Origin of the sequence: Halorubrum ezzemoulense, from assembly GCF_004126515.1 — an archaeon.
GTDB lineage: Archaea > Halobacteriota > Halobacteria > Halobacteriales > Haloferacaceae > Halorubrum > Halorubrum ezzemoulense.
Genome location: NZ_CP034940.1, coordinates 2,229,242 through 2,282,989, shown reverse-complemented (window position 1 = coordinate 2,282,989; position 53,748 = coordinate 2,229,242). Strand labels below are relative to the sequence as shown.

The following is a 53,748-nucleotide window of genomic DNA, read 5'->3' as shown; positions in this document are numbered from 1 at the left end:
GGTCCGAGACCTGGAGGTTAACGTTCGACGACGCCGGGCCCACGACGGCGCCGTAGCCCGCGTTGACGATGGCGTTCGCGCCCGAGATACCGGCCTGCGGGTCCGTCTGCGTGTCCTCAACTCGGGTCTCGACGTCGACGTTGATCCCCGCGTCGTTGACCTGCGTCGCCGCGAGCAGGGCGCCGTCGCGGATCGGGACGCCGAGCGGACCAAGGTCACCCGTCTCCGGCATCAACACGCCGATTCGCGCGGTGAACGAGTCGACGCCGACCGGGTCCGCGGCGGTCGCGTTCCGGTCCTCCTCGGAGAGTTCGTTGCCGAACTCGACGGTGTCGAGGGTGACGAGTTCGCCGTCTTGGAAGTCGACGATGTCGTACGCGGCGGTGGCGATGTCGCCGTTGACGTCGAAGTTGACGCCCGAGGACGCGCCCACGTAGTGGACCGGATCGCCGGCGGCGACCGTCTCGACGGCCTCGGGGAGGTCCGCGGGGCCGAACTCGTCGCCGCCGGGATTAGCGACGGTCCGGACGCGGTCGCGGATCGCCTCGCCGCTGTTCTCGCCCGCGGCGGTCGCCGCGAGGATCTCGACCGCCATCGCGTCGTACGCCTGCGCCGTGAACACGCCCGGCTCCTCGCCGTACTCCTCCTGATACGACTCGGTGAAGAACTCCGCGCCGGGACCGCCGGCCGAGGGCGCGGTGCCGATGACGTTGTTCATGTCGTTGTCGACCTCGCCGGGCAGGTCGCTGTCGATCAGCCCGTCGGGGACGATGATGTCGAGGTCGGGCGCGCTGTCGGCGAAGTCCGAGTAGAAGTCGCGGAACAGCTGGATACCGGACTGCGGGAACCCGACGACCATCACGGCGTCCGGGACGTTGCTCTGGTCGCCGTCGGACCCGTCGGAGCCGTCGTCCCCGTCCATCCCGTCGCTGCCGTCGTCTCCGTCGGACCCGTCGCCGCCGTCGGACCCGTCGCCGCTCTCCGTCGAGCAGCCGGCGAGCCCCGCGATGCCGACCGCGCCGGCGCCCTTGAGTACGTCGCGTCGCTGGATTCTTCGCTTCATCCTGTGAGCGAATACCATGCGAGCCATTATAAGTGTATCCACGACCACAAATACCACACCCGCGAACTCCCCGGATTCAGACGGCTCCTCTCGCGGTCTGGGAGGCTTACGGTGCGTCTCGGGCCGGACCGGCGGCGACCGGAAACGCGGGTCGTTCCCGCTCGCTGATAGGTGGTCGGGGGCGCCTGACGGAACGCGAACGGGACGCCCCGTCGACCCGGGATCGGCCGCCGTGGCGACGGGGACTCGACCGCACCTCGCCGCCACCCGTCGGCTCAGTACCCCTGCGCGTTCCCGTCCTTCCGGGGTTCGGTGGCGGCCGAGAGGACCCCGTCGCGGTTGCGAGCGATCTGCGCGCCGCCGAACATGACCGGCGAGAGCGTCCGCACGTCGTGATCCTTCCGGACCAGTTTGGCTGCGGCGTCGTCGTCGAAGTGAGGTTCGAGCGCGAGTTCGCCGCCCTCGCGGTAGCGCCACCGCGGCTCGTCGAGCGCGCGCTGGAGGGGCATATCGTAGTCGACCAGATTCGAGATCACCTGGACGTGGCCCTGCGGCTGCATGTACCCGCCCATCACGCCGAACGCCGCCCAGTCGTCCTCGTCGAACCGGACCACGCCAGGGATGAGGGTGTGGAAGGGGCGCTTGCCTGGTTCGAGGCTGTTCGGGTGGTCCGGGTCGAGCGAGAACGAGGCCCCGCGGTTCTGGAGGGCGATGCCGGTGTCGCCCGCGACGAGCCCGGAGCCGAAGCCGGCGAACCGCGAGTTGATGTAGGAGACGACGTTCCCGGCGTCGTCGGCGACCGTGAGCAGCACGGTGTCGGCGTCCTCCGCGTTCGCGTTCGGCACCCCGAAGGAGACGTCGTGCGAGGCGGTCTCGCCGACGCGGGCGGCGCGCTCGGCGGCCCAGTCGGCCGACGCGAGCGGGGGGATCTCCTCGTACTCCGGGTCGGTGATGTAGCGGTGGCCGTCGTGGAAGGCTCGCTTCAATGCCTCGGCGAAGTAGTGGATGCGCTCGGGAGAGTCGTAGTCGTGCTCGCCCGCGCCCAGTTCGGCGGCGACGTTGAGCGCCTCCAGCGCGATGAGCCCCTGATTGTTCGGCGGTAGCTCGTACACCTCGGCGCCGTTGTACGTCGTCGACATCGGCTCCGGCCACTCGACCTCGAACTCGGCGAGGTCGTCGACGGTCATGAACCCGCCCTGCGACTGGACCTCGTCGGCGATCGCCTCGGCGATCTCGCCCTCGTAGACGGCGTCCGCGCCCTCCTCTGCGATCGTCTCCATCGACTCGCCGAGCCGCGGGAGCGTCACCGTCTGGCCGACGGCCGGCGGCTCGCCGTCGAACAGGAACGCCTCGCGGGCATGGTCGTCGGTGAACAGCGCGTCGGCGCTCGCCCAGTAGGAGGCGATCACCTCGGACACCGGGTACCCCTCGGTCGCGTACCGGATCGCCGGTGCGAGCGCGTCGGCGAGCGTGAGCCGACCCAGCTTCTCAACGGTCGCCTCCCAGCCGCGGGCCGTCCCCGGGACGGTGACCGCGTGCGGCCCGTAGAACGGCATCTCGGCCTCGCCGGCGTCGTCGACCGCGTAGCCGCCGTCGTCCGGGTAGTAGGAGTCGGCGTCGTCGTCCTCGGCGAGCGCCGCCCGCACACTTTCGATCGTCGCGTCGGCGGGCGCGCCGCCGCAGGAGCGCATCGCGCCGACCTCGCCGTCGGCGGTCCGGTACAGCGCGAACACGTCGCCGCCGAGCCCGGTTGAGGTCGGCTCGACGACGTTGAGCGCGGCGGCGGTCGCGACCGCCGCGTCGAACGCGTTGCCCCCCTCGCGTAACACCTCGATCCCCGCCTGGCTCGCGAGCGGCTGGCTTGTCGCCACCACGCCGCGCTCGCCGTACACGGTCGACCGCCGCGAGGTGAATCGGTCTAAGTCCGGATCCATACTCTCGATCCGGTCGCCCGGCACATAAACATCGATCCGGATCTATCCGGTCTGTTCGCTCCCGACCGAACGATCTGCCACCGGAAGGCGGGGCTCGGTCGCGCTTCGCCAGACAATAGTGAACGATCATGTTAATACGTCCAATTGTCACCGAATCGGTCAATTACTGTACGGATGACGACCTGATGTACTGAATAGAATAGTTTTTAACGACCGACGTGTACGTGTTGGTATGTCTCACTCTGACAACGGACAGACAAAATCGGCAGCGACTCGCCGACGGGTTCTCGCCGCAATGGGCGGTGCGAGCGTCGTCGGCCTCGCAGGTTGTGTCGGCGGCGACGGCGGCGACGGGTCCGACGGCGGCGACGGCACGAACGAGTTCGTCGCGTCGGCGGCTGCGAACCCGGGCACGTTCGACCCGACGATCATCACGGACGCGACCTCCAACTCCGTCGTCGGCACCATGGCCTACGAGCGGTTGGTCGCGCTGACGTTCGACTACTCCGAGTTCCGGGGCGAACTCGCCTCCAGCTACGAGCAGGTCGACGACACCACGTTCCGGTTCCAGCTCCGCGAGGGGGTCACGTTCCATAACGGCGACGAGTTCACCGCCGAGGACGTTCAGTTCTCCATCAACCGGACGAGCGGCACGACGAACGACGCCGATGTCTCCTTCATCGAGAACGTCGAGATACTCGGCGACTACGAGGTCGAAATCACCTCGACCGACCCGCACGCGCCGTTCTTGAACGACCTCGCCGCGGTCCCGATCCTCACGAGCAAGACCGACGCGATCAGCGAAAGCCCGGAACAGGACGACCACTCGTTCACCGAGCAGACCCTCGGTACCGGACCGTGGGAGCTGGAGGAGTTCTCGGCCGAGGACCGAGCCGTCCTCGTCCCCTACGACGACTACTGGTACGACGGCGACGACTACCCCGGCACGGCGCCGTGGGACCGGGTCACGATCCGGGTCATCCCAGAGCAGGTCTCGCAGGAGGAGGCGATGGCCGCCGGCGAGCTCGACATGATCGACAACGCGGCGCCCTTCGAGCTCGACCAGTGGGAGAACCAGACCGGCGAGGTCGTCACCGGCAGCGCCGTCGGGTTCGACTTCATCACCTATCCGGTCAACCAGAGCCCGTTCACCAACGAGAAGCTCCGCCGCGGGATGACCCGGTTACTCCCGAAGTCCGACGTCATCGAGGCCGTCTTCGGCGGCTATGCGACGGAGCTCGCCGGCCCGATCAGCCCCGGTCTCGGAGCGTTCTGGGACCCCGAGCACGAGCAGAACCTCCTCGACGAGTACGTCGGCCAGGACGAGGAGGAGGGCCTCCGGCTCATCGGCGAGGCGTTCGAGGAGGAGGGCATCGAGGCGCCGTTCGACGTCTCCTTCATCACCAACGTCAACCGGACCCGCGAGCGGTGGATGGAGATCATCCAGCAGACGATGGACGAGACCGAGTACTTCAACGCGGAGCTCGACGTCCGCGCCTTCGACGACCTCGTCCCGTTCCTGCTCGACCCCGAGGGCGCCGCGGCCAGCACCGACGTCGTCGGCATCGGCTGGACGGGCGGCTCCGACCCGGACGGCCACATCAACCAGCTGCTCCACTCCAGCCAGCACGTCCCCGACGGATTCAACTGGAACCTCTACGAGAACGAGGAGATGGACTCGCTGATCACCGAGGGGCAGACGACCCTCGGCGCCGAGGAGCGACTCCCGATCTACCAGGACATCCAAGAGCTCGTCGCGCAGGAGGTCCCGATGGCGAACATGTGGACCGGCGACGTGATCGACGTGCTCAACCCGGCCAACGTCGAGTCTGTCGACCAGTGGAGCCCGCACCCGAACGCGAGCAACCGGTACAACACGCTGTACAAGCCGCACCTCGACGAGATCGTGTACCCGGCGGAGTAACGGTCTCAAACATCCGATAGCGCCCTCAATTCACCCCGATGAGTCTCCAACGATTTGTCATTAAACGCAGCCTGATAACCATCCCGCTGCTGCTCGGGATATCCCTGCTCACCTTCGGGATGGTCCACGCCATTCCCGGCGACCCGATCGACTTCATCACGCTGTTCACGGAGCTCGATCCGCAGACGGAGATGGAGATCCGGGCCGAGTACGGCCTCGACCAGCCGGTGTACATCCAGTACATCGACTGGGTCACCAGCGCGGCGACCGGCGACTTCGGCCGGTCGATCATCACCCGCGACCCGGTGATAAACGAGATCATGGAGCGGCTCCCGTACACGCTCGTGATGGGGATCATGGCGTTCGGCGTCACGCTCGCCACGGCGATCCCGACCGGCGTGATCGCGGCGTACTACCGCAACACCAAGATCGATCAGGCCAGCCGCGTGTTCGCGCTGCTCGGGATCGCGATCCCGAACTTCCTGCTCGGCCTGCTGCTGCTCTTGATCTTCGCGAGCTGGCTCGACCTGTTCCCCATCCTGCCGCCCACCAGTAAGGGGATCCTCAGCTACGACATGCTGGTGTACACCCTGTTGCCGGCGATCACCATCGGGACCGGTTCCACGGCTCTGCTGATGCGACTGATGCGGTCCTCGATGGTGGAGGAACTCGACAAAGACTACGTCCGGACGGCGCGCGCGAAGGGGCTCCCGGAGCGGACGGTCGTCCGGAAACACGTCCTGCGGAACTCGCTGATCTCCGTCGTCACCGTGGCGGCGATCCAGGTCGCGTTCATCATCAGCGGCTCCGTCGTCGTCGAGATCGTCTTCTCGTATCCGGGTATCGGACGGCTGCTCGTCGATCGGGTGGGTAACCGCGACTTCCCGGTCATCCAGGCGATCGTCCTCCTGATCGGCGTCGCCGTGATACTCGCGAACTTCGTCGCCGACGTGCTCTACGCGTACCTCGATCCCAGAATCCGATACTAGATAATGTCAAGCGAAACCTCACAGCGGACGACGGAACGCGGACGAATACGGGTCTCCGGCTTCGACGTCGAGCGCGTCGACTCCCGGGACCCGCTCTCCTCGTGGCAGCCCGACCTCCAGTCGGAGGAGGGGCGCGGTCGCCTCGAGTACGCGTGGATGCGGTTCAAACGGAACCGCCTCGCGCTGTTCGGTGCGGCCACAATCGTCTTCATGGTGCTGCTCGCGGTGTTCTCCCGTCCGATCCAGCTCCCGACTAGCTTCCCGGTGCTGGCCGGAGAGACGGTCCAGCCGTTCTCGCTCGCGCCGGCCGACCCCGCGAACCAAGACGTGATCACCGGGTACCGGGAGCCCACCCTGGAGAACCTCCTCACTTGGCCGCCCACCGGACTCTACCTGTTCGGCGCCGACTGGGCCGGCCGCGACATCCTCTCGCGGGTGATGTACGGCGGGCGCTGGAGCCTCTCGATCGGCTTCATCGCCGTCGCCATGGCCCTCCTCGTCGGGATCCCGCTCGGCTCGATCGCGGGGTACTACGGCGGCAAGATCGACGAGATCATCATGCGCCTCGTCGACCTGCTGTACGCGTTCCCGTTCATCGTGCTCGCGATCGCGGTCATCGCCGTCCTCGGTCGCGGCTACTGGGAGATGATCCTCGCCCTGGTCGTCGTCGGGTGGCTCCCGTACGCCCGCATCATCCGCGGCGAGATCCTGAGCGTGAAGGAGAACGAGTACGTCACCGCGGCGAAGGCGCTCGGCTCCCGCGACCGCTCGATCATCGCGCGGCACATCCTCCCGAACGCCATGGCGCCGGTGATCGTTCAGGCGACGCTCAGCATCGGCACCACGGTGCTCGTCGCCGCGGCGCTCGGGTTCATCGGGCTCGGCCTGTCCCCGGCGAGCGCGGAGTGGGGCGTCATGCTCAACGTCGAGCAGGACGCGATCGCCCGCGGCCGCTGGTGGGCCGGGCTGTTCCCGGGCCTCGCCATCTTCGTCTTCGTGATGGCGATCAACCTCGTCGGCGACGGCGTCCGCGACGCGTTCGACCCGCAGGGCGACCAGACCGACACCGACACCGGGGGGCTCCGCTGATGGCGATGCTCGAAGTCGAGGACCTCAACGTGCGGTTCTACACCGACGACGGGGTCGTCAAGGCGACGAACGACCTCTCGTACCGGATCGAGGCCGGCGAGCGGTTCGGCGTCGTCGGCGAGAGCGGGGCCGGGAAGAGCGTCACGAGCCTCGCGCTGATGCGCCTCATCGACGAGCCGGGCGTCATCGAGAGCGGCGAGATCCGGTTCAAGGGCCAGAACATCTTGGAGATGGATGAAGAGGAGATGCGCGAACTCCGCGGCAACGAGATCGCGATGATCTTCCAGGACGCCGGGACCGCGCTGAACCCGTCGTACACGGTGGGCGAGCAGATCTCGGAGGCGATCCGGTACCACATCGGGCTCGACGAGGAAGCGGCGCGCGAGCGCGCCATCGAGACGCTGGAGTCGGTCGGGATCCCCTCGGCCGCCGAGCGGTACAGCGACTACCCGCACGAGTTCTCCGGCGGGATGCAACAGCGCGTCGTGATCGCGATCGCGCTGTCGTGCGACCCCGACCTGATCATCGCCGACGAGCCGACCACCGCGCTCGACGTCACCATCGAGGCGCAGATCCTCGAACTGCTGGAGGAGGTCGCGACCGAGTTCGACACCGCCATCCAGCTCATCACCCACGACCTCGGCGTCGTCGCCGAGTTCTGTGACCGGGTCATGGTGATGTACGCCGGCCACCCGGTGGAGATGGCGCCGGTCGAGGACGTGTACTACGACCCGCAACACCCGTACACCGTCGGGCTGATGAGCTCCATCCCGCGTATCGGCGACGAGCGCGACCGGCTCCAGACGATCCCGGGCCGGATGCCGGACCTGATCGAGATGCCGCCGGGCTGTAACTTCCACCCCCGGTGTCCGTACGCCGAGGAGTCGTGTACCCGCATGGAGCCCCAGCTCGTCGACGTCGAGACGGGAGAGCCCGCGGACCCGATCAACAGCGACGCGCAGAGCGCCGCGTGTCTCGCACACACCGGCGAACTCACCGGCGAACTCGACTACGAGGTGACCGTCCGCGGCGAGGACGACCCGGTCGGGTCGGGCGACGCGGCGAGCTCAGCGGGGGTGAGCGACCGATGAGCGGCTCCGAGCCGCTCCTCCGCGTCGAGGGGCTCGAGAAGTACTACGAGTCCGAGAGCGACTTCATCGACCGGCTCCTCGGCCGACAAAAGAAGGTGAAGGCGGTCGACGGGGTCTCCTTCGAGATCGAAGCGGGAGAGACGCTGGGGCTGGTCGGCGAGAGCGGCTGCGGGAAGAGCAGCATCGGCCGGTCGATCCTCCAGCTCCGCGAGCCGACCGCCGGCTCCGTGTACTTCAAGGGCGAGGACATCACGACGTTCTCCGACAGGGAGCTCCGGGATCTGCGAAAAGAGATGCAGATAATCTTCCAGAACCCGCAGTCGAGCCTCAACCCGCGGCTGACGGTGAACGACATCATCGGAGAGGCGCTCGACATCCACGGGATCGAGGGGGGTGTCTCCCGCGACGCCCGGATCAAGGAACTGCTCGACCGCGTCGGGCTCAACGCGAGCCACGCCAACCGGTACCCGCACGAGTTCTCCGGCGGACAGCTCCAGCGGATCGGGATCGCCCGCGCGCTCGCCGTGGACCCCGACTTCATCGTCTGCGACGAGCCCGTCTCGGCGCTCGACGTGTCGGTTCAGGCCCAGATCCTCAACCTGTTGGAGGACCTCCAAGACGAGCTTGGGATCGCGTACCTGTTCATCGCGCACGACCTCTCCGTCGTCGAGCACATCGCCGACGAGATCGCCGTCATGTACCTCGGCAAGATGGCTGAGATCGGCACGCCAGAGGAGCTGTTCGCGCCGCCGCAACACCCGTACACCGAGGCGCTGCTGTCGGCGATCCCGGAGCCGGACCCGCTGTGGGAGGGCGACCGGATCCTGCTGGAGGGGTCGGTTCCCTCCCCGATCGATCCCCCGTCCGGCTGTAAGTTCCACACGCGGTGTCCCCGCGTCATCCCGCCCTCGGACTACGAGTTCGAGCAGGCGGAGTGGCGCGCGGTCATGTCGCTCCGCCACCGCGCCCGCGAGGAGGACATCGCCGTCGAGACGTTCGACGCCGGCGAGAGCGCGCTGATGGAGGCGCTCCGCGAGGAGCTCGACCTCCCATCGACGCTGTCGGACCCGGAGGCAGAGGAAGTGGTCCAAGAGGCGCTCCGGCTAGTCGCCGACGAGGAGTTCGAGCACGCCGAGCGGGTGCTCGACGAGACGTTCGACACGCCCTGCTCGACGGACGAACCGGTGCTCCGCCAGACCGACGCGGGGCGCGTCGCGTGTCACCTCTTCGACCCGGCTTACGAAGCCGGGCCGACCGAGGGGGCGGCGCCCGACGACGGTACCGCCCCCGGCTCGGCCGCGAGCGGCGACGACTGACCCCGGTCCGTCGTCCCTCCCGCCCGGGAGCGGCCCCGACGACACGCTTATTCCTCCCGGCGGGAACCTCCACGCATGCCTCGCTCACGTCGGCGGGACGGCGTCGACCGCTCCGACGACGACCCGTTCCGGCCGAATGAGTCCGTCGAACGCCACCGCCCTCGGGCCGCCAAGACGCTCCCGGCGGCGACGCTCGCACGGTGGCTGCTCCCGGCGCGGCTTCACCGCTGGGCCGTCTCCGTCAGCGTCGACACGCCGGCGACCGTGTACGAAGCGGGCGAGCCGATCCCGGTGGCGATCGAGCTCCGGAACCCGCTTCCGGTCCCGGTAACCGTTCGGACGCGGTCCCCGGTCCCGTGGACGTGGCACGTCGACGGGCACCGCGACGCGTCACAGGTGTCCGAACCGCTCCCGGAGTCGGAAGCGCGGTTCACGCTCGACCGCGGGGAGCGGCGACGGTTCACCCGGCGGTGGCAGCAGAGCTTCCAGGTCTCGGAGACGGAGTGGCGGCCCGCCGACCGCGGGGAACACACGATCGGCGCCGGGCTCGCCGTGGACGACCCCGCCGGAAAAGGCGTCTACGACGAGACGACCGTCCGGATCGAGTGACCCGCGTCCGGGGCGCCGCAGGGCCTCACTCGTCGTCGCTCGGGATGTCGATCTCTTCCTGATGGTAACGCTCGGTCGCGAGCTCCGCGACCGCCCGGAGCGCCTCGGTGAGATCGTCCGATTCGTCGAGCGCGTATCGGTCGGGGTCGCGCCCCTCGGTCCGATCGATCTCCAGGATTCCGAACCGTTCGAGTCCGTCGAGCGCCTCGTGGACGACAGTCCGGTCGACGCCCGCGCCCTCGGCGATCCGATCGACCGGCAGCGGCTCGGACGCGTAAAATAGCGCCGCGACGACCCGCGCCCGCACTCGGTTCGTGAACAGGAGCGCGAGCCCGTTCTCCGCCACGAGCCGCGTGTACTCGTCGGTCGATTGCTCGTCCATACCCGCCGTTCACGAGCGAGCGGCATGACGGCTTCGGAACGGGCGAGTCCGCGGCGGCGCCCGCCGACCCCGCGTCACTCCTCGAACTCGGCGTAGTGACGCACAAGCCCGCACTCCGGACACATCACGGTCGTCAGCTCCTTGCGCTCGTTCATGCCGAGCTTCCCGAGGAGCCCTGACCGCTTCTCGCCGGTCCTGACGTGCGCGTTCCACGCGTCGCCCATGCTGAACTCGACCTCCTCCATCGTGACGCCACAGTCCGGACAGCGGTGGTCCATGGGGGTCGACTCGTGCGGCGACCTGAAAACGGTTCGTCCGCTCGGCGGCCGAGCGACGCTGTTCCCCGGGCGCCGAGCCACCCGGGTCGAGTGATCAGACTCTTTCGACGCCGGGGCGATCGGGCCGTAGGGATGACTCGCCGGGCCGACCTCGATCGCTTCTACGACCTGCTCGACGACCTCGCGCGCCGGGTCGGCGGACCGCGGAAGCTCAAGGAGTGTACCGGGTACATGGACTGGCCCGACCGGGGCGTCTACTTCTTCCTCGCCCCGGGCGAAACGCGCGCTTCGACCGACCAGTCACGCGTCACCCGCGTGGGGACGCACGCGGTGTCCGCGGGGAGCAGCACGACCCTCTGGGACAGAGTAAACTACCCTACCCTACTCCCTCGGCGCTCCGCGCCTCGGTCCTTGAGGGTAGGGCTTTGATGTGGACTCCCGGCAATCAGTCGCCAGCAATAGGCTGGTGACTCTCACCGTTCAACGTCCCACCAGTCACACGCACGTCTACTGGTGCGTCTCCGCTCCCCGACTTGGGCGAGGAACGGAGTTTGTGTTGTCGCTTCCGAGCGTACCGCACGCCAATATTCTTTGCAGCGTTATAATCCGCGTTCAGTTCATACCCACACTTCTGGCACTCGAAGTGTTCGCCCTGGCGGTTGCCGTCGTGCGTGAACCCACAGTCCGTCCGAGAACAGCGTTGGGATGTATGGGTCGGCTCGACCTGCTCTACGGAGACGCCCTGTTCAGGGGCTTTGTAGGAGACGTATTCAAACAGGCGTCGGAACGCCCAGACGTGGTGCCACTTCGCGTGTGGAAGCCGCTCTCGAATGTCACTCAAGTCCTCGAATGCGATCACGTCGCAGTCGTGTTCGACGGCTTCCGAGACGAGTTCGTTGGCGATCGTGTGGATGTACTGTTTGCGCCAGGCTTCCTCTCGCTTCCCGAGGCGAAGCAGGGCCTTGTGTGCGGCCTGCGTGCCGCGTTGTTGCATCTCGCCACGTCGCTTCTCGAACTCACGACACCAGTGGTCGTAGTCGTCCCCCTGCCAAAACGTGCCGGTTGAGGACACAGCGAGGCTGTTGACGCCGAGGTCGATACCGAGGACCGTTTGGTCGGAGTGCCCGGTATCTTCCGAAACCTCATCGTCACCGTCTGTCCGCCGCGTCGAAATGTTGAGGTAGAACTCGTCAGTGGCCGCGTCGTACCGAAGCGTACTCTCACGGAACTCGTAGCTCTCGGAGAGTACGTACCGCTCGTAGGGCGTCGGACTGTCTGCCGGGAGAACGAACGACGGTTCGACTCGGCCCTCAACAGTTGCCAGCGACACCTTGTTCCGGTAGAAGGTCGCGCTCCGCGTGTCGTAGTCCATCGTTTCGGCGGTAAACGTCGGTTGAGAGACGCGCTGTCCCTTTTTCCACCGTTCGACACACGCTTTGACAGCTTCGACAGCGTGTTTGATAGCGGCTTGAACAAGTTGGGCCTGTAGGTCTGTCTCCTCTCGAAGTTCGGCGTAGAGCGCGTCACGAACCTCTCGCTTGTTGGTCTTACACTCGGCGTAGGAGGTGTCGGACCAACAGTAGTCGGCGGTTCGGTTCGCGCAGTACAGGTATTGCTCGGCGGTTCGATGGAGTGCGTCGCGTTGCTCGTCGGAAACGGCGAGTTTCACGACGGCGGTTCGACGCACGCCCATAGTTTCAGGGAGTACCCGATGGTACTTATATGGTCGGGAGTCAGTCGGTCGAGGTGTGGTGGTTGTGTCGTCCCATGTCGGTTTCCTCCCCGACCTACTCGCTCACTCCGTTCGCTCCTTGAGGTCGGGGGCTCCACCTCGAAAATGCTGAAACAGCACTACGGCACGGGCAGCGGAAGCTCAAACCATCCTCACGGCGGCGCTCACCGCGCGTCCGTATATCGCAAGCGCGTCGGTGAAGCGATCATCGAGAAGTACGGCCTCCGCGAGGACTACCCCGACTGGGACGAGCGGTGGTCGGGCGTCGACCGCGAGCGAGCAGCGGTCCGCGACGAGGAGTACGCCCTCGAACGGCGCGTGAGCGCGTTCGTCCGCGAACAGCCGTTCCTCTGGGTGCCCCTCGACGACGAACCCGGCGCGGATAGCGACCGGCGCGTTCTCGAACGGAACTCTATCGCCCTCCTGAGCAACTTCGATCGGGAGCCGGTCGATCCCCGGCGGACCGACTGGATCGGGCGACACAGCCGGAGCCGTGCGATCCGCGAGTCGGGACTCTGGAACGTGGATCACGCCGACGAACAGTACGACGGCGGCTTCCTCGGACTATTCGCGGACGCCGTCGACGACGCGACGCCGCCGTAGTCGGTCGTCAGGCTACTCCCGTCGTCATCGCGGCGCCGCACTCTCGGCGGCTGTGAGCGTGGTTCACTCGCGGTCGTCTCCAGTCGAACTGTACGGATGGAAAGGCTGGCCTCGGCACTCATAGGGCTCGTCGTCGCCGGGTGCCGAGTCCGGCTCGGAGCGGTGATTCGTCATCGGCCGCTCGTCGGTAGTCGCGCCGTTGAATAAAAGGATCCGGCCGCGCCGTCAGTGCGACGACCCGGCGTACTCGTTCCAGCGGTCGGTCCCGTTCGCGATCCGCCGGGTGTCCGACGGGTCGAACGTCCCCGCCGCCTGCGCGACAGCCTCCGCGGCGGTCGGAAGGTCGTCCGGAACGTCGGTTGCGGCCGAGTCAGCGGATGGACCCGATCGGTCGGTGGGCTGTTCGGTCGGCGTCGCCTCGCGCGTGCTCGGACCGCCGGGACCGGTCGTCGTCCCCGCCGTCGAGCGTGCGTCAGTCGTGTACTACGGGTGGCACGTCACAGGCAACGTGCGTATCCTTCATAATTGTTTATGTTAGTATGAGGATCGCCGCGGGGAGTAGTCGCGGCCGTCGGCGACTCAGCGATCGGCGATCAGTCTCGTCGAGCCAACGGTACGGTGATCGTCTCCTACCGGGCCGACGGTACGGTGATCGTCTCCTACCAGGCCGACCACGCGGCGAGCGTCTCGTCGCGGGCGTAGATCCGCTTGAGGTCCTTCGCGTAGGCGAGGTCGCCGGGGTGGTCGAGTTTCTCGTGGCGGTACTCGGGCGCGTCCTCACGGATGTGGAGCCCCTCGACGGTGAACTCCTCCTCGCCGAACTCCACCGTCTCGTCGACGGTGAACTCGTAGTCGCCGGGGACGTTCACGCGCAGCGACCGGGTCTGGTCCGCGTCCCCGTCCTTCGGGTGGAGCGTGACCGGGACCGCGACGTTGTCGACCGCGCGGGTCCACAGCGTCTCCACGTCCGTGATGTCCGCTTCCTCGACGCGGTTCTCGGGGCCGAGTTCGATCCCCGTGATCCGCACCTGCATCAGCGCCTCGTCGGTGTCGACGACGAACTCCTCGCCGGTGCCCACGTCGCCTTCGGCGGGCACGTCCATCGTCGTGGTGAACGAGTCGCCGTCCTGCGAGACGACGACCGTCACGGCGACGGTCTCGTCCTCGGGGATCTCGGTCTTGTGGGTGTGGTCGCACTCGGTACAGCGCACGGTGGCCTGCCCGCCCGGGCTGAGGACCTCGTGGACGGTCGGCTCGGCGGGCGAACACGACGGGCAGGGGAGCCCGACGCGCGCGCCGGCTTCGGTGTCAGTCATTGGGCGCTCGTACCCGCCGCGCCCGTAAATATCCGCCCCTGTGGGGGCGGTGTGGGTCGCGCTCGCGTGGCGCGCGGCGTCGCGCGGTAAGGAAACTGGTTTACCGGAGTCCGCGGAACGGTCGCCCATGATCGTACCCGGGTCCAGCTCGCAGCAGCTCGCGGCGGCGCTCGCCGCGGAGACGGGCCGGGCGCTCGCGACCCCGACCTACGACCGGTTCCCGGATGGGGAGGGGCTCGCCGCGGTGCCCGACTTCGACGCCGACGAGGCCGTGATCGTCGCCGCGACCGACTCCGACGAGGCGTGGGTCGAACTGCTCCAGCTCCAGGACGCCGTCCGCGAGGCCGGCGCGACGGACGTGACCACCGTTGTCCCCTATATGGGGTACGCCCGCCAGGACGACTCCTTCGGCGACGGAGAACCCGTCTCCGCCCGCGCGATGGCGAAGGCGATCTCGACCGGGACCGACCGCGTCCGCCTCGTCAACCCCCACGAGTCGACCGTCGCCGACTTCTTCGACGTCCCTGTCGAGGCGGTCGACGCGGCCGGCGTCCTCGCCGACCCGCTCCCCGCCGACCTCGACGACCCGCTCTTCCTCGCGCCCGACGAGGGCGCCACCGACGTGGCCGCGGCCGTCCGCGACGCGTACGGTGCCGGCGAGACGGACTACTTCGAGAAGCACCGCGACCGCGAGACCGGTGCCGTCGCGGTGTCGCCCTCCGACGCGAGCGTCGCCGACCGCGACGTGGTCGTCGTCGACGACATCATCGCGACCGGGTCGACGATGAGCGAGTCGGTCGCCGTCCTCACCGACCGCGGTGCGGCGCGGGTGCTGACCGCCTGCGTCCACCCGGTGCTCGCCGCCAACGCGGTGACGAAGCTCCGCGCCGCCGGCGTCGACCGGATCCTCGGCAGCGACACCGTCGAGCGCGGCTGTAGCGTCGTCAGCGTCGCGCCGGCGCTGGCCGACGCGCTGGACTGACGCCGCGTAACGGTCACTCGTCGTCGATTTCTCGGATCTCCTCGGCCGGGTTGCCGCCGACCACCGTCCGCGCCGGCACGTCGTCGACGACGACGGCTCCCGCGGCGACGACCGCGCCGTCCCCGATCTCGACCCCGGGCGTGATCACCGCCCGTCCCCCGATCCAGGCGTCGTCGCCGACGGTCACGGGGTCGCCGAACTCGCGGCCCACGGCGCGCTCCGCGGGGTCGATCGGGTGCGTCGCGGTGTACACGTGGACCCCCGGCCCGAGCAGGCAGTTCTCGCCGAACGCGACCGGCGCGACGTCTAGGACGACGCAGCCGTAGTTCGCGAAGAAGCCGTCGCCGACCCCGACGTTGTAGCCGTAGTCGCAGCGGAACGGCGGCACGACGGTCGCGTCGCCCTCGACGGCTCCGAACAGCTCGGAGAGCAGGCGGTCGCGGCGGTCGGCCTCCGTCGGCGCGGTGGCGTTGTACCGGCGGCAGCGGTCCCGCGCGCGCTTACGATCGGCGACCAGCTCGGGAGCCGAGGGGTCGTACGCCTCGCCGGCCAACATCCGTTCCTTCTCGCGTCCCATACGGCCTCCGGCGCAGCCACCGACAAAGGGCTGTCCGTCTCCGCGGAGTCGAGCGCGGCCGGCGTTCGGCGACCCTCCGGGTGGAGTTCAGACGATCTTCATCATCCGCGTCTCGAACTTCCCGACGCGGACGCGAACCCACCCCGCCAGTTCCTCGTCGAGGGCGGGATCGTCGGTGTCGACGCGGAGCGCGCGCACGTCGTCGAGCTTCGCGCGCGAGGCGACGATCCGGAGGTCGCAGCGCCGGATCACGGCCGGCGATACCTGCGGGTTGCCGCGGCCGAAGACGAACCCCTGCCCGCCGATCGGCGAGACGACGATCACGTTCTCCTCGCCGAGCGCGCCGAGGATCTCCGCCTCCGTGGCGTCCCGCACCACCACCTCGCCGTCGCGCCAGACGTCGACGCCGATCGGGGAGGGCTCGAAGCCGAGCTCGTCCTTGATCGCGCCGACGGTCGACCCCGGGCCGAGGACGAACGCGACGCCCTCGCCGTCGCGCTCGCGGATGTCGGCCGCGACCCCCTCCGCCAGCGACTCGACGGTCCCGCTCGCCGTCTGCTTGGAGGACTGGAGGTCGTCGGCGACCGGCACGTGCGCGACACCCCGCAGCTCCGGGTGGACCTCGCCCTCGCGGTAGGCGTCTTCGTCGATGTCCATCACCTCGCGGCGCTCGGTCCGCGAGAACGAGGCGGCGACCTCGGCGGCGTCCTCCGGCGACACCGCGAACACCGACGAGTACACCTTCACGCCGGCGGGGACGCCGAGCATCGGCACGTCGGTCCCCTCCAGCGCCGCCGCGACGTCTGCCGCGGTGCCGTCGCCGCCGACGAACAGGACGAGGTCGACGGGGTCGGCGGGGGCGGTCGCGTCGCCCCGAGCCCCGGTCCCTCCGCCTCCGTCGATCCCCGCGAACGCCCGGACGACCGCCGCGGTGTGCGCCGCGGTCGTCGCCGTCGACGCCGGCGGCTCGCCGTCGAACGGGTCGACGACGCGGGCCGGGTCGAAGCCCGCCCCGCGGACGACCGACTCGCCCATTGGGTCCGCGGCTACGGAGACGGCGGCGTCGGGTTCCACCGCGGCCAGTCGCTCCAGCATCCGCCGCGCCCGGTCCGGCGCCCGCGGCTCCGCGCCGCGCTCGACCGCCTCGGTCACCTTCCCGTCGGTCCCCTTCAGTCCGACGCGGCCGCCCATCCCGGCGACCGGGTTCACCGCGATCCCCACGTACATGACAAATAGTTCGCCGCGCCGGCCCCTTAAGCGAGACGCGTCCGGGTCGGAGCGCGCGGGCGCCCGGAACCGTCGGTCGGACCGGCACATAAAGGCCCTCAACACCGGGACACGGCACTCAACACGTGTCCGCTCGTAGTTGTCACCGCCGGTGGAACGAGCCCGCCATCGGTAACCTGCTCGTCTCATCGGGACTGGATCCCTCCCGCGGTAGCTGCCACACGCCCACGTCTCCCGGTCCCGTTTTCGTACCCCTGCTGCGGTGCTCGTCCGTCGGTCTGCCCCCTCTCGTCCGAGAATCAATACTTAAGACGCCCCCAGAACAACGCCGAGATATGATCCTCGAAGCCGCCGTGACGGAGCCGCTGCCGATCAGCGCGACCGCGGGCGCGATCCTGCTCGCGAGCCTCGCCCTCGTCGTCGTGTGGATCGCGTACCTCTACCGGTAGCCCCGCCTCGGCCGCCGACCGTCTGCCCTCCCTACACGCTCAGGCGGACCGCTCCTCGACCGCGTCGGTCCGCTCGCGGATCCACGCCGCCGCGCGCTCGGCCTCCGCCTCGCTTTCGGCCGTGATCTTCACGGTCACGACCTCGCCCGGATACGAGCCGACCCGCACGTCGAACCGCTCGCGCAGCGACGCGAACCGGTCGAGCAGCTCGCTCTCCGGCTCGTCGACGTCGACCGTGAGCACGTGGGTCGGCGTCCCCGCGAACTCGTCTTCGACCAGATCGAACATCGCTTTCATCTCGTCCGGGACTCCCGGAAGGACGTAGACGGACTCGACGACGGCGCCCGGCGCCACCCCGGCCTCGTTCGGCAGCGGTCGGCAGTCGGCCGGGAGGTGCGTCGTCTCGGCGGCGAGGTCGTCGCCGCTGTACCCGCGGTCGGCGAGCCACGCGGTCGCCTCCGCGTTCGCTTCGAGGCCGCGCCCGAACGCGGCCGCGACCGCCTCCATCGTCACGTCGTCGTGCGTCGGCCCGAGCCCGCCGGTGACAATCACCGCGTCGTACTCGGCGTGGTACTCGTTGACGACGCGCGCGATCTCGGCGACCTCGTCCGGGACGACGGTCACCCGCCGGACCGCGACGCCCCGGGCGTCGAGGCGGTCGCAGAGCCAGGTGGCGTTCGTGTTCTCGGTGTCGCCGACGAGGAGCTCGTCCCCGACGGTGACGACGGCGGCGTTCATACCAGTCTCAAGCGGCGCGTGGTAGAAAAGGACCGCGGCGCGGGCTGACGCCCCGACGACGGCGACCGGTCGCGCCCGTTAGAGCAGGCCGTCATCGTCGTCGTCGTCCTCGTAGACGCCCAGTCCGAGGTCGCGGCGGCGCTGGCGGAGCGCCTCCAGCTGTCGCCGGAAGTAGAGCGTCCCGGCGACCGCGGCGACCGCGCCGATGACGAGGATGACGCCGAACACCACGAGGTCGCCCTCGCGGTACGACTGGACGACGATCGAGCCGCTCGTCACCTCCTCCCAGACGATCCGGTCGCGGTCGCCGACCGTCTCGACCGCGTGATCGCGCGGCGACACGTGGCCGACGATCGGCACCTCCGTGCTGAACTGCGGCGGCAGCGTCACCGCGTACGACCCCTCGACGTACGCGCGCATGCTGAACCGTCGCGGGGACCCGGCACCGGCGAAGGCCGCCTTCCCGCCGCTCATGTCGTCGGCGAAGCGGATCCAGGTCTCGTCGGTCGTGCGCTCGATCTCGCCGCCGCGGGCGCGGAACTCGCTGCCCGTGATCACTTCCCCGTCGGGGTACTGGTAGCGGAACGCCTCGAACTCCAGCGGCTGGTCGCCGGCGTACGGCGTCTGCCGGTACAGCCGGATCTCCTCCCGGTCGTCGACCGCGTACACGACGGTGTACCTGGCGTCCGTGGTGAGGTTGAACGCGGCGTCGCGGTCCGTGTCGAAGTCGTACCCGTGCGGCGGCTCGGCGTCGAGCGTCTCGTTCGTCACCTCGCCGCCGCCGGTCGCGTAGCCGAGACAGCCGGCGCTGACCGCGAGGAGAGCGATCGCCGCCACCGCGAGCGCGAAGCGTCTGTTCACGTGTGATCAGGTTAGACGACGCAGCGCATCTCGGCCGGGAGGTACGAGCCGATGGCGGCGAGCAGTCCCGGCGGGTCGGTCCCTTCCGCGCAGACGATGCTCTGTTCGAGGAGTCCCAACCGCTCGACGGTGACGATGTCCTGCGCGTGGCCCGCTCGGTTCACCGTCGCCCGCGTCTCGCCGCGGGTCGCCGAGTTGACGTTCACCCGGCCGTCGCCGCGCTGCCAGTCGTACAGCCGGTCGCGCTCGCCGTCGGCGAGCCGGCTCTGGTCCGCGTCCGGGTCGCCCGGATCGCCGCCGTAGACGAACCGCACCGGGAGGTGCTGGACGAGCCCGAACCGCTCGACGACCTGCTCCGGCGAGCCGACGCCGAGCCCCAGCTCGTCGGCGGGGACGAACACGTCGACGCCGGCGTCGAGGGTGATACCCACGTCGTCCCACGATTCGAGGGTTCCGACGTACGTCTCGCCCGCTTCGAGGCCGCCGTCGTGGGCGACGACCTCGCCCCACGTCTCCCCGAGGACGTTGCGCGCGACCGGGGCGTCCTCCCCGGTCACGTCCACTTGGACGAACTCGTCGTCCCGAACGCCCACCTGCCAGTCGACGTCGAGTTCGCCGACGTCGTTGGCGACGAGCGAGTCCATGCCGTCGAGCGCGCGGTCGCGGGCGTCGCCCTCGACGTAGCACTTGGTTGCGAGGACGACCATCAGGCGGTCACGTCCGCGTTGAGCTCGTCGCGCAGCTCCTCGATGCGCCGGTCCATCGCCTCGCGGAGCCGGTCGTTCTCCATCGCCTCCAGCGGCGAGCCGCACTCAGGGCACTCGAAGCCGAAGTCCATCGCCTCGCCGAACTCGAAGCGGATCGAACACACCTCACAGAGGTAGAACTCGTGGGTGCGCTCGTACTCCTCGCGCTCCTCTAGAGCCTCGAGCAGTCGGTACATCTCTTCCTGGAGGTTCTCCGGGATGTTGTCGTAGTGGAACGTCCACAGGTACGTGAGCCAGCCGGAGTCCTCGTCGCGGACGCGGCGGTACGTCGCCAGGTCGTTCTCGTACAGGATGAACAGCGCGCGCCGCACATCGTTGAGCTCCAAGCCGAGCTCCTCGGCCAGCTCCTCGTCGGTGACCTCGCCGTCGGGCGGCGCGGCCGCGACCGGCATCCCCGTCGGTCCCACCAGCTCGTGGAGGTACTTCTGGATGACGGGGTCGTTCAGTAGATCCTCAAAAGCCATTACGGGAAACTGGTGGTGGAATCCGGTTAAAACCTCCGAAAGGCGCGGTCGCGACGCGTCCCACCCGCCCGAAAAGCGGGCCCTGCGCCGCCCCCGACGGACCCGCGGGTCCGGCAGAGCTTTACGCGCCGTGACTCACACTCGCCCGTATGGCAGACTCGGTCGACGGACGGGGGCGACGCGCGCTCGGCGCCCTGGCGCTCCTCGCGGTCCCGGTCGTGCTGGCGGCGGTCCCGCTGGTTCCGCTCGCCGCGCTGCTCGGCCCCGGCGGGCTCGGGACCGTCCCGCTCGGCGCGCCGGGCGGGCTGCTCGCGGCCGTCGTCGTCGGCCCCGCGCTCTCCGCGCTCCTCGGTCCCGCGCTCGTCGACAGGCGGATCGCGCGGCTCCCCCGTGCCGACCTAGACGACCGCCGCGCGGACTTCGTCGCCGACCGCGTCGAACACCTCGCGGGCGAGGTCGGCGTCGACGCGCCGCCGGTGACCGCGGTCCGCGCCGACGCCGCGAACGTCGCCGTCACGGACGGCTACCGCGGGGCGCGACTGGTGGTCTCCACGCGGCTGCTCGCCCTGCCGAAGGCGGACCGCGACGCGGCGTTGCGCCACGCGCTCGTCCGGCTCCGGACGCGGCGGGCGCTCCTCACCACCGCGACGCTGCCGGCGCTGGCGGCCGTCGAGACCGCGGCGCTGCTCGCGACGCTGCTCGTGGGACGCCGCGGCGACCGGACCGCCGCCGACCGGCGCGTCAACCGGATCCACGGGTACGAGCCGGACCGCGAGCGCATCCCGTCGTGGGCGTACGCGGCCGCCGGCGTCCTGTGTTGGCTGTTGCTCCTCCCGGCGTGGGTCCCCGCGACGGTCGGCGATCGGCTCTCCGTCGCCGGCGGGCGGCGGGCCGCGGACGCGCTGGTCGCCCGGGTCGGAAGCGAGGAGCGCGAGGGGCTCGCCAACGCGGTCGCGTTCGCCGGTGACGCCGCGGGCGCCGGCGACTGGCCCCCGCTCCTCGACCGGCTCTCCTTCGTCTCCATGGCCGACGCCGAGACGGGGCGGGTTCGCGGGACGAGCCGGCAGGAGGCCCGGACGCGGCTCGCGCGGCTCCGCTCGAAGCGGACACTGTAGGGGAAGCGGCTCGGTGTATCGGCCGACTCAGGGCCGCACCGGGACTTCCAGGCGGACCGTCGTCCCCTCACCGTCGGTGTCGATGTCGAACTCGCCGCCCGCCTTGGCGACGACCCAGTACATGAGCCATATGCCGAGCCGGTCCGCGTGGGTCAGCGAGGTCTCGCCAGCCTCCAGCACCTGCGTCTCGTGGTCCGGGATCCCCGGGCCGTCGTCCTCGACTTCGATCGCGATCCACTCCGGCGGACGGCGCTCGACGCGCACCTCGACCGACGGCGTCGCCGCGTCGTTGTGCTTCACCGCGTTCTCGGCCGCCTCGGAGACGGCGACGGGCAGGCCCACGGCGGTCGTCTCTATCGGTCCGTCGTCGGGTAGCGATATGGTCACCGACGCGTCCGGGTAGCGGCTGCGGAGCCGGTCTCGGAGCTCGACCAGTTCGTCTCGGAGGTTGATCGGGGCGTCGAGCCCGGGCGGTGAGACCGTCTCGTCGACGGTCTGGACGGCGCCCGCGATCCCGGTGAGGTCCGAGGCCGTCTCGGCGATGACGTCCAGCGACCGACGCCGAGACTCCTCGTCGGGGTCGTCGCGGAGGAGGTCCGCGTACCCCTCGATGAGGTTCATCTTGTTCCGGAGGTTGTGGTTGAGCACTCGGGCCATCACCTCCAGCCGCCGCTCGCGGATCTTCCGCTCGGTGATGTCGGCTTGGAATCCGACGTAGCTCGTCACGTTCCCCTCCTTGTCGCGCAGCGGCGCGATGGAGAGCCGGTTCCAGAACTTCTGGCCGTTCGCCCGATAATTGAGGATGTCGACCTCGACCGGTCGGTCCTCGTCGAGGGCCCGCCGTATCCTCGCCCGGGACTCCTCGCCGGTGTCGGGGCCCTGAAGGAACCGACAGTCCTCGCCGAGGATCTCGTCGCCGTAGCCGGTCAGCTCCTCGAACTCTCGGTTGTGGTACACGAGCGGGCTGTCGTCGCCGTCGGTCGCCCGCGCGAGGGTGATCCCGACGGGCGCCTCGTCCATCGCCCGCTCTTTGCGCCGCAGGTCCGCGACGGTCCGCCGGAACCGGAGCGACGTCCGCCGCCGCTCGACCAGGTTCGAGACGCGCGTCACGAGCGCCCGGCGTCCGACCGGGAGTTCGATGACGTCGTCGACGCGCTCCCACGCGGCGTGGCCGAGCCCCGCCCGCGACCCTTCGCTCACCAGCAGTACGAACGGGAGGAACGCGGGCTCGGCGCGCTCGCGTCGAGTGTCGATCGCGTCCGCGGCGGCCTCGAAGGCGCCGGCGTCGAGGAGACAGCAGTCGAACTCGCCGTTCAGCGCGTCCGGCGACTCGGCGGTCCGAACGGCGTACCGGTCGGACAGCGCGTCGGACAGGAGCCCGCGGTCGCGGTCGGCGTCCATCAGGAGGAGGACCGTCGCGCGGTCGCCGTCGGGGGCCCGGGAGAGACCGGGGCCGGCGTCGTCCCCGGCGGGGCGGCCCGGGGGCCCGCCGCCGTCATCGCCCCCGGACTCCGCGTCCGACTTCGAATCCATCTCGTCGTATTTGAGTCGGGGAGCCACTAAGAACTACCCCATATATATCACGGTCGGGGGCGAGTACCACGGTATGACAACGTCGCTATCCGAGCGGGCGTCGACCGGCGTCGACGGCCTCGACGAAGTGCTGTCGGGCGGGCTCGTCCCCACGCGGAGCTACATGGTCCGCGGACAGGCCGGGAGCGGGAAGACCATTCTGGGGTTCCACTTCCTCCAGCGGGGCGTGGACGAGGGGGAGACGGCGCTCTTCGTCAACCTCGAAGAGGACCTCCGCGACCTGAAGGCGAACGCTGACGCGCTCGGCTTCGACACCGATTCGATCGAGTTCCTCGACCTGAGCCCGGGCGCGGACGCGTTCGTCGAGGACGAGTCGTACGAGGTGTTCGCGCCCTCGGAGGTCGAGCGAGAGCCGCTGACCGAGCGGATCGTCGAGGGCGTGACGGCGGTCGACCCCGACCGGGTGGTGGTCGACCCGCTGACGCAGCTCCGGTTCCTCCTCTCGGACGACTACCAGTTCCGCAAGCAGGTGGTCGGATTCATGCGGTTCCTGAAAGACAGGGGGGCGACCGTGCTGTTCACCGTCCAGAACACGCGGTCGCTCCCGACAGACGACCTCGAGTTCATCACGGACGGGACGGTCCGGCTCGACGCGGGGGCGTACGGCAAGACGGTCAGCGTCCCCAAGTTCCGGGGGTCGTCGACGCAGAGCGGGGACCACGCCTACCGGATCACCGACGCGGGAATGGAGGTGTTTCCCGCGCTCCAGCCCGGCACGCGGGACGAGGAGCTGGCGTTCGAGCAGGTCTCGTCGGGGATCCCCGAGGTCGACGAGCTGCTCCACGGCGGGATCGAGCGCGGCACCGTCACCATCGTGAGCGGCCCGACCGGCGTGGGGAAGACGACGCTCAGCACCCAGTTCATGAAGGAGGCCGCGGGCCGCGGGGAACGCTCCGTGATCTACCTGTTCGAGGAGAACCGGGAGACGTTCCTCGCCCGGTCGCGCGCGGTCAACATCCCCGTCGACGAGATGCTGGCGAAGGGGACGCTTCAGGTGACGGAGGTGGAGGCGTTAGAGCGGTCGCCACAGGAGTTCGCCCGCATGGTCCGCGACGAGGTCGAGGAGGAGGGGGCCGACATCGTCATGATCGACGGCATCTCCGGGTATCGGCTGACCCTGCGCGGCGAGAAAGAGCAGATGCTCCAGCAGATGCACGCGCTCGGCCGCTATCTCAAGAACGCGGGCGTCACCGGCCTCTTCATCGACGAGACGCGGAACGTCACGGGGGAGTTCCGCGCGACCATGGAGAACATCAGCTACCTCGCCGACAACATTCTTTTCCTCCGGCACCTAGAGGTCGGCGGCGAGCTCCGCAAGGCGATCGGCGTGTTAAAGAAGCGGACGAGCGACTTCGAGCGGACGATCCGCGAGTTCAAGATCACGGAGCACGGGGTCACCGTCGGCGAGCCGATGTCGGGGCTCCGCGGCATCCTGAGCGGGACTCCGGAGGTCGTCGAGCGAGACGCCGAGCGCGGCGACGCGGGAGAGTAGCCGGGTCAGTCGCGGCGCTCGGACGCTCGGTCGTTCCCGGGGCTGTCGTCTCCGGCCTCGTCGTCCCCGGCGCTGTCGGTTTCGGTCCCCGCGTCGATCACCGTCTTCCCGGTCGCCTCCGGGACGACGCACCGGTCGGCGTCGGCCCACTCGCGGCCGAGTTCCGCCCCGTCGAACAGGCGGTCGAGGAAGACGGCGAGCCCCGCGACCTCCGAGTGCGGCTGGTTCGTCACGCCCACGTTGAAGTCGGCGCGCTCGTACAGCGCCCACGGCACCTTCTCGCCGCCGACGACGACGAGGAGGTCGCGCGGCGGCGACGACTCCTCGGGCGCTTCTGGTTCGTCGAGCCCGACCGCCTCCCGGACGGCCGCCTCCACGTCTTGGACGCGCTCGCCGTACATCGTGAGGTGGACCACGACCCCGTCGAACTCCCGGACGATCGCCTTCTGGTCGTCGCGCAGTTCGACGGCGAACGGCCCGCCGAACCGGCCGGTGATGTCGCGGACCGTCTCCGCCGACTGGCCCGCGTTGTCGGGGAAGATCACCCGGTCGGCCCCGAGCGCCCGCGCCGTGAGCCCGACGTGCGTCGTCATGCGGTCGTCGCGCCCCGGCCGGTGGCCGTACCGGAGGACGACGACCTCGCGCGCATCGTTCATGCCCCAGACTGGGGGGCGGATCCCGGTGTCGCTTTCGATGCGAGCGCGCGGGCGCCGGTCCACATCGCGACCGAGATACCGCACATGTGTGGATCAAACCTCGAAAAACATGTCCGAGGTACGCACGTAACTGAAAGGTTCATGTGGGAGGCGGTCGCGGTGTGAGTCATGACGAGCGTCAAGGAATTCCGCGTCGACGAGCCGGCGACCGCCGACGGACTCGGCCGAGGTCGGTTCGCCTTCACCGACGCCTACTCGGTGTTCGACTGGGGACAGATGCCCGACGCGATCCCCCACAAGGGGGCGAGCCTCTGCGCGATGGGCGCGTTCAACTTCGAACTACTGGAGGACGCGGGCGTCCCGACCCACTACCGCGGGGTCGTGGACCCGGGTACCGTCGCGGACGACGGGACCGAGCCCGACCCCGTCCCCCTCGCCGAGGCGACCGCGCCGCCCACCGAGATGGCCATCGAGCTGACGCAGGTGCCCGACCTGTCGTACGAGGGGCCCCACGCCGGCTACGACTACGAGGCATTCCACGCCGCGGGCGGGGGGAACTACCTCGTCCCGCTGGAGGTCGTCTTCCGCAACCGGGTCCCCGTCGGGTCCAGCCTGCGGAAACGCGCCGAGCCCGCCGACCTCGGGCTCGACGACCTCGCCGACGGCGACTGGCCCGCCGAGCCGGTCGACCTCCCGGAGCCGGTCGTGGAGTTCTCGACGAAGTACGAGCAGCAGGACCGCTATCTCACCCGGGCGGAGGCCGACGAGATCGCGGGCGCCGCCGCCGTCGACGCCCTCGAATCGCTCGCGCGCGACGTGAACCGCGTCGTCACCGAGCGCGCCGAGGCGACCGGGTTCGTCCACGAAGACGGCAAGATCGAGTGCCTCTACGTCGACGGCGAACTCCGGGTCGCCGACGTGGTCGGCACTTTCGACGAGAACCGGTTCTCGTACGGCGGCCGCGGGATCTCGAAGGAGGTCGTCCGCCAGTGGTACAAGGCGAACGACCCCGACTGGGTCGCGGCCGTCGGCGAGGCGAAGGACGCGGTCGCCGACCGCGACATCGACGACTGGCGCGAGCTCTGCGACCCGGACCCCGACCCGCTCCCGCCGGCGGTCGTGGACGCGGTCTCGGACCTGTACGCGGCCGGCGCGAACGCGTACACCGACCGCGAGTGGTTCGACGCCCCGGAGGTCGAGGCGGCGCTCGACGCCGCCGCCGAGCTGTAGGACGCGGGTCCGCGGCACCGCCGATCCGCGGCGTGCGACCGCCTGACCCTCACGATCGACGACACGCGAGGGAACCTCTTTACCGCCGACGCGCGTGGGTTCGCACATGTCCATCGACGCCGACTTCGGGGAACGGCTCGAGACCCAAACGGTCGCGTACCTCGACCGGATCGACGACTGCGTCGCCCTCCTCCCGCGGGCGCTCGACGAGTACGCGAGCGAGGGCGCGTCCCGCGACACGGTCGACGAGATAGCCGCCGTCGAGAGCGAGTGCGACGACCTCGTCCGCGGGCTCACCGGGCTCATCACCGACGCCGGGCCGGACGACATCGGCCTGCTGAACACCCGGATCAACTTCAACGAGTCCGCGCTGCTCGACTTCTACAACGAGCTGGACGTGGTCGCGAACCACACCGAGCGGATCGTCCAGGAGGTTGCCATGATGCGCCCGGCCGCGGGCGTCGAGCCGTTCGCCGACATGCGCGAGATGGCCGCCCGGATCGCCGAGATGACCGAAGTCCTCGCCGAGGTCGTCGAGGGGTTCGTCAGGGGGCTCGCGCGCGCCGACGCCACCGAGACGCTCGCCGAGGGGATCGAGTCGATCCGCGCCCTTGAGAGCGAGTGCGACGAGCTGCGCAACGACGCCATCGAGACCGCGTTCGCCGACGACGCGATCGAGGAGCCGCTCGTCTACCGCGAGCTCGCGATCCTGTTGGACGAGCTCGCGAACACGATCGAGGACCTCACCGACCGGATCGTCGTGATCGCGAGCAAGGAGCCGGGGATCGTCACCGAAGCGGACGAGTCGTAGGGTCGCTCCTCACCTCCGCGCCCAGTCGAGCATCCGGGCGTAGAAGGGGTCCGTGGCGAGGGCGTCGGCGTCGCCCACCAGCGTCAACTGCTTTTTCGCCCTGGTGAGCGCGACGTTCATCCGCCGGTGGTCCTCGAATATCGGCCCGTCGAGGTCGCCGGTCGCGACGAGCGAGACGAGTATCACCTCTTTCGAGGAGCCTTGGAAGCGGTCGACGGTGTCGACCGTCACGTCGGTCCGGCGGCCGATCTCCGCGACCTGCGCCCGGAAGGGGGCGATCACGCCGATGTCGTCGGGGTCGACGCCGGCGGCGACGTAGGCGTCGGCGATCGCGGCGACGCGCTCCGCCTCGCGGACGTTCCGGTTCCCGTCGCGCTCGCCGTCCGGGTCGACGAACCCGACGCCGCCGGTCAGGTCGGGCGCGAGCGCGTCGGGGTCGACGCCGAGGTCCGCGAGCGTCTGCCCGGCCACCTCGGGGGTCGCGGGGCGGAGCGCGCCGTCGTAGAACTCCGCGGAGGCGAACGCCTGGATCCGCTGGCTCATCCGGTACTGCCGGTCGAGCATCACGCTCGCGTCGGGGTACGTCTCGATGAGCCGCTGGAAGAGCGAGGTCCGGAGATCGTTCTCCGCGCGGACGACCGGCGGGAGCTGCTCGTGGTCGCCGACGAGGACGAACCGGTCGGCGAGGTTGACGGCGGCGTGGGTCCCGGGCTCGGTGAGCTGGGAGGCCTCGTCGACGAGAGCCACGTCGAACTCGCACTCGCGCATGACGCGGGAACCGCAGGCCGCCGTCGTCGCGGCGACGACCGGCGCGTCCCGCAACTCGGCGGCCTTCGCGTTCGGCTCGCCGCGCTGGACGAGCCGCACGTCCCGCATGTCCTCGCGGACGCCGGTCTCGGTTCCCACTCGAAGCACGTCGTCGAACCCCTGGTCGCGGAGCGCCTCCAGCGCGTTGTCGACCGCGCGGTTCGTGAACGCGGAGAGCAGCACCCGGTTCCCCTCCGCGACCAGCGCGCGGATCGTCCGGGCGATTGTGTACGTCTTCCCCGTCCCCGGCGGGCCGTGGATCAGCGCGCAGTCCTCGGCGTCGACCGCGAGTTCGACCGCCTCGTTCTGCGCCGCGTTGTTGTCGATGTAGGCGTCGGGCGCGTCCGGGTCGTCGGCTCCGGGGCTGCCCGGTGGGCGCTCGGCCGGGTCCCGGAACGACGGGTTCCGCCGGCCGAATATCACGTCCTTGCGGTCGGGATCGCCCTTCAGGACGGCGTCGTGGAGCGCGGTCAGCGAGCGGTCGACGGAGATCTCGGAGGGGTAGACGTCGAGCCGCCGCAGCTCCACCGGCTCGTCCGTCTCGACGACGACCTCGTCGCTCCCGAGGGCTGTGATCCGGCCCAGTTCCGCGTGGCCGGAGACGGGGTCGCCGTCGCTCGCGAGCGCCACGTCGCCCTCGCGGAGCTTCGAGACGGCGTCGCTCGGCTTCTTCGCGCGAAGCTCCCACCGGGCGTCGTCGATCTCCGTCTGCGCGACCGGCTCCAAGCCGATCAGCGCGCGGTCGTCGGCCGCGCGCTCTTCGGGCGTCTGCTCCCACAGCTTCCGGTACTCCGCGTGAGTCTCGCGGCGCTCCTCTTCGAGGGCGACGTAGAACCGGTCGAAGTAGTCGCGCTCCTCCTCGGGCACCGGCGTCCCGATCTGGCCCGCCTTCGACTCCTGGTCGAGCCGGCCGGAGACGACCATACAGGCGTCCTGCTCGAAGCAGTAGCTGCAGGTCGCGTCGGCCTCGTACCCCGTCGGCACCGCGGGGCGCTCGCCGGCCTCGTTGAGCGCGCGCCACTCGGCGGCCGCGAGGGCGTTTCGCTCGCGGACGACGAACTCCAGGAACCCCCGGCCGACGGTGAACTCCTTGGCCGGCGCGAGGTCGCCCGACTCCTCGTTGCGGTCCAAGGCCGTGTTCTTCGTGTACAGCAGCGTCCCGATGTCCGGGTCGACGCCGCGCTCGTCGAGCATGAGCGCGTAGCAGGCCGCCTGCACCTTGTCGTGGAACCGCGGCTCCCGCTTGGTGTTCTTCCCCGTCTTCAGTTCGACCGGCGTGCCGCGCCGGAGCGCGTCCGCGCGCCCCTTCAGCCCGAACGTGGGCGAGATGAGGGAGAACTCCGAGCGCCACGTGTCCTCGTCGGCGAGCGTCCCCTGCGCGAGCCACCCCTCGACCGCGGCGGCGTTGCGCCGCACCTCGTCTTCCACCTCCGCGGTCTCGTAGCCGAGGAGGCCGAGTTCGAGGCCCGCCTCGGCCACGCGCTCCGCGACCGACTCGTCGAGGTCCATCCCGCGGAGCAGGTCGCCGAACACCTCGTGGACGATGGTCCCCTTGACGACGGGGTAGTTGAGCGGGATCCCCGACAGTTTGTTCAGGTAGTACATCCGCGGGCACTGGACCCACGACCGGATGCCGGTCACGTCGACGAGGAAGTCGGGTTCGAGGACGACCCACGACTCGTCGGTCGTCGCGTACCCCGTCTCCCCGCGGTACTCGTCCTCCTCGGGGTCGGTGACGAGCAGTTCCATCCCCGGCTCCGCGTGTTCGGCGACCTCTGTCCACTTCCCCCACAGCGTCACGTCGACCGGGTCGCCCGCGCCGCGGTCGGGCCGGACCCGCACCTCGCGGAGGTCGCGCTCGCCGTACGACGTCGACACCGTCCGCGCCTCCCCGACGGAGACGATCGGCCCCCGAACGTTCACGTCCCCGCTCGGCGGCGCCGTCGAAAAACGCTGTCGGTGAGCCGGGATCGCGTCCGCGTCGGGTCGGCGCTCGCCTACCGGGTCACCGGCGCGGTGACGGACCCGATCGACTCGACGACCGCCCGCACCTCGTCGCCGGGGGCGATCGGCGCCGCGCCGGGCGTCCCCGTGCTGAACAGGTCCCCCGGTTCCAGCGTCATCGCGTCGGCGTGGAACGAGACGATCTCCGCCGGCGGGAACAGCATGTTACGGATCTCGTTTTCGGCCCGCACCTCCCCGTTGACCTCGGTGCGCACCGAGAGCCCGTCGAGGTCGAGCGGCCCCTCCAGCACCGCGATCGCGGCGCCGGGCACGAGGAACGTGTCGTAGCTCTTTGCCCGGGTGAGGAACCGGGGGTTCTGCTGGAGCACGTCCTCCGCGGTCATGTCGATCACGGGCAGAAAGCCGGCGATCACGTCGCTCACCTCGCCCTCGTCGACGCCCCGGCACGTCCGGCCCATCACGACGGCCAGCTCCGCCTCGGCGGTCACCCGTTCGCTCTGCGACCGCGGCGGCAGGCGGATCGGGCCGTCCGGCCCGGTCAGGGCCGACGACGGTTTCATGAAGCTCGCCGGCTCCGTCGGGCGCTCCTCGTCGAGATCGCCGGCGTGTTCCGCGTAGTTCAGGCCGATCCCCCACAGCTTCCCGAACGACGCCAGCGGCGCGCCGAACGACAGGTCGGCCGCCGGGACGGGGTCGGCCGTCGCGCTGGCGACGCTGCCGAGCCTCCCCGCGGCAGCTCGGGGGAGCGCGTCGCGGACCGTCTCGAGGTCGGGCTCGACGGCGCCGAGCGGGACGTACCCCGTCTCGTCGCCGAGCAGGGGGTTGCCGGTCGCCGTGCGCGCGAGGTACTTCATCTCGTCCTCGGTCCACTCATCTCACTCCTCGCGGTCGGTCCAGAAGTCGAACGAGCGTCCGGGCGCGAACACGTCGAGGCCGACGGCGAGCTCGTCGCCCGTGTTCTCGACGCGGTGGGGCTCGTTGGGCGCTACGAGGACGGAGTCGTTCTTCTGAAGCGTCACCTCGTCGTCCTCGGTCGCGACGGTCAGCTCGCCCTCCAGACAGAGGCACACCTGCTCGTTCTCGTGGTCGTGCATCGGCGAGCTGTGGCCCGGCGGCTTCTCGAACCACTCGAAGGAGAACCGGTCGCTGCCCGCCATCGACACGCGCCGCCAGCCCTCCTCCGGCTCGTACGTCTCCGCCTCGTCGAACGCAACCGGCTTCATAGGTTCGCTCCGGTGGAGCCGCCGTCGATCGGGAGCGCGGTACCGTTGACGTAGCCGGACTTCGGCGACGAGAGGAACGCGACCGTGTTGCCGAGCTCCATCGGGTCGCCGATGCGTTCGAGGGGGTTCCCCGCCCAGTCGTCGAGCCCCTCCTCGTAGGAGTCGTACTCGCCCCGCTCGACGGCGGCCTCGACGAGGTCCCGGATCCGGCTCGTCTCGTGGGGGCCCGGCAGGACCGCGTTCGCGCGCACCTCCGGAGCGAACTCCTTCGAGAGGGTCTTCTCCAGCCCGATGACGCCCATCCGGACCGCGTTCGACAGCACGAGGCTGTCGATGGCCTCCTTCACGCTGCGGGAGGTGATGTTCACGATGGTGCCGCCGTCGCCCTCCCTGAGGTGGGGATACGACTCCCGCGCCAGCCGGACGACGCTCATCACGAGCAGGTCGTAGGCGTGCTGCCAGTCCTCGTCGTCGGTGTCGAGGAACGAGCCGGAAGGAGGGCCGCCGGCGCTCGTCACGAGGTGGTCGACAGTGCCGAACTCGTCGACGGTCGCCTCCACGAGCGCTGTGACCTCGGCGGCGTCCGTCAGGTCGGCCGGCTGTGCGACGACCTCGCCGGTCGCGACCGCCTCGATCTCCTCTTTCGCGGCCGCCAGTCGCTCCTCGTCGCGGCCGTTGATGACGACGTCGACGCCCTCCCGCGCCAGCGCCTTCGCCGATGCCTTGCCGAGCCCGCTGGACGATGCGGTGACGAGCGCCGCGTTCCCGTCGATCTGTAGGTCCATGTCTCTCCTATCCCGCGTACGCCGTGAAAACATTTTCTTGCAGGCAAGCGGCGGAGCGACCGACACGCTCGACGCGGCCGTACTGGGCGTCAGGCGCCCGATCCGTCGCCGCCCGCCGCCTCGAACCGCGCCGTCCCGTCCTCGAACGCGACCGTCTCGCGGCCGACCACGTCAGCCCCCTCCGGGAGGTCGTCGACCACGGCGTCGGAGACGCGGTACTCGCCGAGGTCCTGCGTGTTTCGGATCCAGACGATCCGGGCGGTCTCGGGGTCGTACGCCCCCAACGCAGCCGCCGCGGTCCGGAGCCCGAACTCGTCGTCGGGCGCCACGACGGGGAGCTTCGACTTCGCGAGCGACCCGCTCGTGAGCGCGTTCGCGTACGACTTCTTCAGGTCCAGTTGGTCGACGGCCGACCGCCGGGTGAGGTCCGCGAGCCCGATCCCGTTGCCGTTCCCCTTCGTCGCCTCGGTGAGCCCGCGGACGTAGATGAGGTCGACGTCGGGCGTCTCCGGGTCGGACGCGTTGAGGACGCGGTAGCGCCCGATGACGTTCGTGTCCATCCCCGCCCCTGATATCTCCTTCCCGATCTCGTCGACGACCAGGAGGTCCACGTCGTCGACGGGGAGCGTCGGCATCTCGTCGTTCGCGCGCTCCAACAGCTCCGGTTCCCGGGCGAGGAACGACCCCGCCGGGACGGCCTCCAGGTGACCGATCTCCTCCTCGAAGTTCTCGACGAGCGCGATTCCCCCGACGAGGGGAGTCTCCTCCTCGATCACGTCGAGCGCGGCCGTCAGCGTCTCGACGTACCCCTCGGCGAGCGCCGTCGAGTGGAACGACTTCGCCCCGCGCTGCTTACCGAGCCCGACGACCGTCATCTTCGTCAGCCCGCTCTCGATCTCCCCCGTGAAGTTGGTGTGAGCCTTCACCCGGTTCACCACGACGACGGCGTCGGCCGCGAGCGCCGCCTCGGAGAAGTACACCGGCAGGTCGGCGTCGCCGACGCCCGCCGTCGCCAGCCGCTCGGCTCCCATCCGCGCGTCGATGGGCGCGCCGACGCGCTCCTCGGTGACTCCGAGCGCCGCCAGCACCTCTCGTTGCCCCTCCGGAGTCGCGCCGCCGTGGCTCCCCATCGCCGGCACCACCACGGGCTCGAAGCCGCGCTCGGCGATCCGCTCGACGACCGCCGCCGCGACCTCGTCGATCCGGTCGATCCCGCGGCTGCCGACCCCGACGGCCACGGTGGCGCCCGAGTCGAGGCCGTCGAGTGCGAGTTCGTCCAGCTCTTTGTGCGCCGTCTCCGCGACCCCGTCAAGGCGCTCGGCCCGCGGCTCGTACCGGACCCGCGCGAACTCCGGCAGGGGCTGCGGATCGATGAGCCCGTCGACCTCGGAACGGTCGGGAAACTCCATGGGGGACCTCTCGTAACCGCGATACAAAACTACGGGTGGGAGACCCGCAGATCGGGCGGGCTCCACGTCCGCGTGCGGCTACCTCGCGCCACGCGGACGCGTGACCGGTGCCGAACCGTTCCCGATAGGCCTCTCGCCGGGGTCGCCCGTCTCTCCCTGACCACCGCTGCCCGCGGCTCCGGTCGGGTGGCGGACACAACTATGGTTATTTATTCTTGGGTTCGATAGCGATAGTATGCTGGATTACTTCGACATGGAGTCGACCCTGTCCGAGGAGGAGCGCCTGCTCGTCGACTCCGCGCGCTCGTTCGTCGACGGGGAGGTCCCGGACATGGGCGACCACTGGATCGAGGGGACGTTCCCCACGGACCTCATCCCGAAAATGGGTGAGATGGGCTTTTACGCGCCGAACCTCGACGGGTACGGCTTACCCGATGTCAGCGAGACTGCGTACGGCCTGCTGATGCGCGAGCTGGAGGCGTGCGACTCCGGACTCCGCTCGATGGCGAGCGTTCAGGGGGCCCTCGTGATGTACCCGATCCACGCGTTCGGCAGCGACGAGCAGAAAGAGGAGTGGCTCCCGCGGCTCGGCACCGGCGATGCGGTCGGCTGTTTCGGGCTCACGGAGCCGGAACACGGGTCGAACCCCTCCGCGATGGAGACGATGGCCGAGCCCGACGGCGACGAGTACGTCCTGAACGGCTCGAAGACGTGGATCACGAACTCCCCGATCGCGGACGTCGCGGTCGTGTGGGCGAAGGACCACGGCGAGGAGGGGACGCCCGTCCGCGGGTTCCTCGTCGAGACCGACCGCGACGGCGTCACGACGAACAAGATCGACGAGAAGCTCAGCCTCCGGGCGTCGATTACGGGCGAGATCAGCCTCCAGAACGTCCGCGTGCCCGCCGAGAACCGCCTCCCCGGCGTCGAGGGGATGAAGGGACCGCTGTCGTGTCTGACACAGGCCCGCTACGGCATCGCGTGGGGCGCCGTCGGCGCCGCGCAGGACTGCTTCGAGACCGCCCGGGAGTACGCCACGGACCGCGAGCAGTTCGGCAAGCCGATCGGCGGCTTCCAGATGCAACAGGAGAAGCTCGCGGAGATGGCGACGCAGATCACGCTCGCGCAGCTGCTCGCCCACCGGCTCGCCGACCTCAAGGAGGCGGGGGAGCTGCGGCCACAGCACGTCTCGATGGCCAAGCGCAACAACGTGCGGACGGCGCGCGACCAGTCGCGGATCGCCCGCGAGATGCTCGGCGGCAACGGGATCACGGCCGACTACTCCCCGATGCGCCACATGGCGAACATGGAGACCGTCTACACCTACGAGGGGACCCACGACATCCACACCCTGATCCTCGGCGAGGACCTCACCGGGATTCAGGCCTACCAGTAGTCCCGCCGACCGCCCTCGTTCCACGCGCCCTGACGACCCGCTCCGGCGCGCGCCGCCGCCACCGACACGCTCTTGCGCCCGCGTTTCCGTACTGTCGACCGACATGCGCGTGCGAGACTGGGACGACATCCTCGCGGATGTCGCGAGCGACTCGACCGACCCCGACGGCTGGCGCGCGGTCGCCGGCTCCCGCCGCGGCGGCCTCGGGGAGGACCTCTACTTCGGTCACCCGAGCGTCGGCCTCTACCACCTGAAGACGTACGCGAAGAACCCTCGCGACCTCCGCGGCGTCGGAGCGCAGGTCGCCCGCAAGGTCGACGACGGGCTGGACCCGCTCCTGCCCGACGCCGACAGCGACGGGCGGTTCGCGGTCCGGACGGCGCCCGAGGACGAGGACCACGCCGAGGAGATGGCGACGCGGCTCACCGAGACGCTGAGAGTCCACGCCGAGGCGCCGACCGACCCGGACCACCTCTTTGAGGACGTGATGGAAGCGGTCGACTCCCCCGCCTTCGGCCCGATGGAGTACGAGTTCGACGGACGGCCCGACGAGCTCGACGAACTCTCCGACACCTTCGAGGAGGCCGAGGAGCTGCTCACCGCCGAGCTCGACGACCTGATCGAGGACGACGACGTCGACCGCGGGTTCCACTGAGCGGCGGTGAGGGCGCTAGCGCGACCGCGCCGACTCGCCGCGGTGCGGACGAGACCGGACCCGCCGCATCGGTTTTGTCGCTCCGCCGCCAACGGGGGGTATGGGAGTCAAAGAAGACACGGCGAACGGCCTGATCTCGCTCGGCATCGGCGTCGCGGTCACCTGGTTCGCGGCCGACGACGGCGACCACGACACGACCGACCTCCTCCTCGCGGTCGCGATCAGCTCTTTCCTCTCGGGCTACTTCACGAGCTACTTCGCGAAGTGACTCGCGGTCGGTGACGTTCGGGTCGGCCGGTAACGCCCGGCCGGTCGGTGACGCCTTTGCCGATCGCCCGCCTCAGATTGCCGTCACCCACGCCCGGTACTCGGCGTCGAGCTCGTACACCTCTCGGAAGGCGCGCTCGACGAACCCGGCGACGCGGTTCGCGTCCGACCGCGCCGTGACGACCGCGTTCGTCCCCTCGGCCTCTTCCGGGCTGACGAGCTCGTCGATCCGGAACTCCGGGAACTCCGAGAGCAGGGCCTTCAGCCGCTCCAGCTCCTCGTCGGTACAGTCCAGTATCAGCTCCGTGCCCGCCAGCTGGATCCACGGCGGGACCTCGCCGCCACCGGTGTCGTCGCTGTCGGGGTCGACGTCGACGGTCATCACGTCGCCGGAGCGCGCGCGGTGCGCGGCCGCGGCGTCGGCGAACAGCTTCAGCCGCTCGTCCTCGGTCGCGGCGTCGAATCGGGTCATACCCGTGCTCCGCCGCGACGAGGCTTAAAAATCCGCACTCGACGGCGGGGGATCCGGTCGCCGCCCGCGCCGCTCACCGCTCCGTCTCGCTCAACACGTCGTCGACGACCGAGCGCGTCCGCTCGGCCTCGGCGAGCCGCTCGTCGGCCTCGCCGCGCTCGATCAGGGCGAGGTCCCCGTCGTCGAGCGCGTGGCGCACCTCCGCCGCGCGGCGGAGGCGCCCGTACTCGTCGCTCCGCGCGAGCTCGCGGACCGAGCGCAGGGTCGCGACCGCGTCGTCGTCGGCGATCCGCCCGACGAGCGGGACCAGCTCGTCGATCTCGTAGGCGAGCTCGTCGCCCGGCTTCGGCGGCCAGTCGAGCGTCAGCGGCTCGCCGTCGAGCCGTTCGAGGTACGTCCGGTGGACCGCGACCGCCGTGCGGAGCGCGCCCGGGTCGTCGACGTAGTGGTCGAGCTTCGAGTTCGTGTAGTCGGCGTACTCCAGCAGCGTCGCGGGCGGCTCCTCGCCGGCCGCGTGCGTCTCGACGTACTCCGCGAGGTCGGTCGGCGGCACGTCGACGTCGACGAAGGGAGTCGCGTCCGCGCGGTCGAGGAAGTCGAACACCTCGCGGGCGGACGCCGACTTGAAGAACTCCCGGAACGCCTCCATCACCGCCTCATCGTACGAATCGATCGGCCCGCGGAGGCGGTTGAGGTCCGCGTCGAGGTCCGCGTCGGCCATGTCGGCGACCTCACGGAGCTCCTCCACCCGCGACTCCAGCCGCTTGCGGGCCTCCTTGGCCGCTTTCCGGCCCGCCCGGTAGTCGTCGACCGCGTCGTCGTACGCCTCCAGGAGGTCGACGAACTCCCCCGCCGGCTCCAGCGCCTCGCGGGCGGTCGCGAAGTCCTCGTCGGAGAGGCGCCGCTTGTCGACCGCCTCGTCCGCCGCCTCGAACGCCTCGGCGGCCGGCAGGTCGTCGTCGACGTCGACCGCGTCCCCGAACTCGCCGCGGAACCGGACGTACGACTCGAAGTCGCCGGAGCCGACCGCGTCCTCCTCGTATCGGTCGAGGATCCGGTGCGCGTGGCGGTACGCGTCGGCCGCCGCCTCTACCCGGTCCCGCCCGTGGTCGTCGATCCGCGACTCGATCCGGCGGAGTTCGTCGTAGCGCTCCCGGAGCCGCGCGGCCGCCTCGCCGGCCCCGCGGACGGGGTCGTCCTTGTCGCCCTCGGCGCCTCCCGACGTGGCGCCGGCGGTTTCCCCCGACATCGGTCAGTACACCTCGTCCGGGTCGAAGACGCGCTCGCCGACGTTCTCGCCGTCGACCGTCCGGTGGAAACAGGAGCGGTGGCCGGTGTGGCAGGCGCCGCCGGCCTGGTCGACGAGGTACAGCAGCGCGTCGGCGTCGCAGTCGACCCGGACCTCCCGGACCGACTGGGTATGGCCCGAGGTATCTCCCTTGTGCCAGATCTCTTCGCGGGACCGGGAGTAGTAGTGCGCCTCGCCGGTCTCGCGGGTGCGCGCCAGCGCCTCCGGCGAGACGTACGCGAGCATCAACACCTCGCCGGAGTCGGCGTCCTGGGCGACCGCCGGCACCAGCCCGTCCTCGCCGAAGTCGACCTCGATCGACCCCGTCTCCGCGTCGGCGTCACTCATGGCTGTCCGGAGGCGTGGCGCTCGAATAGTCCTTGTGCCTGCGGTCCCCGCATACGAGCGCGCCGCCGACCCCTTACGAGACGTATCGCAGCACGAGCGCGTCGCCGTCGGCGTACGCGTCCGGTCGGCGGTCGACGACCTCGAAGCCGAGCGACTCGTACAGCGAGCGGGCGGCGTCGTTGTCGGGGTGGGCCTGGAGCGTGACGGGGCCGTCGGCGTCCGCGATCGCCGCGTCGAGGAGCCCGCGGGCGCGCCCCTCGCGCCGGAAGCCGGGCGCGACGACGAGCTCCGCGACGTGGAGCCCCGGGCGGTTCGGCGCGTCCACGGGGAGGAGGTAGCCGACGACGCGTTCCTCGGCGACGCTCACGCGGGCGGCGCCAACCGCGAGGCCGTACTCCAGGAGGTCCGGGCTCGGCTGCCTGAGGTGCGACTGGAGCCCGCGGATCCGGTCGGCGTCGGCGGGTCGGCCGGGGCGCACTCGTGGGTCGGGATCGCCGGAGGCGTCGGGTTTTCGCCCGGCGCCGTCGCCGTCGCCCGTCATCTCACACCACCGCCCAGAGCGCGACGGCGACGACGGCGCCGGCGAGCGTCGCGAGGAAGTTCACCGACTGGTTCCCGACGCGATCCCCCTCGATCAGGGCGCCGAGGAGGCTGTCGACGGTCATCCCGGTGACGCCGGCCGCGACGACGGCCCCGCCCGCCGCGACGCCGCCGGCGACCACCGGGCTGATCAGCGGCGACCCGCCGGCGGCGAGGGCGCCGACGAGCAGCGCGCCGGCGAGGCCGGCCAGTTCGCCCTGCCAGGTGATCGCGCCGTCGGTCCCGGGCTCGACGCGGCGGAGCGTCGTCACCAGCCGCGGGCCGTCGTAGAGGCCGCCGATCTCCGAGGAGAGCGTGTCGGCCATCGCGGTCGCGGTCGCGCCCGCGAACGCGAAGCCGAAGGGCGCGGCCGGGACGGCGAGGTGCGGCGCGACCGCGTAGCCGACCACCGCCGCGAGCGCGACCGCCGAGTTCGCGAGCACGTTCCCGGTGCCGCGGGCCCCCTCGTTCTCCTGGGCGACCCCGCGGGCCGCCTTCTCGTCGAACCGGTACTTCGAGGCGAGCCCCCCGAACGCGTAGAAGGACATGAGGGTAAGGAACCAGCCGACGCCGCCGAGGACGACCGCGAGCAGCGCCGAGACGACCCCGGTGAGCATCCCCGCGACCGAGGCGGTGCCGATGGCGAAGGAGACGTACCCGAGCGCGCCGGTCACCGCGAGGCCGGCGACGACGACGGGGGCGTCGACGGTCGGATCCAGGGCGATGAACCCCCACGTCACGAACGCGACGAGGATCGTCGTGATATGGGCGTCCCGCGAGAACACCAGCGAGCGGACGAGCGCGGCCGTCAGCGCCGCGGCCGCCGCGAAGAACACCGCGACCGGGAGCGTCGCGCCGTCGACCGGCGCCCCGGTCTGAAGGCGCACCGCGATCTGTCCGGCGAGGGCGGCGGCCGTGCCGGCGACCACGTAGCCGGCGACGAGCGGGAACTCGTCCGCGGTCCGGCGGGAGACGAGCGTCCGGCCGAGGCGGCCGGCGCCGACCGCGAGCGTCGCGGCCGCGAACGCCTCGTACGGCAGCGGCGCGCGCGGCAGCGACGCGAACAGCGCGAGGCCCGCGCCGGCGAGCGCGAAGGAGACGAGGCCGTAGAGGCGCTCCGCCTCGCGGTCGCCCGGCAGCGCGAGCGTCTCGAACCACTCGCCGTCGCGGACGCCGAAGAACGCCGCCCCGGCGACGGCGAAGAAGGGGACGGCTGCGGCGGTGTCGAGCGCCGGCGCGAGGACCGCGATCGCGGCCACCGCGGCGAAGGTACTCGCGCGTCGGAGCCTCGGTATCACACCCTCGGCTACCCGCGACGACCACTTAACGGTCCCGACAGCCGTCGGGCGGTCGGTCGCGGCCCGCGCGGACGCCGGCGCCGGCCGTCAGGACAGCGCGGACACCGATCCAGGCGTCACAACCGCATTCCCTCGCCCGTCAGGCCCGAACGCGCTCGCCCGTCAGTACCGGTACTCGTTGAACTGGACCGCGTGTCCCTCCACCACGCGGACGGACTCCTCGGGGTCCTCCTCGTCGTCTCCGGTCCGGTCCTCGTGTGAGTCAACCACTCCCATGCGAGAACGGTACGCTCGACCGCACATAACTGTTTCCCACGCGGCGAACGGGTACCGACCGCTTCGGGGTTCCTCAGCCGACGACTCGGTCGATCTGACCGAGGTGGTCGAGCACGTGGTCCGGCTCGACCTCGGACGCCGCGAGGTCGGCGTCGTCGGTGACGCCCGACCGGACGAGGACGGTCGTCATCCCGGCTCGCTCGCCGAGCGCGATGTCGGTGTCGAGCCGGTCGCCGACGACGAGACACTCCTTGGCGGGGTGGGGGAGCCGCTCGCGCACCATCTCGATCGCGGTGTCTGAGGGCTTGCCGAGGACGGCGTCGGGGTCGCGCTCCGCGACGCCGGCGATCGCGTTGATCACGGCGCCGGAGCCGGGCACGTCGCGCTCCGGGGCCGGGATCACCACGTCTGGGTCGGTACCGATGAAGGGGATGTCGCGCTCTAGGGCCCAGAGCGCGGTACAGAGGTCCTCGTAGTCGAACTCGCGGTCGATGGAGGCGACCAGCGCGTCGGCGGCGTCCACGTCGTCGGTCGTCGAGAGCCCAGCCTCGGCGAACTGGTCGAGCAGTCCGGGGTCGGCGATACAGAGCAGGTCGTCGTCGCGGTGGTGCTCCCGCAGGTACCGCGTCGTCACGCTGCCCGCGGTGAAGACGCGGTCCGCGTCGATGTCGTACCCCGCCCCACCGAGCCGGTCGACGTACGCCCGCGGCGCCTTCGTCGGGTTGTTCGAGACGAACAGCGTCTCGACGCCGGCCTCCCGGAGGCGGCGGTACCCAGCGGGGGCGCCCGGAATCGGATCGTCGCCCCGCACGACCGTGCCGTCGACGTCGAGGACGGCGCCGCTGAAATCCATATTCGTGGTGGGGGCGCCACGGTCCTAGGAGTTGCGCTCGCGTCCGCGAACGGACCGCTGCCGCCGCCGCGCCGATCACGAACTCGGTACCGATCCCACCTTCGGGATAACGGAAGGGTAAAGCGGCCGGGTTCCGTACCGACGTTCACTGTGACGACGACTCAGGTGACCCTCGTCCAGATCGACAACTACGGGCCGTGGACGACGACGCCGGAGCCGCGCCGTGAGATGGATCTCCAGACGCTCCAGTCGCGGCTCTTCGCCGACGTGGCCCAGTTCCTCGGCCACCGCGACGCCTACGTCTTTTTCACTCGCTTCGACAACATGATCGCGGTGACCAACGGCGTCGACGGCGCGGCCCACGCGACCCTCCAAGAGTCGATCGGCAACCGTTACCCGGTCAGTATCAGCCTCGGGACCGCCGTCGCCGAGCGCCCGGTCGACGCGCTCGAAGCGGCGAACCGGCGGCTCCAGACCGCGGGCAGCGCGCAGGACGAGAGTCGGACCGAGGTGCTCGCGGGCGAGTACCTCTCGGAGACGGAGCGGTCGGACCTCCAGATCGCGCACTTCGACGTCGTCAACGCGACCGGCAAGTACACCGACCGGCTCAACGAGTTCGACACGTTCATCAACATCGAACGGGCGTACGGCTCGCTGATGCGCCACCTCCGCGAGGCGCACGGCGCCCTCTCCTTCTTCGTCGGCGGCGACAACGTCGTGGCCGTCTGTCCCGACCTCCCGGAGGCGGCGTTCTCGTCGGCGGTCACCCACGTACAGGACGACGTGGACATCGAGCTCCAGGTCGGCGTCGGCCGCGGCCCGTCCGCCCATGAGGCCGGATTCGCGGCCAAGCACGCCCTCGAAGACTGCCGACACGACGGGACGAGCGTCGAGCTGTTCGGCGCGCCCGCCGCGGGAGACTGACCCTCCGCCGCGCCGTCGGTCCGCCTCGGACACGGCCCGAAATCAAGTCTGATAATTTTGGTACGGGGTTTTTGTACACCGACCCGGAAGCCACGGTTAGCATGTCAGAGGAGATAGTGTTCGTCTGTACGGCGGACGGCTGTGACGAGGGCCCGTGGGAGGGCTCGCACGACGCGATGGCACACTGCTCCGAGCATCCCGACCACGGGTACACCGGGATGCCGCGGTCCGAGATCGACCCGTCCCGCGAGGTCATCCCCGCGACGGCGACGCGGAAGCGCGACAACCGCAACCTCCAGCACAAGGGCCACCCGAAGGGCGCGTACGCGCAGAACGACTGACGGGTCCCGACGGGCGAGTCGCGGCTCCCGCGTCCCCCTCGGACTCCGGAGCCGGCTCCCGCTTCCGGCCGTGCGGCGCACCGAGCGCGCACCGTTCTGAGCCGAACGGCTTCACTTCACCCCGGTCCGGGCGCGGTCGCGTTCTCCGTCCGTCGATCCGACGCCGTTTATCAACGGTCCGGACGTACGATCCGGCATGGTCTCGGAGATCTTCGATCCCGACGCGTGGGAGCCCGTCACCGACGAGTTCGACGACATCACCTATCACCGCGCCGTCGACGTCCCCGCGGTCCGGATCGCCTTCGACCGCCCCGCGGTCCGCAACGCATTCCGGCCGGGCACGGTCGACGAGTTGTACGCCGCGCTCGACCACGCGCGCAAGCAGGCCGAGGTCGGCTGCGTCCTCCTCACCGGCAACGGCCCGTCCGAGAAGGACGGCGGCTGGGCGTTCTGCTCGGGGGGCGACCAGTCCGTCCGGGGCGGCTCCGGCTACGAGTACCGCGACGACGACGAGGCGGGCGACGACGACGACGACCTCGTCCGCGAGGCGCGGGCGGGGCGGCTCCACATCCTCGAAGTCCAGCGCTTGATCCGGTTCATGCCGAAGCCCGTCGTCGCGGTCGTCCCCGGCTGGGCGGTCGGCGGCGGTCATTCGCTCCACGTCGTCTGCGACATGACGCTCGCCAGCGAGGAGCACGGGCAGTTCCTCCAGACCGACCCCGACGTGGGCTCGTTCGACGGCGGGTTCGGCTCCGCCTACCTCGCGAAGCAGATCGGCCAGAAGAAGGCCCGCGAGGTGTTCTTCCGCGGGAAGACCTACTCAGCCGAGGAGGCGGCGGACATGGGCATGGTCAACGAGGTCGTCCCGCACGAAGACTTGGAAGAGGTGGCCCTAGAGTGGGCCGACGAGATGACTCGGAAGTCGCCGACGGCGATGCGGATGCTGAAGTACGCGTTCAACATGGCCGACGACGGGATGGTCGGCCAGCAGGTGTTCGCGGGCGAGGCGACGCGGCTCGCGTACATGACAGAGGAGGCCCAAGAGGGCCGCGACGCGTTCCTTGAGGGCCGGGAGCCGCGGTTCCGCGAGTACCCCTGGCACTACTGAGCGGCGGCGGCCGCGCCGCGCGGGGCCGAGGCCCGGTTCCGCGCCGCGCCCGGTTCCGCGCCCCGCGAAGACACCTACAAGTACGCCGACGCGGTACCCCAGTGTATGCTCGTCGAGGAGGTGATGACGACGGACCTCGTGACCTGCGGTGCCGACGCCGCGGTCCGAGACGCCACGGAGCGGATGCTCCGCAACCGGGTCGGCAGCGTCGTCGTCACCGACGACGGGACGCCGGCCGGGATCCTGACGGAGAGCGACGTGCTCCGCGCCGGCTACGCGACCGACGACCCGCTGTCGGCGATTCCGGTCCGGAAGGCGGCGAGCGCTCCCCTCGTCACGGTCCGACCGAGCGCGACGCTCCGGACGGCGACGAAGCGGATGCGGTCGGAGGGCGTCAAGAAGCTCGTCGTCGTCGACGGGACGACGCCGGAGGGGATCGTCACCACGCAGGATATCGTCGACAACTACGCGGGGATCCGGAAGGAGGTCCACGACCTCGCGACGGACGCGACCGGGTGGTCGGAGCGTTCCGACCGGCTCGACGAGTGAGGCGGGCGGCTCGACCCGCGCGCAGAGGGCGACGGCCGACGGTGCCCGCGTCCCGTCGGCACTATCCCGGCGAACATGTTCGCACTCTGTCTTACCCGAGGCGGCGGCGTACGCCGACACATGACTCAGACCAGCGAACTGGCGGAGTCGCCCCCGACAGCGGCGGACGGCACGGACCCGGAGGATGCGCCGACCGCCGCGACCGAGGCGGAGACGACGGTCACCGTCCGGTGTACCGGCCACGTCCGCACGGAGCTCGACGAGCACGAGTTCGAGTACGCGTTCGAGGGCGACACGCTCCGGGCGTTCCTCGACGAGTTGTTCGAGGAGTATCCGCAGCTCCAGGAGACGCTCATCGCGGAGACCGAGGCGGACGCGACTCACAGCGGTTGGGCGCCGGCGCCGGACGAGCCGCCGGGGACGTGGACGAAGAACCCGGTCGGCGAGCAGACGACGACGTACGCCCGGATCCTCGTGAACGGCCACTTCAACGAGAACGAGAACGGGTTCGACACGGAGCTCGAGGCGGGCGACCGCGTCGCCCTGGTCTACCCGTTCATGTTCTGCTGTTAGCGCGACCGCCCCACTCCGCCCCGCCGTTGCCGCCGGCGTCGCCCGCCGCGGTCGCGAGCACGGGGCCGCGCGTGCGACTCCCTCCGAATCCGGCACCCGATGGCGGCGCGCCGATCCGCTGACCGAGCGGCGAGAGCAGTCGTCGAACGCAGAGACGGCTCTCGGCGACCGCTACACGGCGGGCGCGGCGGTGTCCGATCCCCCGACGGACCGCGCGCCGCCGTCGGCCCGCGCCAGTCGCAGGCAGACGACGCTGCCCTCGGGATCGTTCTCCTCGAAGCGGACCTCTCCGCCCGAGCGCGCCACGATCCAGCTGACGAGCCAGAGGCCGAGCCCGCTCGTGTGTTCGAGGTCCGTCTCGTAGCCGCGCTTCAACACCTCGATCTCGCTCTCGGCGATCCCCGGCCCGTTGTCGGCGACTCGCAGTTCGACGTAGTCGGTCCCATTCCGCGAGACGGGCTCGGTCTCGACGCGGACGCGCGGCGTCTCCTTGTCGTTGTGTTCGACCGCGTTCTCGATGACGTTCGCCAGCGCCGAGTCGATCAGCCGGTGCGCGACGACGGGCACCGTCGGCGGCAGCGAGACGTCGATCTCCGCCGACGGATTGTCGCGCCGGACTCGCTCGCAGCACGCCTCGACGGTGGGGGTGAGCTCCTGTGACTCTCGGTCGACCTCCTCCGTGGTCAGGATCTGCTCGACGCTCCGGGCCTGTTTCCCCAGTTTCACCAGATCGGTCGCCTGTTGTCGGATCGTGTCGGCCTTCTCGTCGGTGTCGACCGACTCCTCGGTCAGGAGACTCGCGTTCCCCTGAATGACGTTGGCGTTGGTACGGATGTCGTGACGGAGGACGCGGTTGAGGACGGTTAGCTGCCGGGTGAGTCGGGTCGCTCTCTCCTCCGCTCTCCGCTGCCGGATGTCGTACACGCCGACGATGAATCCGAGGAGGGCTCCGCCCGACGCGGCGTTGACGACGACGAACGCCTGCTCGTCCATCACCACGCCGTACTGCTGCTGATACAGTATCACGAGGACCCCACCGACGGCCAGGACGGCGGCTCCGACCGCGGACCAACTCCCGACTCTGAGCGCGTACTCGCCGTCCGTGTCCCGCCTCCACAGCCAGACGCCGCCGCCTACGACGCCGGCGGCGAAGAGCATGGGAGCGACGATACCCAACAGGAACGTCGCGGCGCTCTCTTCCTCGCCGATCGCGTGCCACACGTGCGTCGCGAACAACCCCCCGCCGATCCCGACGAGTAACGGCACGCCGGCGTGTTCCCGGACGGTGGGCGGAACTTCCATGTCCCCTGCTCCGACCGCCCTCACAAAACTGTGCGGGAGAGATTATCGCATCTGATAGCTTTAGGCTCGGGCGACCGCTTCCGGTCCTCCGAGGTCGGTCGTTCGGGCCGTGACGCGGGTCCCACCAGTATCGACATTCGGAATCGGGAGTGGAGATCTGCTCGCCGAGCAGGTGGACGGTGCCAGTTAATTCGCGGGCCGCTCGCGAAGTGCTCGCCCCAGGAGTGCGGGGGAAGGGATTCGAACTCCAGTCGCTCCCGTTCGCTCGCCGCGTCGCGGCTCGCTCACCTCCCGCTCCCTAGTTCGAACCGTTCCTTGTCTCCACCCGCGGCTCGCGAAGTGCTCGCCGCAGGAGTGCGGGGGAAGGGATTCGAACCCTCGAACCTCTACAGGAGCGGATCTTAAGTCCGCCGCTTTTGGCCAGGCTCAGCCACCCCCGCGCGGATTCGGCTACCGGCGGCGCGGTGAAACCCCTTTCGGAAACCGGGGCGCTACCAGTCGACCGAGAGCGTCCCGTCGCCGTGCGGGTCCGGCGCGATCTCCTCGTCCGTCCGCCGGTCGACGACGTGGATCACGCCCGCATCCTTCTTCGCGGGACACGCTTCTGCCGCGCTGACGTTCTCGGCCAGGTCCTCCTCGCCGATGTAGTACGCCTCCGGCTTCGCCATCCCGCTCGCCACGTCCATCACCCAGTTGTCCGCGACCTCGGCGCACTTCCCCGCTCCGAAGCACTTGTTCGCCTCGAAGACGATCTTGTACGGCTTCTCCTCGATCGGCGGCCCCTCGCCGCCGATGTCGCTGGCGCGGAGCACCTCGTCGCCGCCGTCGGTCTCGGCCTCGTCGCTCATGTCGCCTCCTCGGCGGCCGCGGGCCTTTCGTCTGTCGGTCGTTCCCGGTCGGTCGGGACGGGCGGACCGGACGAGTGGGTCACTCCTCGACGTGGTCCGCGAGCAGCCGCTCGGCGTGGTCGGGCGAGTCGGCGAGCTCCCACCGAACCGTCGCGGCGCCGCCGTACGCGAGCGCCTCCTTCAGCTCGTCGCGGAGGACGCCCGTGCCGAACCCGACCGTGTCGCCGTCGGCATCGCCGAGTTCGTAGAGTGCGTAGCGATCGGGCGCGCTCCCGACGGTCGAGCGGTCGAGTTCGCGCCAGGGTTTCGCGAGGCTCATCAGAAGGGTCCCGTCGGCGTCGGGGTCACCGGTGCGCGTCGAGCCCGTCCTCCGGGCCCTCGACGATCTCGTAGCTCCCCTCGGTCCAACCGTCCTCGACGAAGACGAACACGCGCCCGCCGGCGACCTCGGGATCGGCGACGACCTCGTTGCGCTTACCGTCCCGACCGACGATCACGCCGGGGAACACCTCGTCGCGATCGCCGTCCTCGACGATGACGCGACCGACGCCGGACTCCTCGAGGATCTCGTCGTCGGTCTTGTAATCGTTCACGTACGTCATCACGCCCTCCGTCTCCGTCGGGTCGGTGACGAGCACGTGCGTCTCCTTGCCGGGACCGGCGGTGACCGACCCCTTGGCGGAGTCGGGGGCGCCCCGGTAGAGGGTCGTTCGGCCGTCGAGGTACTCGACGACGACGCCCTCCTCGCGGAGGTCGACGCCGATCGAGGTCGGCGGCACGTCGCTGCGTGATGGCGCGGACATACGCGACGCTCGGGGTGCCGGCCTCAAAAGGGACGCGCTCGGCCCTCGGCCCCAACGCGTCGCTCGGCTGCCGGTCGGACCGCCGGACTGCGGGCGCGCCCTCAACAGCGAGAATCGGCGTACCACATTTAAGTTCCTGCCGCGGGGAGTGCGTGTCATGCAACGGACGCGACGGGCGCTCTTAGGCGTCGGCGCCGCCCTCGTCGGGACCGCCGGGTGCCTCGGCGTCGAGGGCGTCGAGTATCCCGACGCGCCCGAGGCCGCCGACGCGCCGGGCGACGGGGGAGACGGGGGCGACGCCGACGACCCGCCAGAGGACCCCCCCTCCGACGACCCGGCGGACGCCGACGGCGACCCGCCGGTGACGAACGCCGCGCTCGCTGACGCGACGCGCGAGGTCGTCGACGACGCGGTGTGGTTCGCGACCGAGTACCCGGACGCGGTCGCGACCTACCGCGACGCTGTCGCCGAGGCGGTCTCGACGGTCCGGTCGGTCCGGGCGACCGTCGACGAGGAGGCGGCGATCGCGACCGAACAGGTCGACGCGGTCGCCGCCGCGGGGGAGACCGCGGCGTCCCGCGCGGCCGAGGCCCTCGAACCGCACTTCTCGCCCGGGTCCCGGATCCGTGACCGAGTCGACCGCCACGTCGAGGTCTTACGCGAGTTCGCGCCCCGCGGCGACGTGGACCGCGCCCTCGAAGAACTCGACCGGTTGCGCACCGGGCTGGCGGGCATGGGAACCACCCTCTACGTCGAGGCACAGTTCTCGCGGAACCCGATCCACAACCGCCTGTTCCGGAGGCTGCTGGCGCCGCTCCCGCCGGACAATCCCGAGCGGGGTCGCGTCACGACCGGGACGCTCGTCGAACTCGCCGTCGCGAGCCGCGGCTTCTCGACGTTCGCGCACCGGCCGTACGACCGAGATGAGATCGACCGCGACCGCGTCCCGCGCATCTACGGCGACGCCCTTAGTGCCGATCGCCGGCGCGAACTGCGTGCCCGCCTCGGCCCGATCCCGCGGCCCGCCGACCGCGTCGAGGAGCTGTTCTTCTCGTTCGCCCGCCGCCCGCCAGCGGGGAATCGGCCCGAAGAGACGTTCCGCGGTTGGGCCCGCGAACTGGACGGGGTCCCGGTGTACGTCCAGCGGTACCCGGACGCGGAGACCGCCGACGCGCGGCTCTCGACCGCCCTCGACGAGGGCGCCACGGAGGGGCGCGCGCCGATCGACCCGGAGGCGACGCTCGCCGGTTCCGACTTCAGCGGGAACAGTTCGGCGACCGAGAACGGCTCGGCGACCGAGAACGGCACGGCCGCCGCCGGGGGAATTGGGGACGACGGCGGCCCGACCCCCTGGTACCGCTTCTATCACCGCGAGGCGGAGGGAGAGCGGTACGGCTTCGACGAGCACGCCGGCGTCCAGTACGGCTACCTCGTCCGAGCGGGCGAGTTCCTACTCGCCACCGGCTTCTCCGGCGACGCGTGGGAGGAGCGGACGGGCTGGCACGGCCGACTACGGCACGGGTGGGTGACCGGCGCGTGAACGCGAACGAGATCGGCCTCGTGGCCGCGGCGTTCGCCCTCGTCGGCGCCGGCGCCGGCATCGTCGGCGCGGCCGCGACGGGCTGGGCGGAGGCGGCGCTGGCGACCGCCGCGACCGGCGAGACCGCGCGCTTCGGACCCGTGTTCGTCGCCCAGTCGTACCTCGCCGTGACCGCGGCGGTCCTCGTCGGCGCGGTCCCGCTGGCCGGCGTCCTCGGCGTCCTCGTCGGGTCCCGTGCCCGCGGCGTCACCGCCGCGGCTGTGACATGCGGGCTCGGAACGGGACTCGGCGCGCTGGCGTACGGCCTGGTCGCGGTCACCATGATCGTCGTCTCGCAGGGCGACGCCGCCGCGCAGGCGCACGGGCTGGCGGACGCGTTCGTGCCGACGGTCGCGACGGCGTTCGTCGCCGCGGCCGTCGGCGCGTCGACCGGGGTCCTCGGGACGGTGATGCGATGACCCGTTCCGCGGACGGGGCGGACAGCCGGGACGCCGACCGACCCGTCCGGCGAGCGTCGCGGCGGGGCGTCGTCGCGGTCGGCGTCGCCGGGCTGCTCGCCGGCTGTCTGGTGACCTCGGAGGAGGGCGGCTCGACCCCTCGACAGACCGAGAACGGGACGACCGGCGGCTCGGACGCGAACGACGGAGGCGGGTCCGACGGCGACGAGACCGGATCCGACGGCGACGGAGGCGGGTCCGACGGCGGCGCCGAGGAAGCGACGCCCGACGAGGTCAACCCCGACGGGTCAGGGCTCGTCGTCACCGACGCGACGGTCCGCGACGTGACGCAGGGCGGCGGCTGGACGCGGGTCAGGGCCCGCTTGACCGTCGAGAACGCGGGGCGATTCGAGTACGGAACGATCGAGTTCCGGGCCGACGCGTACGCCGTCCCGCGGGGCTCAGACGAGCGCGAGGCGGTCGGGTTCGCGTCCGTCACGCGACGCTTCCCCCGCGACGACCGGTTCGACGGGACGAGATCGCGGTCGTTCGAGGTGACGATCCGGTTCGAGACCGGCGGGACGCCCGTCCGACCCGACGCCGAGCGGTACGCGGTCGACGCGGCCGTCAGGCGCGCGGAACCGCTCTGATACCCCGGAACCGGTGCGCCCGGCCTCCCTGACAGAGAGACTCGCCGTGATCGCTACCTCTTTGTCCGCGCTCGCGAGCCGTGAACCCATGGAAGGACGGGCGGCGGCGCTCGGCGCCGGGACCGTGTTGAACGCGCTCGCGACCGGCACGGGCGCCGCCTTCGGCATCGACGTCGAGACGCGCGCGGCGGTCGACCTCGACCCCGCGGCCGACGGCGTCGCGGGCGAGATCGCCGAGGACCCCGACGCCGACACCGACCTGATCGAGCGCTGCGTGAGCCTCGCGACCGACCGCTGGGGCGACGACGAGGGCGGCACCGTCCGGACCGACAGCGACGTGCCGCTTGCGGCGGGGCTGAAAAGCTCCAGCGCGGCCGCCAACGCGACCGTCCTCGCGACCTGCGACGCGCTCGGGCTCGTGGTCGGCGACGGCGGCCGCGCAAGTGGCGACGCGGTCGGCGACGACGGCCGCGCAAGTGACGACGCGGTCGGCGACGACCCGGACGACCCCGCGGTCGACGTGACCCGCCTGGAGGCCTGTCGACTTGGCGTGCGAGCGGCCCGCGAGGTCGGCGTCACGGTCACCGGCGCGTTCGACGACGCGACCGCGTCGATGCTCGGCGGCGTCACCGTCACCGACAACGACGCCGACGAACTCCGCGCCCGCGAGACAGTCGACTGGGACGTTCTCGTCTGGACGCCGCCCGAGCGCGCCTACAGCGCGGACGCCGACGTGGCGCGCTGCGAGGCCGTCGCGCCCATGGCTGACCTCGTCACCGACCTCGTGTTCGACGGCCGGTACGGCGAGGCGATGACGGTGAACGGGCTGGCGTTCTCCGCCGCGCTCGGCTTCGACGCCGACCCCGCGGTCGAGGCGATGCCGCACGCGACCGCGGTGTCGCTGTCGGGGACCGGCCCGAGCGTCGTCGCCGTCGCGGACCCGGCCGATCCCGAGACCGACCTCGACGCGGTCGCCGACGCCTGGGCCGACCGTCCCGGAACGCTGCGGCGAACGACGACGAGAGCCGACGGCGCGACCGTCGAGTGAGCGCCCGCGACAGATCACTGACCCTACTACCAATGAGCGACACACCCAACGCGGAGGACCGGAGCCTCGACGAACTGCGACACGAGATAGAGGACATCGACCGCGAGATAGTCGAGCTGATCGCCCGCCGGACGTACGTCGCCGACACCGTCGCGGCAGTGAAGGAGGAGCGCGACCTCCCGACCACCGACGAGGGGCAGGAGGAGCGCGTGATGGAGCGCGCCGGGGAGAACGCCGAGCGCTTCGACGTCGACGCGAACCTCGTGAAGGCGATCTTCCGGCTGTTGATCGAATTGAACAAGGTCGAACAGCGAGAGAATCGCTAGGGATCGATCAGGCCGAGGCCATACCTGAGCGCCTCGTCGACTTCCTTCGTTCGAGATTCCGGGACGGAACCACTGCTGTTGGTAATGCGGTGTTCGATAGGCACCGTGCGAATTTGACTACAGAGCGCGACCGAATCCTCCCGAAGCGGCGACTCCGCGACCGGAATACGCATCTCGAAGGGACACAGTTCGTCTCCCCGCGATGTCGTGATCGGAACGACGATGGTCGTCGGATCGTTCTCGTTCCCGATATCGTTCTGGACGACTACGCAGGGCCGCGTCCCTCTCTGCTCCGAGCCCTCCGTCGGATCGAACTCGACGATGACGACATCGCCGCGGCGAACGTTCCTCGATTACCACTCGGGAACCTCGTCCCGGTCAGTCGGGGCCGTCCCGAATCAGCATCACCTTCACTCGACGGACGGCGTCGAAGTCGCGGAGCCGGTACGTGAGCTGTCGGACGCGCTCGGCGTCGCCGCGGCAGAACAGCGACTCCAGACACCACTCGCCCTGGTGGGTGTGACTCGTGTTGAGGATCACGTCCTGATACTCGTGTTGCGCGCCGTGGAGCTCCCGGATGACCTCGTGGTGGCGGTAGTCGAAGCCGACGAGCGCGACCACCTCGCCGGTCGTGTCTTCGAGCCGCGAGTGCGACTCCACGAACTCGCGCATCGCCTCGCGGACCGCCCGCGACCTGTTCTCGATCCCCTCCTCCCGCCACGTCCGATCGAACTCGTCGACGAGGTCGTCCGGGACGTTGAAGCTCGTTCGCATTGTGCCGTCGTGGATCCCGCGAGTACAAGAGGTTCGTTATGACGATTCACCCGGTTCGGTACTAACAACCGCTAAACCCCGCCCGCTCGGAGCGCCGCGTATGCTCTCAAGTGAACTGTTCGGCCCGCTCGCGGGCGCGGTCCTCCTCGGCGCGGTCCACGGCGTCGAACCGGGCCACGGCTGGCCGGTCGCCGCCTCCTACGCCCTCGACCAGACCAACAAGTGGCTGTACGGGTTCGCGGCGAGCGCCATCATCGGCCTCGGCCACCTCGTGAGCAGCATCGCGATGGTCGTCGTCTTCTTCTACGCGAAGAGCTACTTCGATCTCACGCAGGTCAACGAGCCGATCACGGTGCTCGGCGGCGTCCAGATCGGTGGGCCGGTCAGCCTCGTCGCCGGCGCGCTGCTGATCGGGCTCGGTGTCCGCGAGTACGTCCACGGGCACTCTCACGGCTCTCTTGAGGCGTCGGACGATCACGACGCTCACGCCCACGGCCACGATCGCGACCACAGCCACAACCACGACCACAGCCACGACCACGATGACGACGACGGACGCCTCGCTCGATTGAAGCGGCTTCTCCCGTTCGTCGGCGGCCACTCGCACGGCGGCTTCGACGAGGGGGCCGACCGCGGCCTGCTCGGAATCGCGTGGTTCGCGTTCGTCCTCGGGTTCGCCCACGAGGAGGAGTTCGAGATCATCGCGCTCTGTGCCGGGTCGAACTACTGTCTCGAACTGATGAGCGCCTACGCGCTCACCGTCATCGCGGGTATCGTCGGACTCACGTTGCTGCTGATCGCCGGCTACCACCGCTCTCGGGAGCGCGTCGAGCGGTACACCCCGTACCTGCCCGCGTTCTCCGCGGCGGTCCTCGTCGTCATGGGCGTCGGGTTCATCGCCGGGCTGTTCTGACCCGTCGTCGCGCGCGACCACCGTCCGGCGGGGACGCCCCCGTCGGCCGATCGCTTTTTATCCGGCCCGTCGAACTCGCGGTATGACACGCGTCGCCGAACTCCTCGCGTATCCCCTGAAGTCCTGTGACGGCGTCGCCGTCGACCGCGCCGCGATCGGCCCCGAGGGCGCGCTCCGCGGCGACCGCACGTACGCGCTCGTCGAGGCCGGCGTCGACCCGGAGCGCGCCTCCGTCAGCGGTGGCGGCGGCTACGTCAACGGGAAGAGCGAGCCGGCGATCCACGGGCTCAGCGCCGAGTACGAACTCGCCGGCCCGCCCGACGCCACGCCGACGGCCGTGACGCTCTCGCGACCGGCGACGGAACGCGCCCCGGCCGACGAGCGCACCTTCGCGCTCCCCGACGAAGGCGACGCGCTGGCCGACTGGGTCGGCGAGTACCTCGGGTACGCGGTCGACCTCGTGCGAGACGACGCGGGCGGCTTCCCCGACGACCGCGCCGCGCGCGGGCCGACGGTGGTTTCGCGGGCGACGCTGGCGACCGTCGCCTCGTGGTTCGAGGACGTGGCGGACGCGACGGAGATGCGCCGGCGGCTCCGCCCGAACGTCGTGTTGGACGACTGCCCGGCGTTCTTCGAGGACAGGCTGTTCGCCGACCACGGGGAGGGCGTCTGCGTCGCGGTCGGCGACACGGCGCTGATCGGC

The 53,748-nt window shown here is 70.3% G+C and carries 57 protein-coding genes, 1 tRNA gene and 2 pseudogenes (2 of these 60 only partly in view); 28 read left to right on the top strand and 32 right to left on the bottom strand.

All coding sequences use genetic code 11. The features are described from left to right. Positions 1-1,063: the 5' portion of an ABC transporter substrate-binding protein gene (locus tag EO776_RS11505; RefSeq protein WP_129452409.1), read on the bottom strand. 326 nt of this gene lie to the left of the window's left edge; the window shows 1,063 of its 1,389 coding nt (coding positions 1-1,063); the start codon lies at positions 1,061-1,063; the stop codon falls past the left edge of the window. Positions 1,064-1,338: 275 nt separating this feature from the next. Further along, positions 1,339-2,997, bottom strand: coding sequence for a gamma-glutamyltransferase family protein (locus EO776_RS11500; RefSeq protein ID WP_094521071.1), 1,659 nt, complete (start codon positions 2,995-2,997; stop codon positions 1,339-1,341). 295 nt (positions 2,998-3,292) lie between these two features. Here EO776_RS11500 and EO776_RS11495 point away from each other — a divergent pair, with 295 nt between their 5' ends. From EO776_RS11495 to EO776_RS11470, 6 genes are all read left to right on the top strand, one after another. Next, the gene (locus tag EO776_RS11495; RefSeq protein ID WP_086215606.1) at positions 3,293-4,921 is read left to right on the top strand and encodes an ABC transporter substrate-binding protein; all 1,629 of its coding nucleotides are present in this window, start codon (positions 3,293-3,295) and stop codon (positions 4,919-4,921) included. Between the two features lie 38 nt (positions 4,922-4,959). After that, positions 4,960-5,910, top strand: a complete 951-nt coding sequence (locus EO776_RS11490; RefSeq protein WP_049931661.1) for an ABC transporter permease — start codon at positions 4,960-4,962, stop codon at positions 5,908-5,910. A gap of 3 nt (positions 5,911-5,913) precedes the next feature. Further along, the gene (locus tag EO776_RS11485) at positions 5,914-6,999 is read left to right on the top strand and encodes an ABC transporter permease (RefSeq protein WP_049931660.1); all 1,086 of its coding nucleotides are present in this window, start codon (positions 5,914-5,916) and stop codon (positions 6,997-6,999) included. Next, positions 6,999-8,090 (top strand): ABC transporter ATP-binding protein, encoded by a 1,092-nt coding sequence (locus tag EO776_RS11480; protein WP_049931659.1) that lies wholly within the window; start codon positions 6,999-7,001, stop codon positions 8,088-8,090. The genes EO776_RS11485 and EO776_RS11480 overlap by 1 nt, the downstream gene beginning before the upstream one ends. Continuing rightward, the gene (locus tag EO776_RS11475) at positions 8,087-9,406 is read left to right on the top strand and encodes an ABC transporter ATP-binding protein (protein ID WP_089308171.1); all 1,320 of its coding nucleotides are present in this window, start codon (positions 8,087-8,089) and stop codon (positions 9,404-9,406) included. Before EO776_RS11480 ends, EO776_RS11475 begins: the two co-directional genes overlap by 4 nt. Before the next feature lie 75 nt (positions 9,407-9,481). Continuing rightward, on the top strand, positions 9,482-10,015 hold the full coding sequence (locus EO776_RS11470) for a hypothetical protein (protein ID WP_049931658.1): 534 nt from the start codon (positions 9,482-9,484) through the stop codon (positions 10,013-10,015). A 25-nt stretch (positions 10,016-10,040) separates the two neighbouring features. On the opposite strand, the gene EO776_RS11465 is transcribed toward EO776_RS11470, so the two are convergent. Together EO776_RS11465 and EO776_RS11460 are read right to left on the bottom strand one after the other, a co-directional pair. Continuing rightward, positions 10,041-10,397 carry a helix-turn-helix domain-containing protein gene (locus EO776_RS11465; protein WP_049931657.1) on the bottom strand — a complete coding sequence of 119 codons (357 nt, stop codon included), beginning with the start codon at positions 10,395-10,397 and terminating at the stop codon, positions 10,041-10,043. Between the two features lie 74 nt (positions 10,398-10,471). Then, a complete protein-coding gene (locus tag EO776_RS11460) occupies positions 10,472-10,675 on the bottom strand; it encodes a hypothetical protein (protein WP_049931656.1) in 204 nt (67 codons plus the stop codon). Positions 10,676-10,807: 132 nt separating this feature from the next. On the opposite strand from EO776_RS11460, the pseudogene EO776_RS19775 reads away from it, so the two are divergent. Then, a pseudogene (locus EO776_RS19775) lies at positions 10,808-11,044 on the top strand (hypothetical protein); the annotation flags it as partial. 76 nt (positions 11,045-11,120) lie between these two features. On the opposite strand, the gene EO776_RS11450 reads toward EO776_RS19775, so the two are convergent. After that, complete coding sequence (locus EO776_RS11450) at positions 11,121-12,368, bottom strand: RNA-guided endonuclease InsQ/TnpB family protein (RefSeq protein WP_129452408.1); 1,248 nt, start codon at positions 12,366-12,368, stop codon at positions 11,121-11,123. A gap of 144 nt (positions 12,369-12,512) precedes the next feature. Here EO776_RS11450 and EO776_RS19355 point away from each other — a divergent pair, with 144 nt between their 5' ends. Further along, a complete protein-coding gene (locus tag EO776_RS19355) occupies positions 12,513-13,010 on the top strand; it encodes a hypothetical protein (protein ID WP_241897909.1) in 498 nt (165 codons plus the stop codon). Positions 13,011-13,669: 659 nt separating this feature from the next. Here the strand turns inward: EO776_RS19355 and EO776_RS11440 are convergent. Continuing rightward, entirely contained in the window at positions 13,670-14,326 is a 657-nt protein-coding gene (locus EO776_RS11440) for an HVO_0476 family zinc finger protein (RefSeq protein WP_089308170.1), read from the bottom strand. 127 nt (positions 14,327-14,453) lie between these two features. Between EO776_RS11440 and prs the strand changes: the two genes are divergently transcribed. Further along, positions 14,454-15,308 (top strand): ribose-phosphate diphosphokinase, encoded by an 855-nt coding sequence (gene prs / locus EO776_RS11435; protein ID WP_049931651.1) that lies wholly within the window; start codon positions 14,454-14,456, stop codon positions 15,306-15,308. A 13-nt stretch (positions 15,309-15,321) separates the two neighbouring features. On the opposite strand, the gene EO776_RS11430 is transcribed toward prs, so the two are convergent. The 6 genes from EO776_RS11430 to EO776_RS11405 form a co-directional block, all read right to left on the bottom strand. Further along, positions 15,322-15,885, bottom strand: coding sequence for a maltose acetyltransferase domain-containing protein (locus EO776_RS11430; RefSeq protein WP_094521312.1), 564 nt, complete (start codon positions 15,883-15,885; stop codon positions 15,322-15,324). Positions 15,886-15,972: 87 nt separating this feature from the next. Continuing rightward, entirely contained in the window at positions 15,973-17,112 is a 1,140-nt protein-coding gene (locus EO776_RS11425) for an ATP-NAD kinase family protein (RefSeq protein ID WP_094580544.1), read from the bottom strand. A gap of 488 nt (positions 17,113-17,600) precedes the next feature. Continuing rightward, the gene (locus EO776_RS11420) at positions 17,601-18,299 is read right to left on the bottom strand and encodes a competence/damage-inducible protein A (RefSeq protein ID WP_049931647.1); all 699 of its coding nucleotides are present in this window, start codon (positions 18,297-18,299) and stop codon (positions 17,601-17,603) included. 78 nt (positions 18,300-18,377) lie between these two features. Then, positions 18,378-19,160 carry a DUF5803 family protein gene (locus tag EO776_RS11415; protein ID WP_086215454.1) on the bottom strand — a complete coding sequence of 261 codons (783 nt, stop codon included), beginning with the start codon at positions 19,158-19,160 and terminating at the stop codon, positions 18,378-18,380. A gap of 11 nt (positions 19,161-19,171) precedes the next feature. Continuing rightward, complete coding sequence (locus tag EO776_RS11410) at positions 19,172-19,867, bottom strand: DUF2110 family protein (protein WP_086215453.1); 696 nt, start codon at positions 19,865-19,867, stop codon at positions 19,172-19,174. Beyond that, positions 19,867-20,391, bottom strand: a complete 525-nt coding sequence (locus tag EO776_RS11405) for a transcription factor (protein WP_049931644.1) — start codon at positions 20,389-20,391, stop codon at positions 19,867-19,869. Before EO776_RS11405 ends, EO776_RS11410 begins: the two co-directional genes overlap by 1 nt. 149 nt (positions 20,392-20,540) lie before the next feature. Here EO776_RS11405 and EO776_RS11400 point away from each other — a divergent pair, with 149 nt between their 5' ends. Beyond that, the gene (locus tag EO776_RS11400; RefSeq protein ID WP_094521310.1) at positions 20,541-21,506 is read left to right on the top strand and encodes a hypothetical protein; all 966 of its coding nucleotides are present in this window, start codon (positions 20,541-20,543) and stop codon (positions 21,504-21,506) included. 27 nt (positions 21,507-21,533) lie between these two features. Here the strand turns inward: EO776_RS11400 and EO776_RS11395 are convergent, their stop codons facing one another. Continuing rightward, complete coding sequence (locus EO776_RS11395) at positions 21,534-23,039, bottom strand: PAS domain-containing protein (protein WP_094521309.1); 1,506 nt, start codon at positions 23,037-23,039, stop codon at positions 21,534-21,536. 73 nt (positions 23,040-23,112) lie between these two features. Between EO776_RS11395 and EO776_RS11390 the strand changes: the two genes are divergently transcribed. Next, the gene (locus tag EO776_RS11390; RefSeq protein WP_086215450.1) at positions 23,113-24,591 is read left to right on the top strand and encodes an ATPase domain-containing protein; all 1,479 of its coding nucleotides are present in this window, start codon (positions 23,113-23,115) and stop codon (positions 24,589-24,591) included. A gap of 5 nt (positions 24,592-24,596) precedes the next feature. Here EO776_RS11390 and EO776_RS11385 read toward each other — a convergent pair whose 3' ends face one another. Next, on the bottom strand, positions 24,597-25,247 hold the full coding sequence (locus tag EO776_RS11385; RefSeq protein ID WP_094521314.1) for a tRNA (cytidine(56)-2'-O)-methyltransferase: 651 nt from the start codon (positions 25,245-25,247) through the stop codon (positions 24,597-24,599). Between the two features lie 168 nt (positions 25,248-25,415). Between EO776_RS11385 and EO776_RS11380 the strand changes: the two genes are divergently transcribed. Both EO776_RS11380 and EO776_RS11375 read left to right on the top strand, forming a co-directional pair. Then, positions 25,416-26,477, top strand: a complete 1,062-nt coding sequence (locus tag EO776_RS11380; protein ID WP_094495513.1) for a phosphoribosylaminoimidazolesuccinocarboxamide synthase — start codon at positions 25,416-25,418, stop codon at positions 26,475-26,477. 106 nt (positions 26,478-26,583) lie between these two features. Then, complete coding sequence (locus tag EO776_RS11375) at positions 26,584-27,288, top strand: DUF47 domain-containing protein (RefSeq protein ID WP_094580081.1); 705 nt, start codon at positions 26,584-26,586, stop codon at positions 27,286-27,288. Between the two features lie 9 nt (positions 27,289-27,297). Here the strand turns inward: EO776_RS11375 and EO776_RS11370 are convergent, their stop codons facing one another. The 5 genes from EO776_RS11370 to EO776_RS11350 form a co-directional block, all read right to left on the bottom strand. After that, entirely contained in the window at positions 27,298-30,018 is a 2,721-nt protein-coding gene (locus EO776_RS11370) for an AAA domain-containing protein (RefSeq protein WP_094580082.1), read from the bottom strand. Positions 30,019-30,092: 74 nt separating this feature from the next. Continuing rightward, positions 30,093-30,914, bottom strand: coding sequence for a fumarylacetoacetate hydrolase family protein (locus EO776_RS11365; protein WP_094495515.1), 822 nt, complete (start codon positions 30,912-30,914; stop codon positions 30,093-30,095). Between the two features lie 21 nt (positions 30,915-30,935). Next, positions 30,936-31,283: a cupin domain-containing protein gene (locus tag EO776_RS11360; RefSeq protein WP_049931636.1), complete on the bottom strand. Its 348-nt coding sequence runs from the start codon at positions 31,281-31,283 to the stop codon at positions 30,936-30,938. Then, a complete protein-coding gene (locus tag EO776_RS11355; RefSeq protein ID WP_086215444.1) occupies positions 31,280-32,068 on the bottom strand; it encodes an SDR family oxidoreductase in 789 nt (262 codons plus the stop codon). Before EO776_RS11355 ends, EO776_RS11360 begins: the two co-directional genes overlap by 4 nt. 89 nt (positions 32,069-32,157) lie before the next feature. Then, positions 32,158-33,477, bottom strand: a complete 1,320-nt coding sequence (locus EO776_RS11350; protein WP_094521306.1) for a nickel pincer cofactor-dependent isomerase, group 22 — start codon at positions 33,475-33,477, stop codon at positions 32,158-32,160. Positions 33,478-33,712: 235 nt separating this feature from the next. Between EO776_RS11350 and EO776_RS11345 the strand changes: the two genes are divergently transcribed. The 3 genes from EO776_RS11345 (at position 33,713) to EO776_RS19000 (ending at position 35,796) form a co-directional block, all read left to right on the top strand. Continuing rightward, positions 33,713-34,873: an acyl-CoA dehydrogenase family protein gene (locus EO776_RS11345; RefSeq protein ID WP_094495519.1), complete on the top strand. Its 1,161-nt coding sequence runs from the start codon at positions 33,713-33,715 to the stop codon at positions 34,871-34,873. A gap of 103 nt (positions 34,874-34,976) precedes the next feature. Then, positions 34,977-35,528 carry a hypothetical protein gene (locus tag EO776_RS11340; protein ID WP_049931633.1) on the top strand — a complete coding sequence of 184 codons (552 nt, stop codon included), beginning with the start codon at positions 34,977-34,979 and terminating at the stop codon, positions 35,526-35,528. A 100-nt stretch (positions 35,529-35,628) separates the two neighbouring features. After that, positions 35,629-35,796 carry a hypothetical protein gene (locus tag EO776_RS19000; RefSeq protein WP_167373073.1) on the top strand — a complete coding sequence of 56 codons (168 nt, stop codon included), beginning with the start codon at positions 35,629-35,631 and terminating at the stop codon, positions 35,794-35,796. A gap of 72 nt (positions 35,797-35,868) precedes the next feature. Here EO776_RS19000 and EO776_RS11335 read toward each other — a convergent pair whose 3' ends face one another. The 6 genes from EO776_RS11335 to EO776_RS11310 all read right to left on the bottom strand — a co-directional run bounded on the left by EO776_RS11335 (position 35,869) and on the right by EO776_RS11310 (position 40,909). Continuing rightward, complete coding sequence (locus EO776_RS11335; RefSeq protein ID WP_086220639.1) at positions 35,869-36,267, bottom strand: hypothetical protein; 399 nt, start codon at positions 36,265-36,267, stop codon at positions 35,869-35,871. A gap of 73 nt (positions 36,268-36,340) precedes the next feature. Further along, the gene (locus EO776_RS11330; RefSeq protein ID WP_094521305.1) at positions 36,341-37,516 is read right to left on the bottom strand and encodes a DUF7118 family protein; all 1,176 of its coding nucleotides are present in this window, start codon (positions 37,514-37,516) and stop codon (positions 36,341-36,343) included. A gap of 3 nt (positions 37,517-37,519) precedes the next feature. Next, positions 37,520-37,903, bottom strand: a complete 384-nt coding sequence (gene hisI / locus EO776_RS11325) for a phosphoribosyl-AMP cyclohydrolase (RefSeq protein WP_049931630.1) — start codon at positions 37,901-37,903, stop codon at positions 37,520-37,522. A gap of 73 nt (positions 37,904-37,976) precedes the next feature. After that, positions 37,977-38,444, bottom strand: coding sequence for a GNAT family N-acetyltransferase (locus EO776_RS11320; protein ID WP_094495521.1), 468 nt, complete (start codon positions 38,442-38,444; stop codon positions 37,977-37,979). A 1-nt stretch (position 38,445) separates the two neighbouring features. Then, positions 38,446-39,780, bottom strand: a complete 1,335-nt coding sequence (locus EO776_RS11315) for a DUF92 domain-containing protein (RefSeq protein WP_094521304.1) — start codon at positions 39,778-39,780, stop codon at positions 38,446-38,448. A 349-nt stretch (positions 39,781-40,129) separates the two neighbouring features. Continuing rightward, on the bottom strand, positions 40,130-40,909 hold the full coding sequence (locus EO776_RS11310; protein WP_094521303.1) for an HAD-IIA family hydrolase: 780 nt from the start codon (positions 40,907-40,909) through the stop codon (positions 40,130-40,132). Between the two features lie 150 nt (positions 40,910-41,059). Between EO776_RS11310 and EO776_RS11305 the strand changes: the two genes are divergently transcribed. The 5 genes from EO776_RS11305 to EO776_RS11285 all read left to right on the top strand — a co-directional run bounded on the left by EO776_RS11305 (position 41,060) and on the right by EO776_RS11285 (position 44,404). Further along, entirely contained in the window at positions 41,060-41,833 is a 774-nt protein-coding gene (locus tag EO776_RS11305; RefSeq protein ID WP_049931625.1) for a GTP cyclohydrolase III, read from the top strand. 101 nt (positions 41,834-41,934) lie between these two features. Continuing rightward, the gene (locus EO776_RS11300; protein ID WP_049931624.1) at positions 41,935-42,174 is read left to right on the top strand and encodes a hypothetical protein; all 240 of its coding nucleotides are present in this window, start codon (positions 41,935-41,937) and stop codon (positions 42,172-42,174) included. A gap of 196 nt (positions 42,175-42,370) precedes the next feature. After that, complete coding sequence (locus EO776_RS11295) at positions 42,371-43,282, top strand: 1,4-dihydroxy-2-naphthoyl-CoA synthase (protein ID WP_049931623.1); 912 nt, start codon at positions 42,371-42,373, stop codon at positions 43,280-43,282. A 105-nt stretch (positions 43,283-43,387) separates the two neighbouring features. Then, positions 43,388-43,831, top strand: coding sequence for a CBS domain-containing protein (locus EO776_RS11290; RefSeq protein WP_049931622.1), 444 nt, complete (start codon positions 43,388-43,390; stop codon positions 43,829-43,831). 120 nt (positions 43,832-43,951) lie between these two features. Next, the gene (locus tag EO776_RS11285; protein ID WP_094521302.1) at positions 43,952-44,404 is read left to right on the top strand and encodes a MoaD/ThiS family protein; all 453 of its coding nucleotides are present in this window, start codon (positions 43,952-43,954) and stop codon (positions 44,402-44,404) included. Positions 44,405-44,575: 171 nt separating this feature from the next. Here the strand turns inward: EO776_RS11285 and EO776_RS11280 are convergent, their stop codons facing one another. The 5 genes from EO776_RS11280 to EO776_RS11260 all read right to left on the bottom strand — a co-directional run bounded on the left by EO776_RS11280 (position 44,576) and on the right by EO776_RS11260 (position 47,357). Continuing rightward, the gene (locus tag EO776_RS11280) at positions 44,576-45,706 is read right to left on the bottom strand and encodes an ATP-binding protein (RefSeq protein ID WP_089308154.1); all 1,131 of its coding nucleotides are present in this window, start codon (positions 45,704-45,706) and stop codon (positions 44,576-44,578) included. 355 nt (positions 45,707-46,061) lie between these two features. Then, positions 46,062-46,146 (bottom strand) — tRNA-Leu (locus tag EO776_RS11275). Between the two features lie 51 nt (positions 46,147-46,197). Continuing rightward, entirely contained in the window at positions 46,198-46,554 is a 357-nt protein-coding gene (locus EO776_RS11270) for a ferredoxin (RefSeq protein ID WP_086215433.1), read from the bottom strand. 79 nt (positions 46,555-46,633) lie between these two features. Next, a complete protein-coding gene (locus EO776_RS11265; protein ID WP_094521313.1) occupies positions 46,634-46,873 on the bottom strand; it encodes a DUF7508 domain-containing protein in 240 nt (79 codons plus the stop codon). 25 nt (positions 46,874-46,898) lie between these two features. After that, the gene (locus tag EO776_RS11260; RefSeq protein WP_094519831.1) at positions 46,899-47,357 is read right to left on the bottom strand and encodes a DUF5796 family protein; all 459 of its coding nucleotides are present in this window, start codon (positions 47,355-47,357) and stop codon (positions 46,899-46,901) included. Between the two features lie 157 nt (positions 47,358-47,514). Between EO776_RS11260 and EO776_RS11255 the strand changes: the two genes are divergently transcribed. The 5 genes from EO776_RS11255 to EO776_RS11235 all read left to right on the top strand — a co-directional run bounded on the left by EO776_RS11255 (position 47,515) and on the right by EO776_RS11235 (position 51,358). After that, entirely contained in the window at positions 47,515-48,897 is a 1,383-nt protein-coding gene (locus tag EO776_RS11255) for a hypothetical protein (protein ID WP_094519832.1), read from the top strand. Beyond that, the gene (locus EO776_RS11250) at positions 48,894-49,355 is read left to right on the top strand and encodes a hypothetical protein (RefSeq protein WP_049931614.1); all 462 of its coding nucleotides are present in this window, start codon (positions 48,894-48,896) and stop codon (positions 49,353-49,355) included. The genes EO776_RS11255 and EO776_RS11250 overlap by 4 nt, the downstream gene beginning before the upstream one ends. Beyond that, on the top strand, positions 49,352-49,984 hold the full coding sequence (locus EO776_RS11245; protein WP_094519833.1) for a hypothetical protein: 633 nt from the start codon (positions 49,352-49,354) through the stop codon (positions 49,982-49,984). Before EO776_RS11250 ends, EO776_RS11245 begins: the two co-directional genes overlap by 4 nt. 88 nt (positions 49,985-50,072) lie before the next feature. Continuing rightward, entirely contained in the window at positions 50,073-51,032 is a 960-nt protein-coding gene (locus tag EO776_RS11240; protein ID WP_094519834.1) for a shikimate kinase, read from the top strand. Between the two features lie 32 nt (positions 51,033-51,064). Continuing rightward, positions 51,065-51,358 (top strand): chorismate mutase, encoded by a 294-nt coding sequence (locus EO776_RS11235; RefSeq protein ID WP_049931610.1) that lies wholly within the window; start codon positions 51,065-51,067, stop codon positions 51,356-51,358. Here the strand turns inward: EO776_RS11235 and EO776_RS11230 are convergent. Together EO776_RS11230 and EO776_RS11225 are read right to left on the bottom strand one after the other, a co-directional pair. Then, positions 51,355-51,705: pseudogene (locus EO776_RS11230) on the bottom strand (type II toxin-antitoxin system PemK/MazF family toxin); the annotation flags it as partial. The gene EO776_RS11235 and the pseudogene EO776_RS11230 sit on opposite strands and share 4 nt — an antisense overlap. Positions 51,706-51,736: 31 nt before the next feature. Further along, positions 51,737-52,132, bottom strand: a complete 396-nt coding sequence (locus EO776_RS11225; RefSeq protein ID WP_049931609.1) for a CopG family ribbon-helix-helix protein — start codon at positions 52,130-52,132, stop codon at positions 51,737-51,739. Positions 52,133-52,232: 100 nt separating this feature from the next. Here EO776_RS11225 and EO776_RS11220 point away from each other — a divergent pair, with 100 nt between their 5' ends. After that, positions 52,233-53,045 carry a hypothetical protein gene (locus EO776_RS11220; RefSeq protein ID WP_094519835.1) on the top strand — a complete coding sequence of 271 codons (813 nt, stop codon included), beginning with the start codon at positions 52,233-52,235 and terminating at the stop codon, positions 53,043-53,045. An 82-nt stretch (positions 53,046-53,127) separates the two neighbouring features. Next, a protein-coding gene (locus tag EO776_RS11215) for an MOSC domain-containing protein (RefSeq protein WP_094519836.1) crosses the window boundary here: on the top strand, positions 53,128-53,748 show its 5' portion. It continues 282 nt past the right edge of the window; 621 of the gene's 903 nt are visible here — the first part of the coding sequence; its start codon is at positions 53,128-53,130; its stop codon lies off the right edge, out of view.

Bases quoted from the DNA above. Each gene is read 5' to 3' on its own strand.
- EO776_RS11500 (WP_094521071.1), bottom strand. From the start codon at position 2,997: ATGGATCCGGACTTAGACCGATTCACCTCGCGGCGGTCGACCGTGTAC.
- EO776_RS11495 (WP_086215606.1), top strand. From the start codon at position 3,293: ATGGGCGGTGCGAGCGTCGTCGGCCTCGCAGGTTGTGTCGGCGGCGAC.
- EO776_RS11490 (WP_049931661.1), top strand. From the start codon at position 4,960: ATGAGTCTCCAACGATTTGTCATTAAACGCAGCCTGATAACCATCCCG.
- EO776_RS11485 (WP_049931660.1), top strand. From the start codon at position 5,914: ATGTCAAGCGAAACCTCACAGCGGACGACGGAACGCGGACGAATACGG.
- EO776_RS11480 (WP_049931659.1), top strand. From the start codon at position 6,999: ATGGCGATGCTCGAAGTCGAGGACCTCAACGTGCGGTTCTACACCGAC.
- EO776_RS11475 (WP_089308171.1), top strand. From the start codon at position 8,087: ATGAGCGGCTCCGAGCCGCTCCTCCGCGTCGAGGGGCTCGAGAAGTAC.
- EO776_RS11470 (WP_049931658.1), top strand. From the start codon at position 9,482: ATGCCTCGCTCACGTCGGCGGGACGGCGTCGACCGCTCCGACGACGAC.
- EO776_RS11465 (WP_049931657.1), bottom strand. From the start codon at position 10,397: ATGGACGAGCAATCGACCGACGAGTACACGCGGCTCGTGGCGGAGAAC.
- EO776_RS11460 (WP_049931656.1), bottom strand. From the start codon at position 10,675: ATGGACCACCGCTGTCCGGACTGTGGCGTCACGATGGAGGAGGTCGAG.
- EO776_RS11450 (WP_129452408.1), bottom strand. From the start codon at position 12,368: ATGGGCGTGCGTCGAACCGCCGTCGTGAAACTCGCCGTTTCCGACGAG.
- EO776_RS19355 (WP_241897909.1), top strand. From the start codon at position 12,513: ATGCTGAAACAGCACTACGGCACGGGCAGCGGAAGCTCAAACCATCCT.
- EO776_RS11440 (WP_089308170.1), bottom strand. From the start codon at position 14,326: ATGACTGACACCGAAGCCGGCGCGCGCGTCGGGCTCCCCTGCCCGTCG.
- prs (WP_049931651.1), top strand. From the start codon at position 14,454: ATGATCGTACCCGGGTCCAGCTCGCAGCAGCTCGCGGCGGCGCTCGCC.
- EO776_RS11430 (WP_094521312.1), bottom strand. From the start codon at position 15,885: ATGGGACGCGAGAAGGAACGGATGTTGGCCGGCGAGGCGTACGACCCC.
- EO776_RS11425 (WP_094580544.1), bottom strand. From the start codon at position 17,112: ATGTACGTGGGGATCGCGGTGAACCCGGTCGCCGGGATGGGCGGCCGC.
- EO776_RS11420 (WP_049931647.1), bottom strand. From the start codon at position 18,299: ATGAACGCCGCCGTCGTCACCGTCGGGGACGAGCTCCTCGTCGGCGAC.
- EO776_RS11410 (WP_086215453.1), bottom strand. From the start codon at position 19,867: ATGGTCGTCCTCGCAACCAAGTGCTACGTCGAGGGCGACGCCCGCGAC.
- EO776_RS11405 (WP_049931644.1), bottom strand. From the start codon at position 20,391: ATGGCTTTTGAGGATCTACTGAACGACCCCGTCATCCAGAAGTACCTC.
- EO776_RS11400 (WP_094521310.1), top strand. From the start codon at position 20,541: ATGGCAGACTCGGTCGACGGACGGGGGCGACGCGCGCTCGGCGCCCTG.
- EO776_RS11395 (WP_094521309.1), bottom strand. From the start codon at position 23,039: ATGGATTCGAAGTCGGACGCGGAGTCCGGGGGCGATGACGGCGGCGGG.
- EO776_RS11390 (WP_086215450.1), top strand. From the start codon at position 23,113: ATGACAACGTCGCTATCCGAGCGGGCGTCGACCGGCGTCGACGGCCTC.
- EO776_RS11385 (WP_094521314.1), bottom strand. From the start codon at position 25,247: ATGAACGATGCGCGCGAGGTCGTCGTCCTCCGGTACGGCCACCGGCCG.
- EO776_RS11380 (WP_094495513.1), top strand. From the start codon at position 25,416: ATGACGAGCGTCAAGGAATTCCGCGTCGACGAGCCGGCGACCGCCGAC.
- EO776_RS11375 (WP_094580081.1), top strand. From the start codon at position 26,584: ATGTCCATCGACGCCGACTTCGGGGAACGGCTCGAGACCCAAACGGTC.
- EO776_RS11365 (WP_094495515.1), bottom strand. From the start codon at position 30,914: ATGAAGTACCTCGCGCGCACGGCGACCGGCAACCCCCTGCTCGGCGAC.
- EO776_RS11360 (WP_049931636.1), bottom strand. From the start codon at position 31,283: ATGAAGCCGGTTGCGTTCGACGAGGCGGAGACGTACGAGCCGGAGGAG.
- EO776_RS11355 (WP_086215444.1), bottom strand. From the start codon at position 32,068: ATGGACCTACAGATCGACGGGAACGCGGCGCTCGTCACCGCATCGTCC.
- EO776_RS11350 (WP_094521306.1), bottom strand. From the start codon at position 33,477: ATGGAGTTTCCCGACCGTTCCGAGGTCGACGGGCTCATCGATCCGCAG.
- EO776_RS11345 (WP_094495519.1), top strand. From the start codon at position 33,713: ATGCTGGATTACTTCGACATGGAGTCGACCCTGTCCGAGGAGGAGCGC.
- EO776_RS11340 (WP_049931633.1), top strand. From the start codon at position 34,977: ATGCGCGTGCGAGACTGGGACGACATCCTCGCGGATGTCGCGAGCGAC.
- EO776_RS19000 (WP_167373073.1), top strand. From the start codon at position 35,629: ATGGGAGTCAAAGAAGACACGGCGAACGGCCTGATCTCGCTCGGCATC.
- EO776_RS11335 (WP_086220639.1), bottom strand. From the start codon at position 36,267: ATGACCCGATTCGACGCCGCGACCGAGGACGAGCGGCTGAAGCTGTTC.
- EO776_RS11330 (WP_094521305.1), bottom strand. From the start codon at position 37,516: ATGTCGGGGGAAACCGCCGGCGCCACGTCGGGAGGCGCCGAGGGCGAC.
- hisI (WP_049931630.1), bottom strand. From the start codon at position 37,903: ATGAGTGACGCCGACGCGGAGACGGGGTCGATCGAGGTCGACTTCGGC.
- EO776_RS11320 (WP_094495521.1), bottom strand. From the start codon at position 38,444: ATGACGGGCGACGGCGACGGCGCCGGGCGAAAACCCGACGCCTCCGGC.
- EO776_RS11310 (WP_094521303.1), bottom strand. From the start codon at position 40,909: ATGGATTTCAGCGGCGCCGTCCTCGACGTCGACGGCACGGTCGTGCGG.
- EO776_RS11300 (WP_049931624.1), top strand. From the start codon at position 41,935: ATGTCAGAGGAGATAGTGTTCGTCTGTACGGCGGACGGCTGTGACGAG.
- EO776_RS11295 (WP_049931623.1), top strand. From the start codon at position 42,371: ATGGTCTCGGAGATCTTCGATCCCGACGCGTGGGAGCCCGTCACCGAC.
- EO776_RS11290 (WP_049931622.1), top strand. From the start codon at position 43,388: ATGCTCGTCGAGGAGGTGATGACGACGGACCTCGTGACCTGCGGTGCC.
- EO776_RS11285 (WP_094521302.1), top strand. From the start codon at position 43,952: ATGACTCAGACCAGCGAACTGGCGGAGTCGCCCCCGACAGCGGCGGAC.
- EO776_RS11280 (WP_089308154.1), bottom strand. From the start codon at position 45,706: ATGGAAGTTCCGCCCACCGTCCGGGAACACGCCGGCGTGCCGTTACTC.
- EO776_RS11270 (WP_086215433.1), bottom strand. From the start codon at position 46,554: ATGAGCGACGAGGCCGAGACCGACGGCGGCGACGAGGTGCTCCGCGCC.
- EO776_RS11265 (WP_094521313.1), bottom strand. From the start codon at position 46,873: ATGAGCCTCGCGAAACCCTGGCGCGAACTCGACCGCTCGACCGTCGGG.
- EO776_RS11260 (WP_094519831.1), bottom strand. From the start codon at position 47,357: ATGTCCGCGCCATCACGCAGCGACGTGCCGCCGACCTCGATCGGCGTC.
- EO776_RS11255 (WP_094519832.1), top strand. From the start codon at position 47,515: ATGCAACGGACGCGACGGGCGCTCTTAGGCGTCGGCGCCGCCCTCGTC.
- EO776_RS11245 (WP_094519833.1), top strand. From the start codon at position 49,352: ATGACCCGTTCCGCGGACGGGGCGGACAGCCGGGACGCCGACCGACCC.
- EO776_RS11240 (WP_094519834.1), top strand. From the start codon at position 50,073: ATGGAAGGACGGGCGGCGGCGCTCGGCGCCGGGACCGTGTTGAACGCG.
- EO776_RS11235 (WP_049931610.1), top strand. From the start codon at position 51,065: ATGAGCGACACACCCAACGCGGAGGACCGGAGCCTCGACGAACTGCGA.
- EO776_RS11225 (WP_049931609.1), bottom strand. From the start codon at position 52,132: ATGCGAACGAGCTTCAACGTCCCGGACGACCTCGTCGACGAGTTCGAT.
- EO776_RS11220 (WP_094519835.1), top strand. From the start codon at position 52,233: ATGCTCTCAAGTGAACTGTTCGGCCCGCTCGCGGGCGCGGTCCTCCTC.